Source organism: Ruegeria sp. HKCCD4884 (genome assembly GCF_013110855.1).
In the GTDB taxonomy this organism is placed as follows: domain Bacteria; phylum Pseudomonadota; class Alphaproteobacteria; order Rhodobacterales; family Rhodobacteraceae; genus Ruegeria.
This window is the reverse complement of record NZ_WVRJ01000008.1, coordinates 115,344-173,014: the sequence shown is the minus strand read 5'-3', so window position 1 is coordinate 173,014 and position 57,671 is coordinate 115,344. Positions and strand designations below refer to the sequence as shown.

General features: G+C 58.0%; 48 protein-coding genes (1 of these 48 only partly in view). 17 read left to right on the top strand and 31 right to left on the bottom strand.

The window, feature by feature from the left end; translation table 11 throughout:
- Window positions 1-733 carry the start of a catalase/peroxidase HPI gene (gene katG, locus GS636_RS13570; protein WP_171669861.1) on the bottom strand. The gene continues 1,448 nt to the left of window position 1, outside the view, so only the first 733 of its 2,181 coding nucleotides appear in the window; its start codon is at window positions 731-733; the stop codon falls past the left edge of the window.
- Window positions 734-840: 107 nt separating this feature from the next.
- Between katG and GS636_RS13565 the strand changes: the two genes are divergently transcribed.
- The gene (locus tag GS636_RS13565) at window positions 841-1,773 is read left to right on the top strand and encodes a hydrogen peroxide-inducible genes activator (RefSeq protein WP_171669860.1); all 933 of its coding nucleotides are present in this window, start codon (window positions 841-843) and stop codon (window positions 1,771-1,773) included.
- Window positions 1,774-1,825: 52 nt separating this feature from the next.
- Here the strand turns inward: GS636_RS13565 and GS636_RS13560 are convergent, their stop codons facing one another.
- From GS636_RS13560 to GS636_RS13550, 3 genes are read right to left on the bottom strand one after another with little or no spacing between them, the layout of a single operon-like run.
- A complete protein-coding gene (locus GS636_RS13560) occupies window positions 1,826-2,161 on the bottom strand; it encodes a carboxymuconolactone decarboxylase family protein (protein WP_171669859.1) in 336 nt (111 codons plus the stop codon).
- 11 nt (window positions 2,162-2,172) lie between these two features.
- Window positions 2,173-2,931 (bottom strand): amino acid ABC transporter permease, encoded by a 759-nt coding sequence (locus GS636_RS13555; RefSeq protein WP_171669858.1) that lies wholly within the window; start codon window positions 2,929-2,931, stop codon window positions 2,173-2,175.
- 8 nt (window positions 2,932-2,939) lie between these two features.
- On the bottom strand, window positions 2,940-3,680 hold the full coding sequence (locus GS636_RS13550; protein WP_171235849.1) for an amino acid ABC transporter ATP-binding protein: 741 nt from the start codon (window positions 3,678-3,680) through the stop codon (window positions 2,940-2,942).
- A gap of 121 nt (window positions 3,681-3,801) precedes the next feature.
- Between GS636_RS13550 and GS636_RS13545 the strand changes: the two genes are divergently transcribed.
- Window positions 3,802-4,572, top strand: coding sequence for a transporter substrate-binding domain-containing protein (locus tag GS636_RS13545; RefSeq protein ID WP_171669857.1), 771 nt, complete (start codon window positions 3,802-3,804; stop codon window positions 4,570-4,572).
- A 103-nt stretch (window positions 4,573-4,675) separates the two neighbouring features.
- Here the strand turns inward: GS636_RS13545 and GS636_RS13540 are convergent, their stop codons facing one another.
- The gene (locus tag GS636_RS13540) at window positions 4,676-5,386 is read right to left on the bottom strand and encodes an aspartate/glutamate racemase family protein (RefSeq protein WP_171669856.1); all 711 of its coding nucleotides are present in this window, start codon (window positions 5,384-5,386) and stop codon (window positions 4,676-4,678) included.
- Window positions 5,383-6,087, bottom strand: coding sequence for a GntR family transcriptional regulator (locus tag GS636_RS13535; protein ID WP_171669855.1), 705 nt, complete (start codon window positions 6,085-6,087; stop codon window positions 5,383-5,385). The genes GS636_RS13540 and GS636_RS13535 overlap by 4 nt, the downstream gene beginning before the upstream one ends.
- Window positions 6,088-6,198: 111 nt before the next feature.
- On the opposite strand from GS636_RS13535, the gene GS636_RS13530 reads away from it, so the two are divergent.
- Window positions 6,199-7,893, top strand: a complete 1,695-nt coding sequence (locus GS636_RS13530; RefSeq protein WP_171669854.1) for a thiamine pyrophosphate-binding protein — start codon at window positions 6,199-6,201, stop codon at window positions 7,891-7,893.
- Here the strand turns inward: GS636_RS13530 and GS636_RS13525 are convergent.
- Window positions 7,854-8,774: a LysR family transcriptional regulator gene (locus tag GS636_RS13525; protein WP_171669853.1), complete on the bottom strand. Its 921-nt coding sequence runs from the start codon at window positions 8,772-8,774 to the stop codon at window positions 7,854-7,856. The genes GS636_RS13530 and GS636_RS13525 overlap by 40 nt on opposite strands.
- A 97-nt stretch (window positions 8,775-8,871) precedes the next feature.
- On the opposite strand from GS636_RS13525, the gene GS636_RS13520 reads away from it, so the two are divergent.
- The 6 genes from GS636_RS13520 (at window position 8,872) to GS636_RS13495 (ending at window position 15,151) form a co-directional block, all read left to right on the top strand.
- Window positions 8,872-10,005: an enolase C-terminal domain-like protein gene (locus GS636_RS13520; RefSeq protein ID WP_171669852.1), complete on the top strand. Its 1,134-nt coding sequence runs from the start codon at window positions 8,872-8,874 to the stop codon at window positions 10,003-10,005.
- Window positions 10,002-11,252, top strand: coding sequence for an FAD-dependent oxidoreductase (locus GS636_RS13515; protein ID WP_171669851.1), 1,251 nt, complete (start codon window positions 10,002-10,004; stop codon window positions 11,250-11,252). The genes GS636_RS13520 and GS636_RS13515 overlap by 4 nt, the downstream gene beginning before the upstream one ends.
- Window positions 11,253-11,304: 52 nt before the next feature.
- Window positions 11,305-12,282, top strand: coding sequence for a TRAP transporter substrate-binding protein (locus GS636_RS13510; RefSeq protein WP_171669850.1), 978 nt, complete (start codon window positions 11,305-11,307; stop codon window positions 12,280-12,282).
- 69 nt (window positions 12,283-12,351) lie between these two features.
- The gene (locus GS636_RS13505; protein WP_171095088.1) at window positions 12,352-12,885 is read left to right on the top strand and encodes a TRAP transporter small permease; all 534 of its coding nucleotides are present in this window, start codon (window positions 12,352-12,354) and stop codon (window positions 12,883-12,885) included.
- A gap of 3 nt (window positions 12,886-12,888) precedes the next feature.
- The gene (locus GS636_RS13500; RefSeq protein WP_171095090.1) at window positions 12,889-14,202 is read left to right on the top strand and encodes a TRAP transporter large permease; all 1,314 of its coding nucleotides are present in this window, start codon (window positions 12,889-12,891) and stop codon (window positions 14,200-14,202) included.
- Between the two features lie 7 nt (window positions 14,203-14,209).
- Entirely contained in the window at window positions 14,210-15,151 is a 942-nt protein-coding gene (locus GS636_RS13495; RefSeq protein WP_171669849.1) for a hypothetical protein, read from the top strand.
- Window positions 15,152-15,339: 188 nt separating this feature from the next.
- Here the strand turns inward: GS636_RS13495 and GS636_RS13490 are convergent, their stop codons facing one another.
- The 6 genes from GS636_RS13490 to GS636_RS13465 are packed head-to-tail and all read right to left on the bottom strand — an operon-like array spanning window position 15,340 to window position 26,021.
- Window positions 15,340-17,010 (bottom strand): thiamine pyrophosphate-binding protein, encoded by a 1,671-nt coding sequence (locus GS636_RS13490; RefSeq protein ID WP_171669848.1) that lies wholly within the window; start codon window positions 17,008-17,010, stop codon window positions 15,340-15,342.
- 2 nt (window positions 17,011-17,012) lie between these two features.
- Window positions 17,013-18,380: an amidase gene (locus GS636_RS13485; protein WP_171669847.1), complete on the bottom strand. Its 1,368-nt coding sequence runs from the start codon at window positions 18,378-18,380 to the stop codon at window positions 17,013-17,015.
- Window positions 18,381-18,383: 3 nt separating this feature from the next.
- Complete coding sequence (locus GS636_RS13480) at window positions 18,384-20,795, bottom strand: FAD-dependent oxidoreductase (RefSeq protein ID WP_171669846.1); 2,412 nt, start codon at window positions 20,793-20,795, stop codon at window positions 18,384-18,386.
- Window positions 20,792-23,191 carry an FAD-dependent oxidoreductase gene (locus GS636_RS13475; protein WP_171669845.1) on the bottom strand — a complete coding sequence of 800 codons (2,400 nt, stop codon included), beginning with the start codon at window positions 23,189-23,191 and terminating at the stop codon, window positions 20,792-20,794. The genes GS636_RS13480 and GS636_RS13475 overlap by 4 nt, the downstream gene beginning before the upstream one ends.
- Window positions 23,188-24,480, bottom strand: coding sequence for an aspartate aminotransferase family protein (locus GS636_RS13470; protein WP_171669844.1), 1,293 nt, complete (start codon window positions 24,478-24,480; stop codon window positions 23,188-23,190). Before GS636_RS13470 ends, GS636_RS13475 begins: the two co-directional genes overlap by 4 nt.
- On the bottom strand, window positions 24,477-26,021 hold the full coding sequence (locus GS636_RS13465; protein ID WP_171669843.1) for a trimethylamine methyltransferase family protein: 1,545 nt from the start codon (window positions 26,019-26,021) through the stop codon (window positions 24,477-24,479). Before GS636_RS13465 ends, GS636_RS13470 begins: the two co-directional genes overlap by 4 nt.
- Before the next feature lie 107 nt (window positions 26,022-26,128).
- Between GS636_RS13465 and GS636_RS13460 the strand changes: the two genes are divergently transcribed.
- Window positions 26,129-27,007: a LysR family transcriptional regulator gene (locus GS636_RS13460; RefSeq protein ID WP_171669842.1), complete on the top strand. Its 879-nt coding sequence runs from the start codon at window positions 26,129-26,131 to the stop codon at window positions 27,005-27,007.
- Window positions 27,008-27,119: 112 nt separating this feature from the next.
- Here GS636_RS13460 and GS636_RS13455 read toward each other — a convergent pair whose 3' ends face one another.
- The 3 genes from GS636_RS13455 to GS636_RS13445 all read right to left on the bottom strand — a co-directional run bounded on the left by GS636_RS13455 (window position 27,120) and on the right by GS636_RS13445 (window position 31,893).
- Complete coding sequence (locus tag GS636_RS13455; RefSeq protein ID WP_171669841.1) at window positions 27,120-29,537, bottom strand: FAD-dependent oxidoreductase; 2,418 nt, start codon at window positions 29,535-29,537, stop codon at window positions 27,120-27,122.
- Between the two features lie 28 nt (window positions 29,538-29,565).
- A complete protein-coding gene (locus GS636_RS13450; protein ID WP_171669840.1) occupies window positions 29,566-30,816 on the bottom strand; it encodes an aminotransferase class V-fold PLP-dependent enzyme in 1,251 nt (416 codons plus the stop codon).
- A 180-nt stretch (window positions 30,817-30,996) separates the two neighbouring features.
- On the bottom strand, window positions 30,997-31,893 hold the full coding sequence (locus GS636_RS13445; RefSeq protein WP_171669839.1) for a LysR substrate-binding domain-containing protein: 897 nt from the start codon (window positions 31,891-31,893) through the stop codon (window positions 30,997-30,999).
- Between the two features lie 223 nt (window positions 31,894-32,116).
- Here GS636_RS13445 and GS636_RS13440 point away from each other — a divergent pair, with 223 nt between their 5' ends.
- From GS636_RS13440 to GS636_RS13410, 7 genes are read left to right on the top strand one after another with little or no spacing between them, the layout of a single operon-like run.
- Window positions 32,117-33,469: an MmgE/PrpD family protein gene (locus tag GS636_RS13440; protein ID WP_371808728.1), complete on the top strand. Its 1,353-nt coding sequence runs from the start codon at window positions 32,117-32,119 to the stop codon at window positions 33,467-33,469.
- Between the two features lie 15 nt (window positions 33,470-33,484).
- Window positions 33,485-34,726: an FAD-dependent oxidoreductase gene (locus tag GS636_RS13435; protein WP_171669837.1), complete on the top strand. Its 1,242-nt coding sequence runs from the start codon at window positions 33,485-33,487 to the stop codon at window positions 34,724-34,726.
- A gap of 1 nt (window position 34,727) precedes the next feature.
- A complete protein-coding gene (locus GS636_RS13430) occupies window positions 34,728-34,988 on the top strand; it encodes a sarcosine oxidase subunit delta (RefSeq protein ID WP_171669836.1) in 261 nt (86 codons plus the stop codon).
- Window positions 34,985-37,807, top strand: coding sequence for a 2Fe-2S iron-sulfur cluster-binding protein (locus GS636_RS22840; protein WP_171669835.1), 2,823 nt, complete (start codon window positions 34,985-34,987; stop codon window positions 37,805-37,807). The genes GS636_RS13430 and GS636_RS22840 overlap by 4 nt, the downstream gene beginning before the upstream one ends.
- Before the next feature lie 2 nt (window positions 37,808-37,809).
- Window positions 37,810-38,361: a hypothetical protein gene (locus GS636_RS13420; protein WP_171669834.1), complete on the top strand. Its 552-nt coding sequence runs from the start codon at window positions 37,810-37,812 to the stop codon at window positions 38,359-38,361.
- Window positions 38,358-39,323, top strand: a complete 966-nt coding sequence (locus GS636_RS22910) for a D-2-hydroxyacid dehydrogenase (protein ID WP_171669833.1) — start codon at window positions 38,358-38,360, stop codon at window positions 39,321-39,323. Before GS636_RS13420 ends, GS636_RS22910 begins: the two co-directional genes overlap by 4 nt.
- Before the next feature lies 1 nt (window position 39,324).
- Window positions 39,325-40,872: a trimethylamine methyltransferase family protein gene (locus GS636_RS13410; RefSeq protein ID WP_171669832.1), complete on the top strand. Its 1,548-nt coding sequence runs from the start codon at window positions 39,325-39,327 to the stop codon at window positions 40,870-40,872.
- 32 nt (window positions 40,873-40,904) lie between these two features.
- Here GS636_RS13410 and GS636_RS13405 read toward each other — a convergent pair whose 3' ends face one another.
- The 15 genes from GS636_RS13405 to pcaF form a co-directional block, all read right to left on the bottom strand.
- Window positions 40,905-41,645, bottom strand: a complete 741-nt coding sequence (locus GS636_RS13405) for an Asp/Glu racemase (RefSeq protein ID WP_171669831.1) — start codon at window positions 41,643-41,645, stop codon at window positions 40,905-40,907.
- Window positions 41,642-42,709, bottom strand: coding sequence for a histidinol-phosphate transaminase (locus tag GS636_RS13400; RefSeq protein WP_171669830.1), 1,068 nt, complete (start codon window positions 42,707-42,709; stop codon window positions 41,642-41,644). Before GS636_RS13400 ends, GS636_RS13405 begins: the two co-directional genes overlap by 4 nt.
- Window positions 42,706-44,358 (bottom strand): hydantoinase B/oxoprolinase family protein, encoded by a 1,653-nt coding sequence (locus tag GS636_RS13395; RefSeq protein WP_171669829.1) that lies wholly within the window; start codon window positions 44,356-44,358, stop codon window positions 42,706-42,708. Before GS636_RS13395 ends, GS636_RS13400 begins: the two co-directional genes overlap by 4 nt.
- Window positions 44,355-46,451: a hydantoinase/oxoprolinase family protein gene (locus GS636_RS13390; RefSeq protein WP_171669828.1), complete on the bottom strand. Its 2,097-nt coding sequence runs from the start codon at window positions 46,449-46,451 to the stop codon at window positions 44,355-44,357. Before GS636_RS13390 ends, GS636_RS13395 begins: the two co-directional genes overlap by 4 nt.
- A 222-nt stretch (window positions 46,452-46,673) precedes the next feature.
- Window positions 46,674-47,117 (bottom strand): helix-turn-helix transcriptional regulator, encoded by a 444-nt coding sequence (locus tag GS636_RS13385; protein WP_253762780.1) that lies wholly within the window; start codon window positions 47,115-47,117, stop codon window positions 46,674-46,676.
- A 134-nt stretch (window positions 47,118-47,251) separates the two neighbouring features.
- Window positions 47,252-47,527, bottom strand: coding sequence for a PepSY domain-containing protein (locus GS636_RS13380; RefSeq protein ID WP_171669826.1), 276 nt, complete (start codon window positions 47,525-47,527; stop codon window positions 47,252-47,254).
- 132 nt (window positions 47,528-47,659) lie between these two features.
- On the bottom strand, window positions 47,660-49,300 hold the full coding sequence (locus GS636_RS13375; RefSeq protein WP_171669825.1) for a N,N-dimethylformamidase beta subunit family domain-containing protein: 1,641 nt from the start codon (window positions 49,298-49,300) through the stop codon (window positions 47,660-47,662).
- Between the two features lie 9 nt (window positions 49,301-49,309).
- Window positions 49,310-51,784 (bottom strand): CoA transferase, encoded by a 2,475-nt coding sequence (locus tag GS636_RS13370; protein ID WP_171669824.1) that lies wholly within the window; start codon window positions 51,782-51,784, stop codon window positions 49,310-49,312.
- Window positions 51,785-52,053: 269 nt separating this feature from the next.
- Window positions 52,054-52,815, bottom strand: coding sequence for a Phenylacetic acid catabolic protein (locus GS636_RS13365; RefSeq protein WP_171095143.1), 762 nt, complete (start codon window positions 52,813-52,815; stop codon window positions 52,054-52,056).
- A gap of 13 nt (window positions 52,816-52,828) precedes the next feature.
- Window positions 52,829-53,902: a 2Fe-2S iron-sulfur cluster-binding protein gene (locus tag GS636_RS13360; RefSeq protein WP_171669823.1), complete on the bottom strand. Its 1,074-nt coding sequence runs from the start codon at window positions 53,900-53,902 to the stop codon at window positions 52,829-52,831.
- A 13-nt stretch (window positions 53,903-53,915) separates the two neighbouring features.
- Complete coding sequence (gene paaD / locus GS636_RS13355) at window positions 53,916-54,374, bottom strand: 1,2-phenylacetyl-CoA epoxidase subunit PaaD (protein WP_171669822.1); 459 nt, start codon at window positions 54,372-54,374, stop codon at window positions 53,916-53,918.
- Window positions 54,375-54,380: 6 nt separating this feature from the next.
- Window positions 54,381-55,139 carry a 1,2-phenylacetyl-CoA epoxidase subunit PaaC gene (gene paaC / locus GS636_RS13350; protein ID WP_171669821.1) on the bottom strand — a complete coding sequence of 253 codons (759 nt, stop codon included), beginning with the start codon at window positions 55,137-55,139 and terminating at the stop codon, window positions 54,381-54,383.
- A complete protein-coding gene (gene paaB, locus GS636_RS13345; protein ID WP_171669820.1) occupies window positions 55,139-55,423 on the bottom strand; it encodes a 1,2-phenylacetyl-CoA epoxidase subunit PaaB in 285 nt (94 codons plus the stop codon). The genes paaC and paaB overlap by 1 nt, the downstream gene beginning before the upstream one ends.
- A gap of 18 nt (window positions 55,424-55,441) precedes the next feature.
- Entirely contained in the window at window positions 55,442-56,419 is a 978-nt protein-coding gene (gene paaA / locus GS636_RS13340) for a 1,2-phenylacetyl-CoA epoxidase subunit PaaA (RefSeq protein WP_171187691.1), read from the bottom strand.
- A 15-nt stretch (window positions 56,420-56,434) separates the two neighbouring features.
- Window positions 56,435-57,637 carry a 3-oxoadipyl-CoA thiolase gene (gene pcaF / locus GS636_RS13335; protein WP_171669819.1) on the bottom strand — a complete coding sequence of 401 codons (1,203 nt, stop codon included), beginning with the start codon at window positions 57,635-57,637 and terminating at the stop codon, window positions 56,435-56,437.
- Window positions 57,638-57,671 lie beyond the last annotated feature (34 nt).

Sequence of the window (57,671 nt, the reverse complement as noted above, 5' to 3'; positions counted from 1 at the left end):
GCAAAGCGGTACGTGCCGGGTCCGGGTTGCCGTTCACACCTTCGGGGTTCACATAGATCAGACCCATATGTACTGCGCCCAGCGGGTTTTCCAGCGTGCTGGGTGTTTCCAGATCGCCATAGCGGCTCTCGGACGGGGCCAGCCATTGGTTTTCTGAACCCCAGTACACGTCTTTTTCCGGGCCCCAGATATCTTCGCGGCCAAAACCGAAACCAAAGGTTTTCAGGCCCATGGATTCATACGCAACAGTGCCCGACAGGACGATCAGGTCAGCCCAGGACAGTGCGTTGCCGTATTTCTTTTTCACCGGCCACAGCAGACGGCGCGCTTTATCCAGGCTGGCGTTGTCTGGCCACGAGTTCAGCGGAGCAAACCGGATGTTGCCCGAACCCGCGCCGCCACGGCCGTCACCCAGGCGATAAGAGCCGGCCGAGTGCCACGCCAGACGGATCATCAGGCCGCCGTAGTGACCCCAGTCCGCCGGCCACCAGTCTTGACTGTCGGTCAACAGCGCCTCGACATCGGCGCGAACGGCTTTGAAATCCAGACCTTTGACCGCTTCACGGTGGTTGTAATCCGCATCCATCGGGTTGGTGCGCGTGTCGTGCTGGCTCAGAATGTCCAGGTTCAGCGCATCCGGCCACCATTTGGTGACAGAATTGCCCGTGCCTGTGTTCCCGCCATGCATAACAGGGCAGCCGCCGGATTGGTGATTGTGAGGGTTACCGTCCATTGTAAATCTCCTGAGTATTTACCTAGGGGTTTAGATAGGTTGACTCGTACCCGACCCAATCGATAAATGGAAATTTGTAATTTCTATCATTGTGATTAGTTTTTCAAATGAAAGCACTGACACTCAAGCACCTGCGTTACTTCGAGGCCCTTGCCACTCATGGTCACTTCGGCAAAGCCGCGGCGGCCAGTGCAATCTCGCAACCTGCCCTTTCCATTCAGATTAAAGAGTTGGAGGCCATAATGGGCGGTCCGCTGGTAGAACGCGCCGCGCGTGAGACCCGGCTGACGGCACTTGGAGAAGACGTTCTGAGCCACGGCCGAGAAATCCTGATGCGGGTCGAAGATTTGGGCAATCTGGTACAATCACCGTCCGGCCCATTGTCAGGCCGTTTGCGTATAGGCGTTATCCCAACAGTGGCGCCTTACCTGCTGCCGTCGATCATCAAGGCTTTGTCGCAGCGATTCCCACAGCTGACAATCGAACCCAAAGAGACCATCACAGAGTCGGTGATCCGGGAAATTCTCGACTCGCGGCTGGATGTCGGCGTTGTCGCCCTACCTGTTTCCGAGCCCAGCCTTCGGGAGTTTTCGCTGTTCAACGAAGACTTCTTACTGGTCCGCCCGGCACAAGACGCCAGCCTTCCCATTCCCAGTTCGTCGCAGCTCAGAACAATGCGGTTGTTGTTGCTGGAGGAAGGCCATTGTTTCCGTGACCAGGCCCTGTCTTTTTGTTCGATCCGCAATATCGAACCGCAGCAGATCATGGAGGGAAGTTCGCTTTCCACACTCGTGCAGATGGTTGGGGCCGGGATTGGCGTGACGCTGATACCGGAAATGGCAGTCGGCTTGGAAACCCGTTCCGCCGATGTTTCAATCGCCCGGTTCCAGGACACACCGCCTGCCCGGACGATTGGATTGGTCTGGCGCAAAACAAACCCGCTCAGCGAAAACCTTCTTAAGATCGGTGCAATTGTGCGCAAAACCGCGGAAGAGAATATTCTGCACGCGGGGCAAAATGGCCAAGCGATCGCTGATTGAGTGTGAGGCGAGGTCAGCCAGGCCTTTCAGCGCGCATCTGGCTGTCTGACGCTCACGCAGAAAAAACATCATAAGCTTTGAGAGCCTTTGCACTGTAAGCATAGGACGGCCCGCCGCCCATATAGGTCGCCATGGCCAACGCCTCGCACATCTCTTCGCGCGTGGCCCCCAGACGAACAAGCGACTTCACATGAAACCCGATGCAGCTGTCACAACGGGTCGCGACAGCGATGCCCAACGAGATGAATTCCTTGGTCTTTTCGCTCAATACACCGTCGGACTTGGCGGCCTTGCCCATGATGCCAAAGCCACGCACCGTTTCGGGAACCTCTTTCGAGAAGGTGCCGATGTTGGCCTCGGTCTCGGCCATGAAATCTTTCCAGTCCATAAGTAAGCTCCTTATCCGCGCTCATCTGCGCCCATGCGGCGTTCCAACCAGCGCACACCAGCACTGATGATCAGTACGAGGATCAAATATTCAAAGATCAGCAGTGTGTAGATTTCCAGCGGGCGGTATTCCGTCACCACCAATTCATTCGCGCGGCGAGTCAATTCCTGCATCCCGATAACGCTGGCAAAGGCGCTCATCTTGACGATGTAGATGAACTGGTTTGCCAACGGAGGCAGAATACGCCGGATCGCCTGAGGCAGGATCACGTAACGCATGGTCTGTACATAGTTCAGACCTATGGTTTGCGCCGCTTCACGCTGACCGCGCGCGATGGATTGAATACCCGCACGATAGATCTCGGCGGTAAAGGCACTGTCCGAAATCGCAAGGGTGATGATCGCGCCCCAGAATGGATCGATTGGCACGTTCATTCCCATCGACTGGAACACGATAGGCAATCCATAAAAGACCCAAAACAGCATCGGCAGCAGTGGAATGGCGCGGATGAATTCCACGTAGACCCGGTTGATCAAACGCCAGCCGCGTTTCTCGGACAGGCCCGGCAATGCCACCATCAATCCGATGACAATCGACAGAACTGCGGCAATAAGAGAGATCTGTATCGTCGCCCACATGCCAGAAATCAGGAATTTAACATTGGTCCAGCCCGATGCCGTGGTAGGGTCGATCACATACCAGCCCCAAGTCTGGGACGAGGAACAACCCGCCAGCAACAGCAAGGGCGCTATCAGAAGAAGTTTTTTCATAGCCCCTCTCAGTGCTGCAATATCTGCGACAGGAATTTACGACACCGCTCGGATTGCGGGTTAGTGAAGAAATGCTCGGGCTTGCCCTCTTCGACGATCTCGCCCGCGTCCATGAAGATCATCTTGTCGGCCACTTTGCGCGCAAACCCCATCTCATGGGTTACAACAACCATGGTCATGCCTTCATTCGCCAATTCGACCATTACATCCAGCACTTCCGAGATCATTTCGGGATCCAGGGCCGAGGTCGGCTCATCGAACAACAGCACGCGCGGTTCCATACAAAGGGATCGTGCAATGGCGACGCGTTGTTGTTGACCACCGGACAACTGAATGGGTTTTTTGTCCGCCTGATCAGGGATGTGTACGCGCTCCAGATAGAGACGTGCCTTTTCCTCGGCCTCCTTACGGCTCAGACCCCGCGCTTTGATCGGGCCCAGAGTCAGGTTTTCCAACACGGTCAGATGCGGAAACAGGTTAAACTGTTGAAACACCATTCCAACCTCGGACCGGATCGTCGCCGCAGATTTTGCATCATCCGTAAGTTCGACCCCATCCACGCGGATGGTTCCTTTCTGGTGTTTTTCCAACTGGTTGATACACCGAACGACGGTTGACTTACCTGAGCCCGAAGGCCCGCATATCACCACCTTCTCGCCGCTGTTGACCGTCAGGTTTATATCCTTGAGTACGTGAAACGTGTCGAACCACTTGTTCACGCCCACAAGTTCAATTGCGGCGTCTGGCATAAGCTGGTCTGCCCTTGTTTTGGTCAAGTTGTAATATTTTCTTGAGGTTATCTTTCTCTTTCGGGTTAAATCAATGATGAACACGGCGGCAAGACATAAACATCACCAACGGGAGAAAGCGATGAACACTTTTTTGAAAGCAGCGGCAGCAGCCGCGCTGGGTCTGGTATTGTCAGGTGCCGCACAGGCGCAATCCGCACTGAACGAGATTCTGGATTCCGGCGTGCTTAAAGTGGGCACCACCGGTGATTGGAACCCCATGTCGCTGCGCGATCCGGCCACCAACAGCTACAAAGGCTATGACATCGACATCATGAACGAGTTGGCCGCCGATCTGGGGGTTGAGGTCGAATATGTGCCGACCGATTGGAAAACGCTGGTCAACGGCGTGGTGGCGGGCAAGTACCACCTGACCGGTTCGGCCTCGATCTCTCCGCCGCGCATGAAGGTCGCCGGTTTTTCGGATAGCTACATCGCGGTGGAATTGTTCCCGTACACGACCAAGGATAAGGCGGACAAATTTGACGGCTATGATTCAATCAACCAACCGGGCGTGACGGTCGCCACCACGCTGGGCACGACGTTTGAAAAGCGTGTGCGTGAATGGTTCCCGAACGCCGAGATTAAAGTTGTCGAAGCCCCGGCCCGTGGTTTTCAGGAAGTGATCGCTGGACGCGCAGATGTGTTCATCACGTCGAACATCGAAGGATCGACACTTGAGGAGAAGTTCCCTGTGGTCCGTGTCAAGAATGCAGGTCCCCGGTCGCCGTCGCCCATCGCGATGATCCTGCCGCAGGGCGATCAGGTCTGGATCAACTACGTGAACAACTGGATCGAAGTGAAAAAAGCGCAGGGCTTCTTCGAAGCTAACCGCGCGAAATGGGGTCTCTGATCCCTTTTCAGAAAGACCCTGCACCTTAACGCCCGGTCTTCAGGATCGGGCGTTTTCTATTTTGACGTGACTGGGCAAAGTGCTTTGCGCACTAATTTTTCGATTAATACGTCCGCGGAACCAGACCGGCCTGAAACCATTGAATAAAAGAGACGATAGAAAACACGGGCAACCCAGTAGCCTGTTGGATAACGCGTGCATAGGGGCACATATTTGTGCATTCCAGCACGATTGCACCCAAGTCAGGGTTGTCCGCAACCAAGGTACGCGCCGCCTGTACATTGTCTTCGCGCGCTTTCTGAACATCCAGCCTTAGCTCATTTCCAAGGATCGCGCGGGTGAACTCCTGCCCGCCTTCGGTTGTGCCAATCGGGGTATCCAACGGCACGTTGGCCGCGCGCAGATGATCTTTCGTCAGGGTCGAGGCTGAAATGGTCAAAACCCCTGCGCGCTTGCCCGCAGGCAGGATGCGGTTCACCATTTCTACCTGCATCAAGGACGATGTTGCCACCGGAACCGGGACGGCTTGGGCCAGTTCTTTCTGGAACAAGGACAGGAAACCGCAATTGGTGGTTATGCCATCCACACCATCCCGCACCAGATCCTGAGCCGCCTCGATGAACGGATCCAACATCCCCTCGGCCCGGTGCCGAACCACCCGATCCGGCGAGGCATCGCGGACAATGCGATAGAGCACCGGAAACGGCCAAGTCAGCGCGTTGCCCATGTCACCCGGGATTCTCGGGAACTGGGCATCCAGCATCAGAATACCGACGGATGCGCCGTAGATGGATTTTCCCCCCTGCGCGATCATCCCTCGACCTCCTCGATTATCCGGGCCGAGATTTCTTCGGACCCTTCCATATAAATGCTGCTAATCCCGTGACGTACAGCATCCTGCACCTGATCCATGCGCTTGGTGATATGGGCACCCAGAACATGCGCGGCCTCTTCCGCGTTCCGTGCGACCAACGCATGCATAACTCGCTTATGTTCGTCTTTTGAACGGTGCACCCGGTCCAAACTCATGGAGATCCAGCGGATATAGCGGATGCGCTCGTTGATCCGCGTCAGAGTTTGCAATAGCTCCATATTGCCTGACAGTTTGGCTATCCCAAGGTGAAACGCCTCATCCCGGCTGACTGCTTCTTCGACGGTCAGGCCGGTGATATCGATGCCTGCTGAGTAAAGCTCATCCCGCAGATTCTGCAGGTCTTTGTCAGAGGCCTTGGAACACGCCGCACGCGCGGCGGCAGTTTCGATAATCTGGCGCAGCTCGAAAAGGTCAAACACGCTTTGCGCATCCAACGGGCGGCAGAAAAACCCTTGCCCGGGGCGAAAGTCAAAAAGCCGCTCGGCAACCAGCCGGTTCAACGCCTCGCGCAGTGGCGTTCGGCTGACGCCCAGATCCTTGGACAGAGCGACTTCGTTCAGACGATCCCCGGGGCGCAGACGAAACGAAACCGCCATCGCCTTAACCTGATCATATATGTCGTCGACCCTTGGACCCGCCATTAACCTGCCCTTCCTCTTGTTTGCCACAGGTGCCACAGGCAGAGCTTGAAATCAATATACAAAACTGTATACAGTTCTGCGTACAGTGTGGAATCGAGAGGCTCGTAGATCATGACAGGGACGAATTATCTGACCGGGGCAGAGGCTATGGTGCGTATGCTCGAGGCACATGGCGTGAAGCACATGTTCGGTCTGTGCGGCGATACCACCTTGCCGTTCTATGACGCTCTGGCCCGCATGGATCACGGTATTCAGCACATTTTGACACGGGATGAACGGCACGCAGCCTATATGGCGGATGGTTACGCGCGTGTGACAGGAAAACCCGGTGTCTGCGAAGGTCCCTCGGGCGGTGGCGCAACTTACATTCTGCCCGGCGTTGTCGAAGCCAATGAAAGTTCCGTTCCGATTCTGGCGATTACCTCGGACGTCGCGACAACCAGCCGGGGCAAGTACCCGTTGACCGAGCTGGATCAGCCTGCCCTGTTCAAGCCGTTGGCCAAGTGGAACACCTCGCTGGACGACGCCGCGCGGCTTCCGGCCATGGTGCGGGCAGCCTTCCGGGCAATGACAACGGGCACGCCGGGCGCCACGCATCTGGCTTTGCCCTTCGACACGCAAAAAGCGCAGGTGGATGAGGCCGAAATCTGGGCGGATGACAGGCATCGCAGCTATCCTGCCGAACGCGCTGCCCCGGACATGGATGCGATCGAAGCCGCGGCGGATATTCTGGCGCGAGCCAAATCCGCTGTTGCGGTCTGTGGCGGGGGGCCAGTTCTGTCAGGTGCAACCGACGCACTGCGACAGGTCGCAAATTTGTTGGACATGCCCGTTGCCACAACCGTTTCCGGCCAGGGTTCCATCGCCGAAACCGACCCTCTGGCTTTGGGCGTTGTCGGGTCTAACGGAGGTGTGCCCGCAACACGTGCCGTCGTGGATCAGGCGGATGTTGTTCTGTTCATAGGCTGCCGCGCCGGCTCGGTCACAACCGAACGGTGGAGAAGCCCAGGGCGCGATGCCACGATCATTCACATCGACAGCGATCCCATGGTGATTGGCGCAAACTACCAGACCGAAGTAGCAATCTGCGCAGATGCCTGTTTGGCGCTCGAGGCTCTCACCCGCGCTTTAGAAGATCGGCAAGACCTGAACGCACAAGGCGGGGCGGATAAAGCCCGTGCCGCGTGGGATGCCAAGCTGGCCGCTTTCGCGCCACTGGCCGCAAGTCGTGAAATGCCGATCCGGCCCGAAGCTGTCATGGCTGCGTTGATGGATATTCTGGATGACGACGCAATCGTTGTGGCGGATCCAGGCACTCCCTGCCCCTATTTCAGCGCGCATTTTCGTTGGCGGACATCGGGACGGCAGTTCATCACCAACCGGGCGCATGGCGCTCTGGGCTATTCATTAGGTGCAGCGATGGGGGCACATGTCGGGCGTCCGTCGGTCAAGACCCTGGCCGTCATGGGCGATGGCTCGTTCGGCTTCACATGTGGCGAGTTCGAAACGATGGTGCGGCACAAAATGCCTATCACTTCGATTGTCTTCTCTAACGCAGTCTTCGGCTGGATCAAAGCGGGTCAGGATGCGGGCTTTGGTCAAAGATTCTACAACGTTGACTTCAACCGCACGGATCATGCCGCAGTCGCGTCAGCATTTGGTGTGAAATCATGGACGGTTAAAGACCCCGAAGACCTGCCAAAAGTCCTGAAGCAGGCTATCGAACATGACGGCCCCACGCTGGTCGACATCCTTTCGCAACAGCTTCACGAAGCTGTTGCGCCAGTATCCGAATGGGTAGCGTAAGAGGCGATTGACGGGATCAGCTGATCCAGAAACTCCTGAGCGATCCTGGATAAGGGGCGACCTTTTGCTGTGATGATTGCAAGCTCCAACATGACTGCGGGTTTGAAAGGGCGGGTTTGATATCCGCTCTCTTCATCAAAGGTAACGGTGAAGGGATCGATCATGGCGACCCCCATGCCTTGCTTCACGAAGCTCAGCAGGTTTTCTGACAAGTGTGTGTGAATCTGCGTTCGCCATGTACGCCCGGCACGTTGAAAGATGTCACGGGTTTTACGATGCGTCTGGTGTTCCGGGCCCATGACAATAAAAGGCTCATTTTCCAGAATTTCTGGCGTCAGAACGTCATGCGCTGACAAAGGACTGTCTTCCGGGAAAGTGGCCAGCGTTTCGAACTGAAACACCTGATAGTTCAGCGTGTCATGCAAAATGGGCATCTCGACAATGCCGATCTCAAACAGGCCAGACGTCACCCATTCTTGAATCTTCGACGAATATTGCGACTGAAAGCTGACGGACAGGTTCGGGCGACTTTCGGCAAACCGCGCGATCTCACGTGGCATGAAACCAAATGAAAGCAGGTGTGGCGCAGCAACCTGTAACTGACCGGGATGCTTGTTTTGCAAATCCGTTACCGCCTGCGCAACATGATCCAACCCACGCACAACAGTGTCGACTTCGCGGTACAACAACTCGGCTTCGGGCGTGGGCAAAAGACGCCCCTTGTTGCGTTCGAACAAAGGTAATCGCGCCTCGCGCTCCAATTGCGCCAAAAGGTTGCTGATGCCGGGTTGCGAGATGCCAAGAACCGATGCTGCGCCGGTCACGGTTCCGGTTTCCATGATGGCGTGAAAGGCTTGAAGCTGACGAAAGCGCAATGACATTTGTATTGTATCATTTTTTCTGATGAACTGTCGAAGATATAGTATTTGAAATGATATGCCGGTCAAGGCAGGCTTCCGCACATCTATAGGGGGCCGAATGAGCGATCTGTCACAAAAAATCACGGGCTATGACCTATGGCACCTCAAGCTTCCAGTGACCTCGCGGCGGGATCACGGCATTGGATCCGTCGAGGGCGTTTGCGAAATTGTTATCCTACGGCTGACATCCGAGGACGGCTCTCAAGGGTATGGCGAAGCATCGCCCTGGTCAGTATTTACCGGCACGCCAGAGGCGACCTTTGCTGCGCTCGATCGGTATCTGCGCCCACTTGTTTTGGGCGCAAAAGTCAGCGACAGATCCGCGATCATGGCGCGCGCCGCTTATGCTGTGGCGCATTGCACCGAGGCCAAAGCCGCACTGGAAACCGCGCTGCTGGATCTTACAGGCCGGATCAGTAACGTGCCCGTTTGGTCCTTGTTGGGCGGGAAATGCCGGGACGCAATCCCGCTGAGTTGTTCCATCGCCAACCCTGATTTCTCGCAAGACGTCGACCTGTTGGCACGGTTGCAGGACGATGGTGTCCGGATTGTCAAACTCAAGACCGGGTTCAAGGATCACGCCTTTGACATCATGCGACTGGAATACCTTGCCCAGAACTGCCCCGAGTTTTCGGTGCGCGTGGATTATAACCAAGGACTCAGTATCGAGGATGCCCCGGCCCAGGTCCGCGACGTCGCCCGGTTCGATCCGGATTTCATCGAACAACCCGTGCGCGCTCATCACTTCGGCATGATGGCCAAGCTGCGCCAAATGACAGATGTGCCTTTGCTGGCAGACGAGAGCGTTTTTGGCCCCGAAGACATGGAGCGTGCGGCACGCGAAGCGATTTGCGACGGTGTTTCCGTCAAGATCATGAAATCCGGCGGCCTGACGCGCGGTCAAACCGTTGCGCGTATTGCGGCGGCTCACGGCCTGACAGCCTATGGTGGCGACATGTTCGAGGCTGGCCTGGCCCATTTGGCCGGCACGCACATGATTGCCGCGACACCAGAAATCACTCTGGGCTGTGAGTTCTATCAGGCGTCGTATTTCCTGAAAAAGGACATATTGGAAGAACCGTTCCAGATCAGGAACGGGCAAGTCTGCGTGCCGGATGGCCCTGGGCTTGGCGGCAAACCCGACTTGGACAAACTGAACCACTACGCAATTTCAAAGGCGGTGGCGGCGTGAGCGAGAAGAAGACCATAGCCATCATCGGGGCTGGAATTGTCGGAGTCTCCGCGGCTATCTGGCTGCAGCGCGACGGTCACGATGTGATTTTGATCGACAAGGCCGGGCCTGGCGAAGGAACCTCGCATGGCAATGGCGGCGTGCTTGCGTCATGCTCTATCGTGCCTGTGACGGTTCCGGGACTGCTCGGCAAAGCGCCGAAGATGCTGTTAAGCCCCTCTCAGCCGCTGTTCCTGAAATGGGGGTACTTACCGAAGTTATTGCCATGGCTAAGGCAGTATTTAAGCCATGCAAACGCCACAGACGTGGAGCGGATCGCAGCAGCCCTGACGCCCATCGTGGGCGACAGCCTGAACGACCACAAGGCGCTGGCCGCCGGAACTGGTGCTGACAAATGGATCGTCCCCAGCGATTATCTGTTCCTTTATGAAAACCGAGCCCATTTCGAAGGCGATGCCTTTGGTTGGAGCATTCGGCGTAAGCATGGCTTTGCGTGGGAAGAACTGGAAGGCAAGGCATTCCACGATTACGATCCCGTGTTCAGTCAGGATATTGGGTTTGCGGCCAAGCTGTCAGACCATGGCCACATCACCGATCCGGGGCGATATGTCAAAGACCTAGCTGCACATGTTGAAGCGCAAGGAGGTCGGATCATCCAAGCCAATGTCGAAGACGTCACGCGCGAAGGCGGAAGCGTAACAGGCGTTCGCACGAGCGGTGAAACCATTGCGTGCGACACAGCTATCGTGACGGCAGGCGTCTGGTCAGGACCATTGGCCAAGCGCCTGGGGGTTTCGGTCCCACTTGAAAGCGAACGCGGGTATCATCTTGAATTGGTGGAACCTTCTGCCATGCCGCGCAGCCCGGTCATGGTCGCATCGGGTAAGTTTGTTGCAACACCCATGGATGGGCGCATACGCTTGGCAGGCATTGTAGAGTTCGGAGGGCTGGATGCACCGCCCTCTCGCGCGCCGTTTGAATTGATGCGCAAGAATGCCCGGGCAGCTTTCCCGGGCATAACATGGAAGGAGGAAGTGGAATGGATGGGGCACAGGCCCGCCCCGGCTGACTCGATCCCGATCATTGGCGACGTGCCCGGCATCAAGGGGGCCTATATGGGCTTTGGGCACCATCACATCGGCCTGACAGGCGGGCCAAAAACCGGACGCCTTTTGGCCCAGATGATCGCGGGCAGAACTCCAAACGCGGATGTGAGCGTCTACGCGCCGTCACGCTACGCAACATAAGAACAAGCTGATGAAAAACATCGGCGTTTCAAAATTCAATAGGGAGAAAACGATGAAAAAACTGACAAATCTTCTGGCAGCGACCGCTTTGACCGCAGCTGCGGCGGCACCGGCCATGGCGGAGAAATGGGACATGCCGATGGCTTATTCGGCGTCAAACTTCCACTCGGCCACAGGCGCGGAATTTGCCAAATGCGTGACCACAGGCACTGGTGGTGAGATCGAGATCGTCACACACCCTTCCGGTTCACTGTTCAAGGGTGCCGATATCAAACGCGCAATTCAGACAGGGCAGGCCCCGATTGGTGAACGTCTTCTGTCCGGCCACCAGAACGAAAACGCGCTGTTTGGCTTTGACTCGATTCCGTTCCTCGCGACCTCTTTCGAAGACAGCGCCAAGCTTTGGGAGGCCGCCAAGCCATCTATTGAAAAAGTACTGGCCGAACAGAACCTGACGTTGCTTTACGCTGTACCGTGGCCGCCTCAGGGTCTGTATTTCAAGAACGAGGTAAACTCGGTCGCTGACATGAAGGGCATCAAGTTCCGCTCATACAACAATGCGACCTCGCGGTTGGCCGAGCTGACCGGGATGCTACCGGTGACGATTGAAGCGGCGGAAATCAGTCAGGCCTTTGCGACGGGTGTGGCAGATTCGATGGTGTCATCGGGATCGACCGGTTATGACCGCAAAGTCTGGGAAAGCCTGAACTATTTCTACGAAGTCGATGCCTGGTTGCCGCGCAACTACGTGATGGTCAATTCAGATGTCTGGTCAGGTGTGTCTGATGCCAACAAGAACGTCATCAAAGGCTGCGCTGAACTGGCAGAGTACGCAGGCAACTGGCGCGCTAAGGAATATACCGGGTTCACCCTGCAGGGTTTGCGGGATGGCGGTATGACTGTTGGTCCGGCCTCTGAACAGATGACCAACGAGCTGAAAGAGATCGGCGTGACCATGACCAACGAATGGCTGGAAGCTGCCGGTGATGAAGGCAAAGCCATCGTCGACGCCTTCAACGCGTCTCAGTAACCTTTCGATTTGGGCGGTGGTTCATCCGGCCGCCCTTTTCGCATCCAATCAAAAAACAGCGGGGACAGCATGGCGGTTTTGCGAGGGCTTCGGTCCGTACTCGACTTCATCTATCTAGCGGCAGGGGTTTTAGCGGCACTCAGCCTGATCGCCATTCTGTTGCTGATCGTCGTGCAGATGCTTGCCCGCTGGACCGGTGAAGTGTTTCCCGGAGCACCCGACTATGCCGGTTACGCGATGGCCGCAGCATCTTTTCTGGCTTTTGCTAATGCACTGAACCGGGGCAGTCATATCCGGGTTTCCATCCTTCTGAACGCCGTTCCGGATGGGGTAAGGCGTATTCTGGAGGTCTGGTGCTTCGCCATCGGCACCGCTGTCATGTGGTATTTTTGCTGGTACGCATATCGCTTTGTCTATTGGAGCTGGAAGTTTAACGACATTAGCCAAGGCCAGGACCGAACTGCCCTTTGGATCCCACAATCCGCGATGCTGTTAGGCGCAGTCATTCTGGCCATTGCACTGACTGATCATTTAATCCACGTGCTTTTCAAGGGCGAACACCGCATCGTCCGCGATCTCGCCGATCAGAGCCACGGAGAGTAAATCATGGAAAACCTCTCTGTCATCATCCTCTTTCTCTTTGTTCTTTTCACTTTGCTGGGCACCGGCGTCTGGGTCGGGTTGGCCCTGATGGGCGTTGCCTGGGTCGGGATGGAACTGTTCACCACCCGCCCCGTCGGGGACGTGATGATCACCACCATCTGGTCGGCGTCGTCGTCGTGGACTCTGACCGCCCTGCCCATGTTCATCTGGATGGGTGAAATCCTGTATCGAACGCGATTATCGGAAGACATGTTCAAGGGCCTGTCCCCGTGGATGGCCCCTTTGCCAGGCGGGCTGGTACACACCAATATCGTTGGTTGCACGGTTTTTGCAGCCGTCTCGGGCTCTTCAGCGGCCACGCTGACAACGGTTGGCAAAATGTCGATCCCTGAACTGCGCAAGCGCAATTATCCCGAACGCATGATCATCGGAACATTGACCGGCGCGGCGACACTCGGGCTGATGATCCCGCCCTCGCTGACCCTGATCGTCTACGGTGTGACAATCAATGAATCCATCACCAAGCTGTTCTTTGCCGGGATCCTTCCCGGTCTGGTTCTGGCGGCGATGTTCATGGGATACGTGGCGATCTATTCCAAACTCGGCAAAGACTGGAGCCCCAATACCGAAGCCAAGCTGAGTTTCTCAGAAAAGATCAAGAACTCTCGCTTCCTTCTGCCTGTAATCCTTTTGATCATGGTGGTTATTGGGTCGATGTATCTGGGATATGCCACCGCGACCGAGGCCGCGGCTTTTGGGGTCATCGGCGGGCTGCTGTTGGCGGCGGGTCAGGGATCTTTGAGTTGGAAAACCTTTACCGAAAGTCTGATGGGGGCCACTCGCACCAGCGCGATGATTGCGCTCATTCTGGCGGGCGCGGCGTTCCTTTCGCTGTCCATGGGCTTTACAGGCTTGCCGCGTGGTCTGGCCGATCTGATTGCTGGCTGGGAACTGACCCGGTTCGAACTGCTCATGGTGCTGCTGGTTTTCTACATCATTCTGGGTTGTTTTCTGGACGGTATCTCTTCGGTCGTACTGACAATGGCGGTGGTCGAGCCCATGATCCGCGACGCCGGGATCGACTTGATCTGGTTCGGCATCTTCATTGTGGTCGTCGTCGAGATGGCGCAGATCACGCCTCCGATCGGGTTCAACCTGTTTGTGATGCAGGGCATGACCAACCACGAGATGAGCTATATCGCGCGGGCGGCCATTCCAATGTTCCTGATCATGGTTCTGATGGTCTTTATCCTGATCTGGTTCCCTGATCTCGCGACCTGGTTGCCTGAAAACCTGCGACAAAGCCCTGGCGGATAAGGCGGTTTTGAACCCGCTTCATCTGGCCGCGCGCCATGGACCTTATGTTCTGATCGGCGGATTGGCAGCAGGTCTTCTGTTGCCATCTCTGGCGGAACCAATGCGAGATCTGCTGGCCCCTTTGGTCGTTCTGTTGCTGTTCGTGACTATGCTGAGGATGGACCCCAAAGCCATCGTTGGGTCATTGAGCGACCTGCCCAAAGTCGCCCTTACAGTTGTCGGATTTCAGCTGGTGACGCCGATGATCGTCATAGCATTTGGATATGCCTGTGGGTGGACCGGAACGCCAGTGCTGCTGTGCCTGCTGATCATGACGGCGGCCCCGTCTATTTCAGGCAGCCCGAATATGTGCATGATGATGGGTCACGCACCAGAACACGCGATGCGGCTGATGGTTGTCAGCACAGCTCTGCTGCCTTTGACCGCACTGCCCATTTTCCTGTTCATGCCCGCACTTGGCGATATTCAGGCGGTTTTAGAGGCTGGCTTGCGTCTTTCACTTACAATTTTAGGTGCAACCGGTGCAGCCATATTCGTACGAAAGACAGTCCTGCGCGCGCCTTCGCAATCCACTTTGCTAAGTCTTGAAGGATTGGGAACGCTTACGCTGGCTATATTTGTTATTGGCCTGATGCCGTCGGTCAGCGCAACAGCGTTGGAGGATCCGGCTTTGGCTGCATTCTGGATCGCCTTTGCCTGTCTGGCCAACTTTGGCGCACAGATTGTCATGTTTCAATTGACGCGAAGCAGGCTTCCCGCGGCGCGGGCAGCGGCAGTTTCGTTGATCGCTGGTAACCGAAACATCGCGATCTTTTTTGTAGCCCTGCCGCCCGAGGTGACTGCGCCAATCATGGCCTTCATCGGCGCCTATCAGATACCTATGTACCTCACGCCCATGATCATGCGGCGTTTTTACGGTCGCGGAACCCCTGATGGCCGTTCGACGTAAAGGCTGACCAAACGCGCAGAATCCTAGGATCGGCCCGGCGAACACCCCAATCTAATGCAAAAAGAACGATTTTGTTGAAGGTCAACACAAGTACGCGCGTCGCTTCCGGCGCAATGCCAGAACCCGTGTTAACCTTCCACGCCGGGGTATCAGCCAAGACTAACCCGCATAGATCGATCGGGGAGAGCTCAGTCTTTTTGCGGTGCCGTGAACAGGTCTTTGCGCAAGGTCATCAACGCACTTGGGTCAATTTTGGCCTGAATAACCGTTGTTTCATTCGACGCGATGGCCTTTTGCAACGCCGGGCCCATGCCACCGGGCCCATCGACCCATATACCTTTCCCACCACATAGTTCGGCAAATTTGTCAAAACGGGGCGATTGAATTTCTGCACCCAGCAAACGGCCTCCGTAAAACTCTTGCTGGTAAGCCTTTTCCGCTCCCCAAGCCTGGTTGTCCAAAACAACGATGGTGATTGGCAGATTGTGCTGAATGGCAGTCTGAATCTCGATCATTGTATAGCCGACGGCGCCATCACCCATCACAGCCACGGCAGGGCGATCTGGCGTAGCAGCCTTGGCTCCGATTGCGGCAGCGAGACCAAAGCCAACAAGACCAAAATCCAAAGGTGTGATCAGAGACATCGGTGCATAGTGGGCCAGCCGGTCTGCGGCTTGCAGGCAAGTGTTGCCCGTGTCCAGCGTTACGATGGCGTTTTCGGGCAAGGTCGCGCGGATTTCGGCCAGAGCACGGCGCGGGTGCATAGGCAAGCTGTCCAGCTCTGCCTCAGTCGCGCGCACGGCTTCGAGGTCGGACATGCCAGACCGAAACGCTTCGCGCCACGGATCGCAATCCGGGCGCGTTGCTGTATCTGTCAAAGCTTCGGCAGTCAGGCGGGCATCGCCCTGTGCCGCGATCTCGGCGGGGAAATAACGACCAACTGCTGCACCTTCGATATCGACATGGGCAATCCGGGTATCAGCCCCGACATAGTCGTTGGAATGAAAGGTCGAGTTGAACCCAAGGCGGGCTCCGAGGACCACCATGACATCCGCCTCGCGCGTCAGCCTGCTGGCGACCACATTGCCGCGTGGCCCGGCTTGCCCTGCAAACCACGGGTGGCCGTGGGGCATGACGTCGGCATGGCCGGTTGAGGCGACGACAGGAACCTCAAGCTTTTCGGCCAACGCCGTCAAAGCGTCGCGCCCGTCCCCCCATTTGAAGCCCCCACCGGCAAAGATCACCGGCCTTTCGGCCCCAGATAGCAGCTTGGCAATGGCGGCGACGTCCGACGGTGCGGCCGGTCCGGGGCGCGCGATGTTCACCCGGGTCGGCTCAAAAGCCGGAATTTCAGCGGCAAACAAGTCACGCGGGACATGCAGCACCACTGGCCCGCGCCGACCTGTGTTGGCCAACCGGATGGCGTCTTCCAGCATCGGTGCCAGCCGCGCCGGATCTGTCACCATGACCGAACGTTTGGAAATGGGCGCAAACAGCGCGACCTGATCTATTTCCTGAAACGTGTCCTTGCATTGATCGGCACGGGTGATCGCCCCGGCAATCACCACAAGTGGGGAATAGGCCAGTTGCGCCTCGGCCACTGCTGTCACGATGTTGACCACGCCGGGCCCCGCTTGCGCGCCCAGAACCACACCAGGTTTGCCCGTCATCCGCGCCCAGGCATCAGCCATGTGGCCCGCAGCACGTTCGTCCCGCGCTCCGACATATGCGATCTGACCGCCTTTATACATGGAATCGTAGAGTTCCAGCATCGAGCCGCCCAACAGGCCGAAAACGGTATCGATGCCGTTGGCTTTCAGAACGCGATAGACGGCTTCTCCGCCGTTGATGGTGGTCATGTTCAGTCTCCGGAAATTTGGCGTTCAATCTGGCGGGCAAAGCGCAGCAGCCGCGCGTCCGACCCTTTCGGACCGGTGATGTGAAGACCCACGGGCATACCGTCCGAGGACTGCCCCATGGGGATGGAAATCGATGGAAGCTCCATCGTCGGTGTCAGGGTCACCGTGCGCCAGTCTTCGGTGATTTCCCCGTCTCGCAGGTCTGCGCTGAACGGCAATCCAGTGGCGGTGGGCCAAAGGGCAAAATCATAGTGGGCGAAGAATGTAGCAACAGAGTCCCAGACATGACGGCGTGTCGTCTGATAGGCGATCAAATCGGCAAAGCTTTGCCGTTCTCCCTGTGCGCAAGCCGTGCGATAGCTGTCTGTGGCCAGCGTCATGTCGGGATCGAGCGCCGCGCGAATTTGCAGGGCACATTGGCCCCGAATGATGTCGCCATATGCAAGCAGCGGCGCTAGGTCCGGGGCCGTATCTTCATCGACACGCCAGCCCAAAGCGCGGCAAACATCTGCGATTGGTGCCAAGGCCGCCTGAACCGATGGCTCAACACTTGCCCCGAAGGGCGAAAGGCTCAACGCCACGCGGCCCGCAGTCAGCGGGGTATCAATCTCAACCGGGTCCGGGTAAGCGCCGGTGAATGCCAATGGCTGGTTGGGCGTCGGCCCTTGCATTACACTCAGCATCAAAGCGAGGTCCGAAACCGTACGCGCCATCGGGCATGGCACGGACAAACCGTCGAACGGGGCCGGGTTTGGATCCATGGGCACCAAACCCGATGTTGGCCGCATACCTACAACACCGCACCATGCAGCAGGTGTGCGGGCGCTGCCGCCAAGATCCGAGCCATCAGCAAGGGCAACCATGTTGGCCGCCAACGCGGCAGCCGCGCCACCAGAACTGCCCGCAACCGTCTTTTCGGGGTTCAATGGATTACGCGTCGTGCCCGATACAAAGTTCGTGGTCTGGCCAGAAAATGTGAACTCGGGCGTGTTTGTCTTGCCAACGATCACGGCACCTGCCGCCCTTAGACGTGCTAGGTGTAGCGCGTCACTGGACGGGACATGATCAGAAAAGCTTCTTGATCCATGCGTTGTGCGCAGACCGGCGGTATCAAAACAGTCTTTGATCGCGACCGGCAACCCGTGCAGTGGCCCTACGAACTGCCCCCGTGCGGCCATCCTGTCCAATTCATCAGCACAGGCGCTGGCAGCGTCCCAATCCAGCGTGACAAAGGCGTTCACACCAGCTGTATCGCCTTCGATGCGCGCGCGATAGGCTGCCAAAACCTCCGAGCTGCTCAGGGTTCCTTTACGCAGGTCTCCCGCAAGCTCGATGGCCGACTTCTGAGTGATATCTATCGGTTGCAGCAAGAGTTATTCCTTGGATCGGGGTCGCAAATTCTGCGGATCGAAGAGCGCATCTTGATGTACCGTCACCGGGATGTCACGGTTTAGAATTCGGACGCTGAGACCCGTTTGCGGGGTGCCCTTGCGAACAAACAACCACCCCAGGGACTTGCCGATGGTATAGCCATACCCACCCGATGTGGTCAGGCCCACAGGCCGATCGTTCAGCAACACCGGTTCGCCACCATGAATGTCGATGTCTTCTGAGTGCAGCTCTGCATAGAATAGCTGCCATGCCGGATCTCGGCTGAGCAGCGCATTGCGGCCCAGAAAATCGCGTCCTTCGCTCACGACAAAGCGTTCGAGGCCGACGTCAAGCGGGCCGACATCCGTGGTCAGTTCCCCGCTGGCGCGAAAGGCCTTTTCCATACGCATCCCGTTGAACGCGTAAGAACCCAGATCGGTCAGACCATGTTTGGACCCGGCTTCAAAAAGCGCGTCGTAGATTGCGCCAATCTGATCCAGCGGCGCGTGCAATTCCCAGCCCAATTCACCGACAAACGAAACGCGCAGAGCATAGCAAGGAATTCCTGCGACGCGGATTTCCTGCCCAGATAACCAAGGGAAAGCGCGATTGGACAGATCAACGTCTGTCAGTTCAGACAGGATACGGCGAGTCGCAGGGCCTGACAGTGCCAGCATCCCCCAACCTGCCGAGCGGTTGATCATCGTCACATCCTCGCCGGGTCGGATGTGGGACTTGATCCATTCGAAATCCGGTGTGGCGCGGGCAATGGGGGAACCTGTGAAGAACCGGTCTTCGGCCATGCGCCAGATCGTGATTTCTGTCTCGAACCTTCCCTGCGCCGTCAGCAAATGGTTCAGGCTCATCCGCCCGTCTTTCGAAGGTATTCGGTTGGCCGACAGCCGGTCCAGCAAAGCGCCCGCATCCTTGCCCGAGATCTCGAACTGGGCAAAAGCGCAGAGATCGATGACACCCGCGGCATCGCGCGTCGCTTTTGCCTCGGCCGTCGCATTTGCATGCCACGGCTGATGACCCCAGCCGATCTGTTCTGCTTCGCCTACTCCACCGAAATAGCGCGGACGCTCCCAACCGGCGACTTCTCCGAAAACTGCACCCTTGGCGGCAAGGCGGTCATACAGTGGGTGTTTTTTCAGCGGCCGAAGGCTGTGGAACTGCTTACCCGGGCAAGGCGTGTCATGGCGGCGCATGAACTCGTCCTTGGTGCGCTCGACAATGAAATTATCCGAGGCGAAATCTCCGTATCGGCGCGGGTCGAAACCGCGGGTGTTGATTTCGGCTTCACCATGCACCATCCAATCGGCCAGCACTTTACCCGCGCCGCCGCCCCAGGCCAGCCCGATGGACGAGCCGCAGGACAACCAGACATTCGGCGCACCCGATGGCCCGACCAGCATTCCGCCATCAGGTGTGTGCGTGATTGCCCCACGCACGACGCGTTTGATGCCAAGATCAGCCAGAATTGGCATTTTGTCGAAAGCCACCATCAGGAAATCGCCAATCGAGTCGTAATCGGCCTGGAACAGCTCATTCTCCGCCGCCCAAGGCGCGCCTTCGGGCATTTCCCAGACCGTTGGGCAGACATGGCCTTCGTAAATTCCGATCAAGCCGGATTTCTGCTCCTGCCGGATGTAACCGCCAAAGGCATTGTCCCGCATCACGGGCAATTCCGGACGGTCGGCGAACTGTGGTACGGTGTCCGTCACAAGATAGTGGTGAAGGCACGACACCGAGGGGATTTTCAGCCCGAACCACTCCCCCACCTGATTGGCGTAAGACCCGGCGGCAATCACCACATGTTCTGCCAACACATCACCTTTTTCGGTGCGCAACAGCCACATATCGCCTTTGCGGGACGCCCCCAGCACCCGGTTGTGCCGTTCAATCCGGGCGCCGCGCGACCGGGTTGCAGCAGCCAGCGCCATGGTCACGCTCGAGGGGTCGATATGACCATCCTCGTAAGTGCGCACCGCAGCTTTGACGTCGTCGACTTTGTAAAAGGGATTAACCTGCGCCACCTCTTCCGGGCCGATCAGATCCATTGGTAGATCCAACAGCTTGCCCACGCCCATGATCGACTTCATCCAATCGACTTCATCGTCGGTGGTCGCAATCCGGATGCCGCCGACTTCGTGCCAGCCTATGCTCTGTGCGGTTTCGGCCTCGACCCGTTTATAGGTTTCAATCGAGGTTTTGTTGATCCATCCCATAAGGCGGCTGCCCACCGCATGGGCGATCTGACCGGCCGCGTGCCATGTGGACCCGCTGGTCAATTCGGCCTTTTCGAACAGGATCGTGTCAGTCCAGCCGTTTTCCGCCAGCTGAAACTGCGCGGCCACGCCCATGATACCGCCGCCAATGATCGCCACTTGGGTGGATTGGATCGTGTCGCTCATGCAAAAGCTACCTTTGCGGGTTTGAGAGAAGCTTTGACCGTGTAACGGGCGCAAGCGATTTCGACTTCGAACCCGTCCAAAACGTCTTGGGTTTCAAGCAGGTCCAAAGGCGCGTTGATCAGGCCAAGCGCCACGGAACGACCAAACCGGTAGCTCCATGCGGCTGAGGTGATCTGCCCCACGACCTTGCCGTCAAAGTAAATGGGTTCATCATGCAGCGGGATCGCTGCGGGATCGTCGAACAGAATCGAAACGATGCGCCGTTCGGGCTTGTGATCCCGCAAGGCGTTTTCGCCCACAAAACCCGTGCCCATGGCGCAAAACGCACCTAGCCCGGCTTCAAGCGGCGTGGTGCCCGGTGTGAGTTCGTGACCGAATGCCCGAAAACCGCTTTCAATGCGCAAAGATCCACTTGCGTAAAGACCCGCATGGCTTGCGCCTGCGGCGACCAGCGCCTCATAGGCAGCCATGGCCATGTCGGCAGGGATGTAAAGCTCAAAGCCTTCTTCCCCGGTAAAGCTCAGCCGACCTGCCCAACCTCGGGCCAAACCAATCTCGACGGGTGCAAAGTAGAACCGCTTGAGGTCCGGGACAGCCGCGTTTGTCGTGGCCTGCAACACGTCTCGGGCCTGTGCACCAGCAAGGCCCAGAATGGCATACCCGCTGGTAACATCCGTGAACTCCGCACGGTAATCGCCTCTTGTGTCCCGCATCCGCTGCATCACACGAACGGTTTCATTGGCCCCGACGATCAGCAGATAAGTTTCGGGCCCATGCCGCTGAATGGTCAGATCGCTTTCCACGCCGCCCTTCGCATTCAGGATCTGGGTATACGTAATGCGCCCCTCGGGCACGTCCATCTGCGCGGCACAGAGCCGGTTCAAAAATACGCAGGCATCCGGCCCCTGCACCATGATTTTACCAAAGGCGCTTTGATCCAGAATGGCCGCGCCCGATCGGCAGGTTTCGACTTCTTGCCCGACCTGTTCGCGCCATGCAGGCGCGCCGAAGGTCAGTGGCAGATGGGCAGCTTCGCCTCCGAAATGCACGGCACGTTCCCAGCCGCCCCGCGCTTCGAACCGCGCCCCGGCGGCGGCGAGACCGGCATGGATTGGCGAACGACGCTGACCCCTTGCGGTCTCCATCGAGCGACCGGGAAACGGATTGTCATAGTGGCGTCCAAGAACTTCAGGAATACGGGCTTCCAGTGCGCCCAGAACGTTCATCTCGGGGCTGAAGCGGCGAATGTCGGCCTCGTTCAACTCCATCGTGGGTTCTCCGGCGATGATCCATTCCGCCATGGCCTTACCTGCCCCACCTGCCAGAGCAATTCCGGTCGAATTCATCCCTCCCATCAGAAAAAGCCCCGGCACTTCGGGGCTTTCACCCAGCATGAATTGGCTGTCGAGCGTGAAGCTTTCCGGGCCGTTCAGCAACATCCGAACCTCGGCCTTTTCCAGTGCCGGAATGCGGCGTAGTGCGTTTTCCATCATCGGCATGAAATGATCCCAATCCTCGTCCAGCAGATCGAACGAGAAATCGGCGGGCAGCCGATCCAGCGGCAAGCCTTTGGCATGGGGTTCGAACGAGCCAACCAACAGCCCTTCGACATCGTCGCGTGCATAAAGAAACGCATCCTGATCGTTCAGCGTTGGCAGGTGCGCGCCTTTGCCAAGGGCCTGAACCTCGGGCAAGGGCTTGGTCAGAATGTAGAAATGCTCACAGGCGTAAAGCGGCATGTGCGCCCCGGCCATGGCCGCCACTTCACGCGACCACAGCCCGCAGGCGATCACAACCTCGTCGGCCTCGATCACATGGTCACCGACCTCGACGCCCGATATCCGCCCGCCTATCTTTTGCAGCCCAGTCACGCGGGTATCTTCAAAGATCTGAACCCCTCGTGCCCGTGCACCCTTGGACAGCGCCAGAGCCACGTCGGAGGGGTTGACCCGTCCGTCCGACGGCGACCAAACCGCGCCGATCACGTCATCGACCTCGATCAGCGGCCACAAGTCCCTGGCACGGGACGCATCCACAACCTCGGCCTCAAGCCCAAAGGCGCGGCCAAGCGAGACCTGACGTTTGATATTCGTCAGTCGGTCCTGGTTGGAGGCCAGCGTCAGCGAGCCGGTTTGGGTCCATCCCGTGGCTTGCCCGGTTTCACGTTCCAGTTCACCATAAAGGTCGATGGAATAGTTGATCAGCTTGGTCAGTGTCGCCGACGGGCGCAAGCGCCGCACCAGACCAGCCGCATGCCACGTCGTGCCGCTGGTCAGTTTCGAGCGTTCCAAAACGACAATATCTTTCCGACCTTCGCGGGCCAAATGATAGGCAATCGAACAGCCGATGACGCCGCCACCAATGATGACGGTGCGGGCATGGGTGGGCAATGTCATGACAAAACTCCGTCGCGGACCATATCCGAAATAGTGTCGCGGAAAAGTGCGACCGCCTCGTCAATCAGGCCGGGTGTATGCGGCAGGCCAGTCACGCAGGAGGTGAAAGACATGAAATCCACGCCTCGCTCTAACAACCCGTCACGCAAGCTTTTGACGACAGCGGGCGGCGTTTTTCGGATTTTTGCGGCATCCAGCCCTTCAATGGATCGTCCACCGAAATAGAGGTGGCAGGTCGAGCTGTCGCCATAAGCCAATGCCTGCACGTCCAGTTCAATGAAGGCTGCGTTGAAGCCATCCCGCAGACGCGCGGCCATTGCATCGGCATGGGCCTGAACGTCGCCGGTCGAAAGAATTTCCATCGCCTTAACCGCCCCCGCAGCCACCAAGGGGGCCGCGTTGAAAGTGCCTTTGTGTCCGACCGGAGGCGATAGCCCTTCACGGGTCTCGCCGGGGCTGAGCAAATCCATGACGTGAGCCCGACCAACAACGGCCCCGCCCGGCAGACCACCAGTGACGATCTTGGCCAATGCTGTCAGATCCGGCGTCACCCCATCTCGCGCCTGACGGCCGCCCGGCGACCAGCGTAGACCCGTGATTACCTCATCAAAAACAAGCACATGGCCCGTTCTTTCGGTCAAGGCTCGCACCCCCTGCAAAAAACCGTCCGGCAGAGGGACCGATCCATAATTTGCGCCAGAGGCTTCGACAAAGACGGTTCCGATCTGTGGATCGCTGTCCAGCAGGTCGGCGACGGCGTCCAGATCCGGCGGGGATACCACCGTCAGGTCGGTCACAGCCTGCGGTATACCCAGACTCGGCGCTGTGTTGGTGCCGGGTTTGGCACCTTTCATCAACATGTCATGCCAGCCGTGGAAATGGCCGTCGATACGCAGCACTTTATCACGGCCCGAGTACGCCCGACCCAGCCGCAGAGCAAGCATTGTAGACTCTGTACCAGACCCGGTGAACCGCACCCGTTCCGCAGACGGAAACAGGCGGGCCAGCCATTCGGCCCATTCGACCTCAATCGGATGACAGTCTGCGGTGTAAGGCATCCTCTCCATCTGACGGGCCACTGCTTCAGCAATCTCAGGGTGGGCATGACCCAGAATCTGACTGGCCGCGCCTAGTTTGAAATCGATGTAACGCTTGCCGTCCACATCCCATTTCTCGGCCCCTTTGGCGCGGTCGAAATAGATCGGATACGGGGTTTTGTAACGCAACTCGTGACTGACGCCACCAGGCATAACCGCACATGCGCGGGCGCTTAGGTTTTGACTTTTCATGAGGATCTGCCGGTTTGCTGTCGTGTCAGACGGATGTCGAAACACGTGCGCAACGCGCGGTCAACGTCGTCGGGAATGTGCTGCGGGAAGTGATTGGACAAAATCTCGCGCGCTTTTTCCCGAGCAACGTCACCGACAGGCTGAGAGCCGTCTTCCTGCCATTCCCGCGGCGTCCTCCGGTCACCGATTTCGGGATAGAAATAGTCTGATTTCATCCTGTTGAATGTATGCTGTTCACCCAAATAATGCCCCTCGCCCCGGCAAACGTCGGCGATTACGTCGGCAGCGATGTTTTCAGGCGTGGCTTCGATCCCGCGCAAAGTGCGTAGGATATTCCCCAGCATGTCATTGTCACTGACATAAGCCGCATGGCTAACGCCCAGCAAGCTGGCCTGCATCCCGGCCGCCTGGGTGACAATGTTCGAACCCGCGTGTGCAGCCATGGTGACAGCAAGCGATTTCTCGGCCCCGTATTGCGCATCCAAACACTTGGCATCGGTAATGCCCGCAATAGAGGAGGTTGGCAGGTCGAAATGCCGCCCCATCTGGGCAGCGCCCGCCATGAGAATCGCCTGCTCCCCTCCGCCGCCGCACATAGAGCCGGTGCGCAGATCCGCAACCAACGGTTTCGGTGCAAAGATCGCCTTTACCTCTGGGTCGACAAGGCGGGCGAACACCAGCCCTGCCAGCGTTTCCGCCACAGCTTGAACCAATGACCCGGCAATGGTTGCTGGGCTGGTAGCACCGGCCTGTCCTGCGCTGATCAATTGAACCGGGAACCCAGCCAGAATTGCGGCTTCGAGAACTTCACACGCTTCTTCGGCAAAGCGCATGGGTGGCACGACGTGGCACACCATCACAGTCAAGAAAGGACGCGCGCGAAAGGCCTCTTCACTGCCGGCAATGGCATAACACAGCTGCGCGATCGCGGGCACATTTTCGGGCTCGGTGATCGAGATCGACACATGCTTGGACGTCCCCGCCAGACATGCATAAGCCGTGTTGAGATCCATAACCGCGTTGTCTTCGATATCCCGGGCAACCACTGAACGGCTGAAATGGTGGATATTGTCCATCTGGTCGACAATGCGGGCCGCGTCATACAGGTCAGCCAGTGTCGAGTCCCGATAGACGCCCGTGTCCAGATCAAAAACACCGGGGGCCGCGCCGCCACTGGACATGTGCGCGCGGGCCTGACTGATATCCAGATCATGTTCAGGAACTTGACCGCAAAGGCTAAAATCACGGTTTGCTTCGCTGATCGCCTGACGCACCAAAGCGCGGGGGAACTGCAAACGGTGGTCATCTGTCAATGACCCACCCGCAGCAACCACCTTTTCGATCATCGAAGGTATAGCCTGACTCAGGCCAAGCATTTCCAGAAGGGTCAGCGCCGTTTCTTCAACCAGCGCGACCTCTTGGGGAGAAAGCGGCTTGAAACGCCCGCCACAGATACCTGGCCAAACAGGCGGGTTCGACTCGGGTTCTGTTGTTTGGGTGAGGCGCTGTTTGCGGCCACGCCTGCGCACTGTAGCGGTCATTTTACATGAGTCCAGATTACCTACTTGCCATGATTACAGCCCAAACAGCAGTTTACAAATGGTCTTTCCTCAGCGACTAGTAAGTTTCACTCATCATTAGGACGGTTATGCTCCCCTCTCTTTCCGCACTACGCGCTTTCGATGCAGCCGCGAAAACCGGCAGTTTTCGCGCCGCCGCCGAGCATCTTGTGGTGACGCCAACGGCCATCAGCCACCACATCCGTGGACTGGAAGATCAACTGGGCACCCTATTGTTTGAACGCGTGGGGCGCGAGGTCAGACTAACGGAGGATGGAACACGGCTGGCCGAAACGACTGGACGGGCGTTTGGGATGCTGGAAGACACGGTTGGAGCCTTGCGCAGAACATCACGCAAGGTTGTGCGATTGGCCGCCGGACCCATCTTAACGGCCCGGTGGCTGATGCCACGCATCAGCGACCTTTGGCAGAGTTTCCCCGAGGTCGAGCTTGAGGTCGTGCCTTCGTATCGTCCGCGGATGGCGGACCAAACCCACGCAGATATTGTTCTGAGCTGGCATCGATTGGCGGACATGCCGCGCGGCTCACTCAAACTGCTGGAACTTCGACCTGTCGCCATAGCAAGCGCGCAGTACATCGACCAATATGGGCCCATCGATGCGCCTGAAGATCTATTGAACAAACCCATCCTGCACCAACGCAATCATTGGGGCTGGTTGGACTGGTTTGCCGCGATGAACGTGCAGCCGGGGTCCCCCCTGATGGGCGTTGTGTTTGAAGATGCAAACATTCTGTTACGCGGGGCTGCCGAGGGACAAGGCGCAGTGGTGGGCTGGCTGCCACTGATTGATCAAGATCTCAGGGAGGGGCGGATTTTGCGCCTGTTCGACGAAGATATCAAACCCACACACGGCTATTTTGTCGAGGCACAGGACGGAAGCCGGGACAAACGTGAAGTCCGGGACGTTATTGAGTGGCTGAGGTCCCAGAGCTGCGAATCTGGCTAAAAACATTGGCCATTGAACGCAAAAGCACGCCGCTGAAGGCAGCGCGCTTAATTTGTCTCGTCGGACACAGATCGGTTTTGACCTGGCGCGTCCTTCTAAGCCTATGTAAAGCTTAGCTTCGCAGTCTGCTGCCCATGGGGTCAAACGGCGCCTCTGACAGAACACGCCCTTTGTGCGCCTTGCCAATCACCTGAATCACCACCTCATCTCCGGGTTGCGCCACTTCGGGGTTGCGGAAGCCAATGGCCAGTGATTTCCCGACCGAATAGCCATACGCCCCGGATGTGACCCGGCCAACAGGCGTGCCGTCGGGTGTAAAAATCGGCTCACTGCCGGTGGCATCTGCGTCCTCGGTTACGTCCAGTTCGAAGACCGTCAGAACTTCTCGTGGGGCGTTGTCCTTTACGGAAAGGTAGGCGTCCTTGTGAAGGAAATCCTTGTCGAGCTTGATCAGACCGGTCAGCCCAACCTCTTGCGGCCAGTATTCCTGGCTGTATTCCCGACCCCAGGATCCATAGCCCTTTTCGATGCGCAACGACCCCAGCGCACGCCCGCCAACGGGACCGCCACCGCAGTCTTTGGCGGCCTCAAGCAATGCGGTGTAAAGCGCGACCTGATCAGCCTCGGCGCAGTGCAGCTCCCAACCCAGATCACCTGAAAAACTGACGCGGATGGCCACACAGTCCACACCTGCAACGGTGATTTTCTGGGATCGCATGAAACGGAACGCTTCATTGGACAGATCGGCATTGGTCAGACGTGCCAATGCCTCACGCGATTTCGGACCTGCGACGTTGAACCCGGCAATGCGGTCTGTCGCGACCTCCAGCGTGGTGCCCTCGGGCATCTCGACCATCTGGAAAAAGCGTTGATGATAGCGCTCGGCCATACCCGATCCGATCATCATGTATTCGTCTTCGGCCAGCTTGGTAATGGTAAAGTCCCCTGCCACGCCACCGCGAACCGAGATCAGAGGCGTCAGGCAACTGCGCCCGACTTCGGTTGGCACACGGTTGGCCACTAGACGGTCCAGCCAGTCGTAAGCACCCGGTCCTTTGATCACGTAATTTGCAAAGTTCGAGATGTCGATGACGCCCACGCTGTCGCGCAGCATCTGCACCTCGCGACCAACCGGATCGAACCAATTTTGGCGGGTAAAACCGGTTGTCTCTTGGGCGCCGGGTTCATCCGCGAACCACAGCGGGTGTTCCCAACCGCAGTTCAGACCAAAGACACAGCCCATCTGTTTTTGCATCTCAAAGGCCGGGCGCACACGGGCCGGACGGCCAGCGCTGCGTTCTTCATTGGGGAAGTGGATCTTAAAACGGTGCGTATAGGCGTCTTCCACCCGCGCTTTGGTGAATTTCTTGTCGGCCCAGTCGCCAAACCGTGCCAGATCCCAAGCGAACATGTCATATTGCGGCTCGCCCTCGATCATCCACTGCGCTGCCAGCAAGCCCAACCCACCTGATTGCGAAAAGCCCGGGATCAGACCGCCACAGAGGAAATAATTCTTCAATTCTGGCACAGGCCCCCACAGCATGTTGGCATCGGGCGACCAGATCATCGGCCCGTTGATCACCCGCTTGACCCCGGCTGTTGCTGCAACCGGTACGCGTTCGGTCGCGCGGATCACGTTTTCCATGATCCGGTCCAAATCGTCAGGGAACAGATCGTGGGCAAAATCCAACGGTGTGCCCTCTTCGGCCCAGAACTTCATATCCTTTTCATAGGCACCAATAAGAAGCCCGTTGCCTTCCTGCCGGAAGTAATACTCGCCATCCCGGTCGGCGATCGAAGGTAAGCGACGGCCCAGATTGGCGACTTCATCGATGGTTTCGGTCACGAAATACTGATGTTCGGTCGGTTGCAGCGGCAGCGTCAGCCCTGCCAGAGCCGCCACTTCGCGACCCCAAAGACCAGATGCATTGACCACCCATTGTGTGTGGATATCGCCTTTTGGTGTCCGAACAATCCAGCTGCCGTCCGGTTGCTGCTCGGTCCCTGTTACGGGACAGAAACGCTCGATTGTTGCACCCATGGCACGCGCCCCGGCAGCATAAGCATGAGGCACGCCCGAGGGGTCCACATTGCCGCCATCGGGTTCGTACATGATGCAACGGATGTCATCGAACTGTGCCAGCGGGTGAAGCTCTTTCGCTTCTTCGCGGCTGACCTCGTGAAAGTTCAGGCCGTAAAAACGCGCTTTGGCCTCTTGCAGGCGCAATTGCTGCTCGCGTTCTTCGGTTTGCGCCAAGTACAGCGAGCCCGGCTGGAACACGCCGCAGCTTTGGCCGGTTTCCTTCTCCAGCTCTTTATACAGGTTCATCGTATAGTGCTGGATTCGCGTGATGTTGTTGTTGTCGTGCAGCCCGTGAATATTGGCCGCCGCGTGCCAGGTCGAGCCACTGGTCAGTTCATCACGCTCTAGTAGGATCGAGTCCGTCCAGCCGAGTTTGGCAAGGTGATACAAAATCGACGTACCGGCGAGACCGCCACCGATGACAACAGCTTGTGCGTGGGTTTTCATGAATCTGTTTCCCTAGATATGACGCGGCTCAGGCGGCGATTTCTTTCATAGCGGCAAGGAATTGAGCGACCTCGCCAGTTGAGTTGTAGTGACACATCGAAACCCGCACGCACGAGTCGTAGCCCAACGGGGTGAGAATATTCCCTGAATAGTGATCTGCTTTGCGCAGATGGGTACGAATGCCCTGATCGTTCAGCCGTTTCACCACATCGACAGAGGCCACGCCCTCAACACGCAGCGAGACCAAGCCTTCGCGCGCCGGGTTGTCGACCCCACCCAGAATGGTGACTTTCTCCATCTCGGCCAGGCCGCTCAGGTTGCCAGTGCCGTGAATCATCGCATCGGTCAGTGCTTTTTCCTGCGCGTGGATGGCATCACCCGCCGCCAAGAACTTGCCACGCCGGTCGCTGGCATCGCTGACCTGACTTCCCAACCACTCGAAATAAGACACAACATCGGACATGGTGGCATAAGCCCCGGTGTCGCGGGTCCCCATTTCCCAATTTTCCGCAGGGCCATCCAATAGAGCGTTGTGGTCCAACGCGGTCAATCGGTCGGATATCCAGGCAACACCATATCCATGGCGCGAAAACACTTTGTAGGGTGAGATCACGTATCCATCGACGTCATAGGCGGTCAGGTCGATCCGACCGTGCGCCGCGTGCTGGATGCCATCGACGATAATGAAACAGTCGGGTGCTACGGCGCGGATTACCTTTGATACGGCGGCCACATCCACACCCATCCCTGTCACCGGCGACGTGTGCAGGATCGTTGCCACTTTTGTCTTTGGGGTGACGGCTGCTGCATAGGCATCGGCCGTCACAAGCCCTGTCTCATCATCATGCGGTATCAACACATGTTCCTGCCCGGCAATACGTGCCCAGCGATCGCACGCCGAACGCGTGGCGGGGTGTTCCAGCGTCGATCCCAGTACGACACCTGAACCTGTGCCCAGACAAGCGTTCATGATCAACCGAAACAGCAATTCAGTGCCGCTTTCCCCAACAAAGAACTGACCGCCGGGCGCATTCATGAAATCTCGCATATCGGCTTTTGCGGCATTGATGGTATCAACAAGCGCATGTGACCCCGGGTTGTCGCGCCCCTGATTATCCGGGATCGCCGCGTAGCGCACAGAACTGTCCAGAACCGAATTCAGGGTCAGCGCGCCGCCTGCATTTTCGAAAAAAATGCGCTCACCCTGTTCGGGGCAATGGTCGATCTGGGCAAATTGGTTGCGGATTTGCTCTAGCAGGCTTTCTGATATCTGGCTCATGACATGCGATGCTTTGTGTTGATGGTGCACGGTATGTCGCGGACCCTATGACGGTTCCACCTGCAGGACATGCAAAAAAAACGGATGCAATGCAGTCGAATTTTCTGCACCAAAGGCAAACACCGATTGGCTGGCCGGGGTGCGGGCGGGGTATCGAACGCACAGCAAGGAAGGAGCAGATCAACCAATCTGAGCCTCCGTTTCAGCCGCGACTTTCAATAACCAGTTTTGAAACAGTCGAACCGCTGGCGTGGCATTCGCCTCGCGCAGATTGGCATAATACGCCCATGGGCTGTCGAGGTTCAGGGCAAATGGCTCGATCAGAAGCCCGCGTTCGACATAAGGCCGCGCCAGCGATTTCGGCAAAGCCACACATCCCAGGGATTTTGCCGCCAGTTCCAGCGCCAGGTTCGAACTGTTGCTTCTTGGGCCTTCTTTCTGGTCCAGATCCTCTAGCCCAAAATTTGCAGCCACTTTTTCCCAATACGCCGAGCGACCCAGAATATGGATCAGTTGCGCGTCGTGTAATTGCTGTGGGTCGGTCAAAGGTTGATCACCGACGGTATAGCCCGGCGCACAGACCACCGTCAGCTTTTCCGCCCACAAACGCGTCAGGCTTTCAGATGCATCATCCCTATGATTGATCGTGATCGAAATGTCCGAAACGTTGGGGTCCACATCCGTCCAGATGGTCCCGTGGACAGTCACGGAAATATCCGGGTGATTTTCGGAAAATCCTCGAATGACGTCGGGCAACCAGTTTGCAGCGAGGCTAACAGGACAGGAGACGACCACAGTTCGGGTATGCGGTCGAAGTACAAGTGACTGAGTGGCTACGTCAATTTCCTGCAACGCATGGCGCACTGAAGGTAGATACGCTTTGCCCACATCGGTGAGTGACAGAGACCGTGGGTGGCGCACAAATAGCGGTCGTTTGAGAAACTCCTCAAGCGACCGGACGTGATTGCTGACGGCGGATTGCGTGCAATTCAACTCTTCCGCGGCACTTGTAAAGCTCAGATGGCGGGCAGCAGCCTCGAAAGAGCGCAGAAAAGACAGGTGCGGCAGGTTCATCATGTGCAGTGATCCGGTGCGGTATATATGTCGAGTATGGTGTGACCGGCCCCGCCTCTTGTTCTTTTGCGACATAAACACTGTTACGCAAGCGACATGGCCGCCAGCGGACCCACAAAAATTCCGGTGCCATAGCCCAAAGATTGTTTTCGTGCCGCCGGACACAATTAAGCCTACCATGCGAGCTGAGACCGGTATCCAGACTTCAAACGCAAGCAGGCAGCCCGTGGCAGACAGATTTCACAAAATAGCAAGCTTTACCCTTGAAACGACTGCCGGAGATATCCCGGACTCGACGCTAAGAGCCGCAGCCAGAATGACGCTGGACACGCTGGGCATCACAATTGGCTCAGGTCCCATGACAGCAGGGGTGATCGCACGCGAAAGCGCGCTGGCGCTGTACGGCGCCGGTGACGAGACATTCAGCGCACGTATGATGTTTGATGGACGTCGGGTCAGCGCCGCTGGGGCGGCTTTTGCCGCTGCTACACAAACTGACAACCTGGACGGGCATGACGGCTACAACCCGACCAAAGGCCATATCGGGGTGGCGGTCGTTCCCGCGCTGGCAGCAGTCGCGGAAACGATAGGGGAAATTTCTGGCCCCGAGGCACTCAGCGCCGTGACCATCGGCTACGAAGTTGCAGGGCGCGCCGGTATTTCACTGCACAACACTGTCAGCGACTACCATACCTCAGGCGCTTGGAACGCGTTGGGGGTGGTGGCTGTCGCGGCGCGGTTGCGTGGAATGAACCAAGATCAGATGCGGCAGGCCATGGGGATCGCCGAGTATCACGGACCCCGCAGCCAGATGATGCGCGAAATCGCCAATCCCACAATGTTGCATGACGGCTCGGGCTGGGGTGCGTTGGTCGGGCTCTCGTCGACCCTACTGGCCGAAAAAGGATTTACTGGCGCCCCTGCCATCACCGTCGAAGCTGACGAGGTCGCGCCATATTGGCAGGATTTGGGTCAGTTCTGGCAGATGGAGCATCAATACGTGAAGCCTTATCCGATCTGCCGCTGGGCGCACGCTGCAATCGACGCCACACGCGCCCTGATGCGGGATCATGACATTACGCACAAGGACATCGCATCAATCCGCGTCAACACGTTCCGCGAAAGTGCTTGTTTGTTTCAGGGAATGCCGGACGACACGTCAAAGGCGCAATACTCCCTGCCGTTTGCGGTCGCCACCATGGCCGCGTATGGGCGGATAGGGGTCGAACATATAACAGGGTCCGGATTGTCAGACCCTCTTGTTGCGTCGATTGTAGACCGCGTTTCCGTTTTTGAAACCGAACGCCATTCGGCGCGCTTCCCGAAAAGCCGCATTGCTGATGTTTCCATAACGTTGAAAGACGGCCGCATTCTGGACTCTGGCGACGTTCACGCCCGGGGTGGGCCCGAGGCGCCGATGAATGACGCGGAAGTGGACGAAAAATTCATGGAGTTTGCGGCCCCCTCGCTGGGAGACACCCGCGCCGCTGCCATCCGCGATGCCGTATGGGGGCTGTGCCAGCCGGGTTCCAGGTTCTCGGACCTTTCAGCGCTGCTCTATGACGCGCCAAAAGCGTAGGTGGGGCTTACTGGAATGCCATTTACGCTCCTGAAATACGGGTTGTCTTCGACCTATCCCGTGACCGGTGACATCCCGGCGACGCCCGATCTAAAGCCCAACTATGACGTGGTGATCGTGGGCGGCGGGGGCCACGGTTTGGCCTGCGCACACTACCTGTCCAAGTATCACGGCATCTCAAACGTCGCCGTTCTGGAAAAAGGCTATCTGGCCGGTGGCAATACCGCCCGGAACACCACAACAATCCGCTCGAACTATATCACCAAAGAGGGCATCGCATTCTACAAGGAAGGCGTTCAGCTTTATGAGGAGATGAGCGAAGAGCTAGACTTCAACGTGATGTTCAGCCAGCGCGGTCAGCTGACTTTGGCCCATACCGAGGCCACCTTGCGCAGTTTCCACCTGCGCGCCGAGATGGGCAAGCACGCGGGCACCAATATCGAAGTAGTGGATGCGCAAACCGTAAAAGAACTCAGCCCGCATCTGAACATGGACCAAGGCGGCCCGCTTGAGATCTTGGGCGGGCTATGGCACGCCGATGGCGGCACAGCGCGGCATGACGCGGTGGCTTGGGGCTATGCGGCGCAGGCCAGCCGTCGGGGCGTGGAAATCCACCAGCGCACCGAGGTCGAAGGCTTCGACATCGACGGCGGCAAGATCACCACGGTCCGCACCAACCGGGGGAACATCTCTGCCGGTCAGGTGATGATTGCCGTGGGCGGTATGAATTACGATATGGCCCTGAAGGCAGGCGTTGAGCTGCCGATCCGCTGTTTTCCCTTGCAGGCCATGGTGACACAGCCGCTGAAACCCTGGCTGCACACGCTGGTCAGCTCGGTCAGCCTGCACACCTATCTGGTGCAATCTTCGCGCGGTGAGATCGTGATTGGCGGCGGCTCGGACCCGTATCAGATGTATTCCACCCGCTCGACGCTGGATATGAAAGAGCATCTGGCCGAAGGCGCAGTGCATCTGTTCCCCTTCCTGCAAGGTGTGCGTCTGCTGCGGCAATGGGCCGGGATCACCGATATGACGCCCGATTATTCGCCCATCATGGGGGCCAGCCCGCTGGCGAACCTTTGGCTGGATTGCGGCTGGGGCACGTGGGGGTTCAAGGCGACGCCCGTGGCCGGGAAGTACATGGCCCAGACAATCGCCAACCAAAAGGTCGCGCCGATCCTCGAACCCTTCACCATGGAACGCTTCGCTACGTTCGATCTGCTCAACGAAATGGGCGCAACCGCCGCGAGTCACTGACATGAAGATTCTGACCTGCCCGATGAACGGCCCCCGCAATATCAACGAATTCCAGTGCTTTGGCCCTGTGAAATCCGACCCCGATCCCGCCACATCCTCGGATCAGGATTGGGCGCGGCATCTTTTCCGCGCAGACAATACAACCGGAGTGATCACCGAGTGGTGGCGGCACGTACCGTCCAACTATTTCTTTCTGGCCGAGCGCAACGCGACGACCAACGAGGTGATCCGCACATTCGACGCATCGGAGATCGCCCAATGACCCGCCTGCCCGAACCTTATGGCACGCGCATTCGGCGCGACACCCCGGTGCGGTTTACCTTTGAAGGTCAAAACTTTAGCGGGTTTGACGGCGACGTGATCCCCTCGGCACTCGCCGCAAATGGCCAGTGGATGCTGTCGCGCAGTTTCAAGTACCACCGCCCGCGCGGTTTGATGTCAATGGCCGGATCAGAGGCAGACACGCTGGTGCAGTTGCCCTCGGACCCCAACGTGCAGGCGGACCGGCACGGGATCACCGAAGGACTGACGGTCACGGCACAAAACGTCAATGGCTCGCTCGCGCGGGACCGGGATGCGTTTCTCGACAAGCTGGGCCGTTTCATGCCCGTGGGCTTCTATTACCGCACCTTCATGGGCCCCACGCGTAATAGTTGGCTGAAACTCTGGGAGCCATTGATCCGCAAGAAGGCGGGTCTGGGCGTTTTGGACACCAATGCTCCTCATCAGGATTTCGAGAAAGCCAACCTTTTCTGCGATCTGCTTGTTGTCGGTGGCGGTCTCGCGGGTCTGACCGCTGCGATTGAAGCCGCTGAGGTGGGTGCTGATGTGATCCTGGCCGAGATGGAGCCGGATCTGGGTGGTGCGTTAACCTACCGTCGCAGCGGAGCGGATCGGCTGGCAGACCTGACAGAGCGCACGGGTAATCTGCCCAACCTGCGGATCATGACCGGCACAGTTGTCAATGGCTGGTACGAGGACAACTGGTTGCCGCTGATCCGGGGCAACAAACTGCTCAAGACCCGCGCGCGCGAGGTCATTCTGGCCACCGGCTGCATCGAACAGCCCGCTGTGTTCCGCAACAACGACTTGCCAGGGATCATGCTGGGTTCGGCCGCGCAACGTCTGATACGCCACTATGCGGTCAAACCCGGTCAGCGTGCGGTGGTTCTGGCCGCCAATCCCGAAGGCTATCGCGTCGCGCAGGACTTGCGGGACGCGGGGGTCGAACTGGCCGCAATTGTTGACCCGCGCGATGGCGGCTCGGGCGAAGCACTACAGGGCGTCCAGACCATTGCAGGCGATATCACTGAGGCGCACGGTAAAACCCATGTCACCGGCATCACAGTCGCCGGTCAGCGGATCGACTGCGATCTGGTGGTGGTCTCGGTCGGGTCAGCGCCCAGTTGGCAGTTGCCTTGTCAGGCTGGCGCAAAACTCAGCTATGACGAAGCGACCGCACGGTTCTCTCTGACTTTGCCCAGTGGCCCACTGGGAACCGCAGGCAGCATCAACGGACCGGTCGCTGCGGATGTGGTGATCAATGATGCCCGCATCGCGAGCCATGCGGCGCTGGCTCGGCTGGGTCTGCCGCATGAAAAGATAGCCCAGATCGCCGACCCTGAAGCTGAATTGGCCAATTTCGAGCCCAACATCACCCCGCACCCCAAAGGCAAGGATTTCATAGACCGCGACGAGGATATACAAGTCAAAGACCTGCAAAATGCGGCGAAAGAGGGCTATCGCGAGCTGGAGCTGATCAAGCGGTTTACCACTGTGGGCATGGGACCATCGCAGGGCCGCCATTCTGCTCTGGCAACGGCGCGGGTTGTGGCCGACGCCACCAGGCGCAGTATTGCCGAGACCGGCGTGACCACGGCGCGGCCCCCTTTTGCGCCGGAAACGCTGGGGGTATTGTCCGGGCACCACCATCCCGCGCAGCGGCGCAGCGCGTTGCATCAGGAGCACCTTCGCCTTAACGCTGATATGCGACCGGTCGGCGCGTGGTGGCGGCCCTATTTCTACGGGCCTAAAGCCGATGCCAACCGGCTGATCGAAGAAGAAGTCAAAGCGGTGCGCGAAGGTGTCGGCGTGCTGGATGTCTCGACCCTTGGCGGGTTGGAAGTGCGCGGCCCGGATGCGGGCGAATTCCTCAACCGTATCTATACGATGGCCTATAAAAAACAGCCCGTCGGAAGATGCCGGTATTGTCTGATGACCAATGAAATGGGCACCGTGATAGATGATGGCGTCGCCTATCGTCTGGCTGAAGACATGTACTATGTCACAGCAACCACCGGTGCTGTGGCCCGCGTCTATGCGGATATGCTGTTCTGGAACGCGCAATGGCGGCTGGATGTGGATGTGCTGAATGTCACTTCTGCTTTCTCCGGGTTCAACATCACCGGGCCAAAGGCGCGTCAGGTGGTCGAAGCACTGCACAGCGACATCGACTTCTCGCGCGACGGGTTTGCCTATCTCGACGGGCGCTCGGGTTCGGTGTCGAGCATACCGGTACGTGCCATGCGGATCGGCTTTACCGGCGAGCTGAGCTATGAACTTCACTGCCCTTCAAGCTATGCCAAAACCCTATGGGATGCGATTTTGGCGGCGGGCGAACCCGTTGCTCTACGCCCTTACGGCCTTGAGGCAAGCCGGATCTTACGCCTGGAAAAAGGGCATATTCTGATTGGGCAGGATACAGACGCGCTGACCTCGCCGGACGAGCTGGGCTTTGACTGGGCCGTGTCCAAGACCAAACCGTTCTTCGTCGGCAAACGCTCCATCGAGATGCGCCGGAACAAGGGGCTGTCCCGCAAGCTGGTGGGCCTTAGCTTTGAAGGGGGCGATGTTCCGCACGAAAGCTGTCTGGTTCTGCGCGACGAAGTGCCGGTGGGGCATGTAACCTCGGTTCTGTGGTCCCCTACCCTGCGTAAACATATCGCTTTGGCCTATGTGGACGGGCGCGACGCCGAAATCGGCTCTCCTGTCACAGTTAAGTGTCGCAATGGCAATCGGGTTCAGGTGCCAGTCGAAGGTCATGCCTTCTTTGACCCGGACAACACGCGGCAGGAGGTGTAAGGATGCAGATCTATCCGTTGCAACCGGGCGGGGCCGCCGAGGGTGTGGCCCTTGCGTCAGGACCGGTCACGCTGTCTGACATGACCGCTCTGCCGCGCTTTGGCCTGAAGGGCCGCGGCAGCGCCGACTGGCTTGTCGCCCAAGGGCATAATCTGCCCGAGATCAATCGATTGAGCGATGGTGTTCTACGCCTTGGCGGCAATGATCTTGTCGTCATCGAAGGGGCCGACGACCTGCGTGCCGCATGGCAGGCAGCAGACGCGCCCAAAGGTTATGACGCTTGGCGCGAAGAAACATGGGCCTGGATGCATCTGTCCGGCCCGCGGCTTGATGATCTGATGGCCAAGATTTGCCCCGTAGACCTGCGTGCAAACACATTCACCGAAGGCCAGATCGCCCAAACTCGCGTCGGTTACACAGAAGCGGTTGTGTGGCGCGCGCATCATAAGGGGTTGGACGGATTCTGCGTTCTGTTCGACATCTCCGCCACTGCCTTTTTCGCCCAAGCCATTGAAACCGCCGCTCAGGAGTTCAAGAAAGAGGCTGTACTGTGAATTCCCCTGTCACCATCCTTCACACAGACAACCCTTCGGGATCCAAGGCCGTGCTGGCCCAGCGGCACCCGGATCTGGAAATCCACACCTGCGACAGCTACGAGGCTTTGCCGCAGATGATCGCGGATACCAAAGCTGAGGTAGTCTATTCCGTCCGCTTTGCAGGCACACCCGGCTTTCCACGCCAAGCACTGATTGATGCGCCCGGCGTCAAATGGGTTTCGGTCGGCGGCTCGGGCACCGACCATATGAATCCTTGGGACCCTGAAACCCTTACCGTGACCAACGCCGCCGGAGTGGCCGCTGACATGATGGCGCAATATGCGCTGGGGGCAATGTTCCACTTTACGTTGGACCTGCCCGGGTTTCGCGCGGCTCAAACCCGTCGCGAATGGGTGTCGGGCACAGTTGAACCAATTGACGGCAAAACGGTACTGATCCTCGGCCTCGGCCAGACGGGTATGGCCGTCGCCGCGCGGTGCAAGGCGATGGGTTTGACCACGGTCGGTGTAAGGGCCCGTCCCAAACAGACCCCAAACGTAGATGAAGTGTATGGCATGGACGATCTGCACGACCTTTGGGCGCGTGCGGATTTCATCGTAGTTTGTGTCCCGCTGCTGGACAGTACCAAAGGACTGGTCAATGCCCGCGCATTTGCCAGCATGAAGCCCGGCGTCGTAATCATCGACGTCTCGCGCGGCGGTGTGATAGATGAAGCCCCTCTGGTTTACGCGCTAGAAACCGGCGCGTTGAAAGGCGCGGCGCTTGATGTCTTTACCATCGAGCCACTGCCTTCGGACCATGTGCTGTGGGGCTTCGACAACGTGATCATCACCCCACATTGCTCATCGGTTTATGAAGGTTGGGACCTGAAATCGGTCGAGATGTTTTCTGACAACCTCTGGCGCTATCGCAAGGGTGAAGCGCTGACCAATATCGTTAACCCCGAACGAGGATACTGACATGGCACGAGAAAGACGTAGCACCCGGGGTGGCGGGCGACGCGGCAAAAGCGATCGCGGTAGCGCAGCCATCCGGCAGTTGCCCTGGCAGGATGTGATCAACACGTCCCCCAAGATGGAATTGCTGAGCGAAGAGCAACTGGATCAGCTTCACGCCACGTCGATGCGTATCCTGTCTGAAGCAGGTATTCGTGTCATGGGCGACAACGTGATGGACCTGTTTGAACAGGCCGGAGCCCTGGTGGACCGCGACACCAAGACGATCCGTATCGACGAAAGCATCGTCAATGAGGCTTTGAAAACCGTTCCGAAGACCTTTACGCTGACAGGCCGCAACTCGGACAAACGGATTACGTTGGGTGGCGACCACGTCAATTTCGGTCTCGTGGCCGGTCCGCCGAATGTGCATGATTGCATCAACGGGCGACGTTCGGGCAATTATGAAGACTACTGCAACTTCATCAAGCTGGCGCATCACTTCAACGCCATCCACCTGATCGGCAATCAGGTGACCGCGCCGCAGGAAATGCCGGCCAATAATCGGCATCTGGATACCTACAACGCGAACCTCAGCTATAGCGACCTCAGTTTTCACGCCACAGCGATTGGCCGAGGGCGGGCGATGGATGGCATCAACATGATGGCCATCGCTCGGGGTATCTCATTGGATCAGATGCGCGCCGACCCTGGGCTGATTACGATCATTTCCGTGAACTCGCCCCGCCTGTTTGACGACGCGATGGGCGACGGCCTGATCGCAATGGCCGAGCACGGACAGCCGGTCACTATCACACCCTTCACTTTGATGGGCGCTATGACCCCTGTCACCCTTCCCGCCGCTTTGGCCCAGCAAAATGCCGAGGCGCTGTTCGGCGTGACCCTGACTCAATTGGTCAATCCCGGCACGCCGGTGATGTACGGGGCGTTCACGTCGAACGTGGACATGCGCTCGGGGGCGCCCGCCTTTGGAACGCCAGAAAACACCAAGGCCAATATGATCAGCGGTCAGCTGACCCGCCGTTATGGCATTCCCTACCGAACTTCGAACGCCAACGCCTCGAACGTGGTCGATTTGCAGGCAGCCTATGAGACGATGATGGCAACTTGGGGCGCTGTGCTGGGTGGGGCCAATCTGGTCTATCACGCAGCCGGTTGGCTCGAAGGTGGGCTCACTGCGTCTTATGAGAAGCTCGTCATGGATGTGGAAATCCTGCAAAACATGGTGGAGTATCTGAAGCCTCTGAAATTCGACGAAAGCGAACTGGCGCTGGACGCGATCAAAGACGTGCCCACTGGTGGCCATTTCTTTGGCACTGAACACACGATGGAGCGCTATGAAACTGCGTTTTATGCCCCCATGCTGTCCGACTGGCAAAACCATGGCGCATGGGAAGCCGCGGGGTCCAAGACAGCGCTGAACCGGGCTACCGAAATCTGGCAGCAGGCGCTGCGCGAATACGAAGAACCGGTAATGGACCCAGCGATCCGCGAGGAGTTGGACGCTTATATTGCCAAGCGCAAAGAAGAAATCGGTTCCGACGAGCCCTAAAGAAAAGGCCGGGTTATCAGCCCGGCCTTTGTTTACAACAGATCGAACAAGCGCCCCGGCACGTTTCCTTGTCGGGGCAAGCCCAAAGCCCGCATCAGCGCAAACATCATGGCCTGATTGGACGTCACCACGGGTTTGCCCAGCGTGGCTTCGATCCGGTCTACGGCCTCGACCGCGCGCATGTCGGTACAGCTGAGCACGATGGCTTCGGCTTCTGGATGATCGGCCTGACAGGCCAGATCGAACACCTCATCCGGGGTTAGTTCACCCTGCCCGTAATTCCCAAGCTCACGACCAATATCAGCGCATTTGACTGTTGTGATCTGGTTCTGTGCCAGAAAATCAACCGCCTGCGTGTTGATCTCGCCCAGATAGGGTGACGAGAACCCCACTTTGGTCACGCCCAAAGCCTTGATTGCTTGGATCAATGATCCGGCGGCGGTCAAAGATAGTGCGCCCGACCCTGCCTTGATGTCCTGTGCCAATTGCTCATCAAATGACGGGCCGTGTGTCAGGGTGGCGGACGTGCAGCCATAGAGCACCACATCGGGTCGCACACCTGCTATCATCTTCAGATCATGGCTGATGTCCGACGCCCCAAGACCCGCCATTTGATCCGAGCCTGGAATTTCATCGACGTCATACCCGCCCATGCGCTGAAAATGCACCGTCGTGTCCGGGCAGCGCATCAGCATCATGTCTGCCTCAAGGTTGGTGTTGGTGAACGGCACCAGCACGCCGATCTTGGCCCGTGTTCGGGTCTCATGGGTCATGACGTCACCTCTTTCAAAACGGTCAGGCACCGATCCATTACGGGTTCTTCACAAATGGTGGCGCGCAGACAATCGCCCAATCCATAGCCCCCCATCCCGCGCATCAGTAACCCTTGGGCACGCAGGGCATCATCTGCTTTTTGCGCCATCTCCACGTCCGCAAAACGGATCAACACGAAATTCGTATGGCTGGACGCGACCGTCAGCCCCAGAGCGCGGCACCCATCGGCGAACCGATCTCGAATGGCAACGGTTTTGGAAACCGTATCCAGCATATGAGCCTGATCCCGCATCGCTGCTGTCGCCATTGCCTGCGAGGGGATCGAGACATTGTTCGGGTTCAACAGCTTCCGCACCTCACCGGCAATAGCGTCGGGGAACAGACCCCAACCCACGCGCGCGCCCGCCAATCCGTAGGCCTTGGAAAAGGTTCTCATGACCACAGTGTCGCCGCGATCTACCAGCGCAAAGACTTCGGCCGGGTTTTGATCCTGATCGGCAAACTCGGCATAGGCCTGGTCGACCACCAACAACACGTCCGCCGGTAACGCATTGCGCAGGCGGACAATTTCGGCATTCGGAATCAGAGTCCCGGTGGGGTTGCCCGGGTTACAGACAAAAGCAATCCGCGTTTGAGGCGTGATAGCGGCCAATATGTCATCGACCGAAACGGTCAAATCCACCTCACGTGCTTTCACGTAGTCGGCCTGCACTTGCGCCGTTGCAGAAGCAACGTAAGCATAGCCATAATCCGTGCCCAGCACCCGGTCGCCCGGCCCGGCGAATGCCCGGATCAGGCATCCGATCAACTCCATCGAGCCCGCACCGCACAGGATATTCCCGGCCGCGACACCATGGGTTTCGGCAATTGCAGCGCGAAGCTCTGGCCAATCGGGATCGGGGTAAAGTGGCATTTGATCCAACGCCGCCTGCCCTGCCGCAACCGCCGCTGGACTGGCTGGAAAGGCGCTTTCGTTTTGGGCCAGAGACACGGTTTCGGGCCCACCCAGATCCGCCAGCGCGTAAGCTGCCATCAGGCGGACATGCTCGACTGCGCGGATCATGACGTCCCTCCATATGCTTTCGCGCCTGCTTCGGTCACGAGACCACGTTTGAGGTCCAGCGCCAGGGCCTTTGGATCTCGTTCTGACGGATCGCCAAAGCCTCCACCGCCCGGCGTGTCGAAGATCAGGTAATCATCGCCTTCCACTCGCAGTTCTCCTTTGCCGGGAATGTCACCGTTGCCATCGCGGAACCGGATGCGCCCCGGGGCACCGGGCTGGCCGCCCATTCGGCCCAAGGCTGGGAACTTCAGACGCTCGACCGAGAGGAAAACGATGAAAGGCGCGTTGTTGGACGAGGTCATTTCGATCCTTTGTCCGAGACCTCCGCGATATTCACCTGCTCCTCCTGAATCCGGCAACAGTTCGCGCCGCCACATCACGACTGGTGCGACGCTTTCTGTGATCTCGACCTGCGATCCAAACACGCCCGAGGGGTAGGCAGTTGCAGACAATCCGTCTGCGTGGGGTCGCGCGCCGGTGCCACCATTGTGGACTGGTTCGATCGCAAATTCCCGCCCGCCATTGGCCGCAACTTCTGGCGCGTGGCGCATGGGCAAATCGAACATGCACGACGCACCCTCGGCAGGAACCTGATCCGGCAGCGCCTGATGCAGGCATCCCAAGACCAGATCCGGGGTCACTTGTCCCAGCGTATGGCGCATGGCAACCGGCACAGGGCGTTGTGCATTCAGAATACAGCCCTTGGGGCCATCCACCGTGAACGGCTCCAGCGAGCCTGCATTGTTCGGAATGTCCGGGCCAACGATGCAGCGCAAGGCAAACACCGTATAGGCCGTTGCATAGTTCAACGGGACGTTGATACCTTTTTTCGAACAACCCGATGTGCCGGTAAAATCCACATGCATCCCGTCCTTGGTGACAGTCAGCGTGGCGTGCAACTCCAGCTCATTCTCATATCCGTCCATGCGCAGTACGTTCTTGTAAACGCCTTCTGGCACCTCGGCGATGGCCTCCAACGCGCCCTTGTGCGAGGTTTCGATGATATAGCTGCCCAACGTGTCCAGATCGTCGATCCCGAACTCTTCCATCATCGCCACCAGACGGTTCACGCCCGCCTCGCAACAAGCGATCAGAGCGTAGATGTCGCCTTCATTGGCGATCGGCTCGCGCGAGTTGGCGCGGATAATGTCCATCAAAAGCGCGTTGGGCGTACCTTCTTCGACCAGTTTACAAGGCGGGATCAAAAGGCCTTCGTCGTAGATGTCCGACCCCTCTGGCCCCATACCCAGACCACCCAGATCGACCAGATGCGAGGTGCACGAGGTAAAACCAACAACTTTGCCATCCTTGAACGCGGGCATCATCAGCAGGAAGTCGTTCAGGTGCCCCGAGGCCAGCCACGGATCATTGGTCATGTAGATGTCGCCGGGTTTCATGTCCTGCAGCGCAAATCGCTCTCGCAAGTGCAGAACAGCTTCGGCCATTGTGTTGATATGGCCGGGCGTGCCGGTCACGGCCTGGGCCAGCATCCGACCATTGACGTCAAAGATACCGGCGGAAATATCGCCACATTCGCGTACAATGGGCGAGAACGCGGCACGGATCAGGGTTTGGCCCTGCTCTTCTACCACGGCCAGCAGGCGGTTCCACATCACTTGCAGGCGGGCGGGGGAAAGTTCAGCAGTCATTTTGCGCCTCCTTTCTGGTCCTGGACCAGGACAAGGTTGCCAATGGCATCCATGTGCGCCGAGAAATCGGCAGATACGAACGTGGTGGTTTGCGGTTCATGGATCAGCGCCGGGCCGCGTACATGGTCACCGGGTTTCAGGTCGGCACGGGCCACAAAGGCCGCGTTTTTCGCAGCACCATCCACATCGCAGGTGATGGGTCGCGTTTCAGTGACGTCAAACGCCGAGAGGTCCGGTGTTTGAGGCACCGGCGGCACAGAACTGTCCGGCGTTGCGACCCGAACCGCCCAATTGAGAATCTCAATCTCCATCCCCGGCACGGGGCGCGAGAATTGCTTTTTGTATTCCTCTTCAAAGGCGGCGGTCAGCGGCGCAATATCGTCGCGCGTCAGGGCACGATCCGGTAGCTGGATCTCGATCTCGTGGCCCTGCCCGTTATATCGCATAAAGGCAGTGCGCTGGCTTTCGGTCGGTGCATCGCCTGCCCCTTTGGCAACAACCTCTTTTGCTTCGGCAATCATTGTATCGAAAAGGGCGTTCACCCCATCCATATCCATACTGTCGAGCAAGGAATAGCGTGAGCGGACGATTTCGAACGACACCGGCGCAAACAGGAAGCCAACCGCCGAACCGACACCCGGATTGGGTGGGATCACGATACGCGACACCCCGGCTGAGCGTGCAACGCGGCTTGCATGCAACGGCCCGTTGCCGCCAAAGGCTATCATCGTGCGCGGCCCCAGATCCTTACCGCTTTCAACGGCATGCATACGCCCGGCGCTGGCCATGCTTTCATCCACGATCCGGCTGACGCCGTCCGCCGATCCGACCGCATCCAAGTCCAGTTTCTCGCCAATCACGCGCGTCAGTGCGGCCTTTGAGCCTTCGGGGTCCAGTTGAATATGCCCCTCGGCAAACGTATCTGGCACGATATAGCCAAGCGTGATGTCGCTGTCGGTCACGGTTGGATCCGTGCCGCCGCGCATGAAAGCCACCGGCCCGGGCTCTGACCCGGCAGATTTCGGGCCAACGGTCAGACGGCCCAGACGGTCAACACCTGCTATCGAGCCACCACCAGCGCCGATTTCAATCATCTCAATCACCGGGATACGCACCGGCATGCCCGAGCCTTTGATGAACCGTGCCGCACGTGCAATTTCAAAGGATCTGGAGGTCTGAGGACGCGCGTTGTCGATCAGGCAAAGCTTGGCTGTGGTGCCACCGACATCAAATGACAGGACCTGATCCAGCCCAGACCGCGCCGCAATCCGTGCAGCCAGAATGGCACCGCCCGCAGGGCCGGATTCAACCAGACGGATTGGAAACCGTGCAGCAGTTTCCACGGTGCACATCCCACCACCCGCAGTCATCATCAGGATCGGACAAGTTACACCCTCGGCCGCGAACTGCTCGACGAACCGGGACAGATAAGATTCCATCAACGGCTGAATGTAGGCGTTTGCGACAGTGGTGCAGAGCCGGTCAAACTCACGCGCTTCGGGACTGACGTCGGACGAGATCGAAACCGTTAAATCGGGACGGTGTTCAGCCAGAAGATCGCGCAAGCGTTGTTCGTGGGTGGGGTTGGCGTAAGAGTGCATAAGGCAGATCGCCACCGCCTCGGCACCGCTGGCATCGAGCTCGATCAGCAGGTGTTCAATCTGCGCCTCATCCAAATCGATCAGAACCTCGCCTTCGGCCGACATACGTTCGCGGATGACGAAGGATCGTTCACGCGGCACCAGAAGGTCCGGCTTTTCAAGATTAATGTCGTATTGGGAATAGCGCCGCTCGTACCCGATATCGAGGATGTCCCGGAACCCTTCGGTGCAGATCGTTGCCACAACCGACCCACGCCGTTCAATCAGCGCGTTGGTCGCAAGCGTCGTACCATGGATAAACCCGGTAACTTCCTTTAGCGACCGACCGGTCTGCGTCATGACACGCTGAGCGCCTTCCATAGCGCCTTCGGCCGGGTTCTTATGCGTGGTCAGGGTTTTCGTCGACGCCAGTATCGTCTCATCCCCCGAGACCAAAACTGTGTCGGTAAAGGTGCCACCAATATCGATGGCAAGGCGTAGCGCGGTAGTCATTTGGTATTCCGTTGTCGTCTGAAAGCATGCAGGTAGTTCGCCCCGCAGGGCGGCTACCGGCGCGGTGTCACCAGATCACAACCGGTTGCACGGCGGTCCAGACGATTGGGGATACACAAACGAGTCATACCGTTTTTTGGCCCGTTGACCAAAATCCCACTAGCGAGTTTGCGACATTACTGTCCTCAAGCGACACAATCTTGTCCACCTCGCCAATAGACTTCAGGTCATATCCGCTTTGTGTGTTTGATGAGAGGGGACAGAGACCAGATCATCCGCAAGCAAGTCATCAACAAAAAGACTTAAAAGTTGCAATCGACCCGATACTCCGGCCTTTCGGTAAATTGACGCACATTGCGCTTTGATCGTGCCCTGTTTTGTCGCCCGAATTTCAGCGATTTCAGCGATCGCGTATCCTTTTATCGCCAGAATGGCGACGTCCCGTTCGGCCTGAGTCAACGACCATGCCTGGAACCGCGCTTCAAGCACCTCGCCAAACGCGCCAGAGGCGACTTTCATCTGATCCTCAAGCTTGGCCTGACGGCTCAGCATTTTGCGCAGCTCGACGGTGGTGAACGCCAACCCACTGATCAGCGCAACCGTGACGAACAATTCGACAAGATCACTTTCTGCCAGAAAAAACGTGGAGTTGGGCCAAAAGTCCAAAACAATGTCCAACAGGAAGTAAGCGCTACAGCTAGCCTGCACTGCAAATAAGGACCATAAAACTGTGGCACGTGTCATGATTTTGCTTTCGGTCAGTCCGGGGTGCGTCCGGAGCTGGACACACCCCATTTATATCAGCTGTCGTCCTCGTCGTCTTCCAGCTCAATTTCCAGAACGGCGCCGGTTTCGGGCGAAACTTCGATCTCATAGGTCTTACCGTCAAGTGACGCATAAACTTCAATTTCGTCCTCTTCGACTTTGAACTTTGCGATGGAATAGCCCTTGGCTTCTAATGCCGCGCGAATTGCACCCTCAGAGGATCCCAGCACATCATTCACGTTGATTTGCGCCAACGCCAAGCCCGGTGCCACAAAAGCCGCCAGCACTGCCAGTTTGCCAATTTTGTTCATTTGCATTCCTTTCAAGGATATCAGTCACCGCGAGATTGCGGTTGTCCTGAACTGTGCGGCTTGCTGGCTCAACAAAATTGGACTTTTGGCAGAATTCAACCGGCTTAGGCCAAAGGTTTATGCAAAAAAACGTTAGAGCGGCTGACAGTTTCCAAACCTGTTCAGTACATTGCGCGTGATCTGCTCGACCTGACGATCTTGGCGCACAAGGCCCATCACCCATTCACACGTGCCCGCGGTAAAGACCTCTCCAAGCCCACGTTGCCAATAGATGACCGCCCCGTTGCCCCGGCTGCTGCGATCCAGTGTCTCGTCCGTGCAAACCCCAAACATGCTTTCGGCTTTAAACACCGCATCTGAGTTTCCGATATACAAGGTCTCGCCCCAGATTTCGTGGTCAGGCTCGATATTGGTCGCCAGACCAAGTGCAAGGATCTGTACGCCCAAATCCGCGCCATCCAAGCCGGTGGGAAAGGGCAGCCCGTCATCCATTCTGTAATCCAGCCCATCGACTTCATACCCGAAGATACGCGCACCTGCGCCCAATTGGTCGCCGTATCCCAGTTGTGCGCCTTCAAACGCCCAGTGGTCGGGTCGATAGACCGTAAATCCACCACTTCCCTGCCCGATACATCGGCCCAGACCTGCATAGACGCCCTTCAATCCGTTAACCCCAAAGGTCCGGGCACCAGGCCAGTTGGCAGGAGAGACTTCCCACGCGGATGTCACGAGATGTTCGCGGTCGCTCCCCACCAAAGGGTCAAGATCTGCGGTGTATTTATAGCTAACCTGGGTTCGGCCCTGATCTTCGATCCGGGTTTGCCACAGGAAGTTTCCAGCAAATCGGGCAACACGTCCGCCACCTTCAGCAAACCTGTCGACAGCGTGGCGCATATTGGCTGACCAATATTCGTCGTGGCCCACAAAAACAGCGCATTGATAGTCCTTCAACAGGTCCGGGTCAGCCTCAAGATCATGCTGGGTCGCGAAATCGAACTCGTACCCTTCCGCTTCGGCCCAGCGCGCAAAATGACGCTCGTAGCTGGCCCATCCCGCCGAGGCGTATTTCTTGGAATATCCATAGGAATAGGCCCATTCCATATAGGGGTAGCGCACCATATCTCCTGGTTTATGCGGTGTATCCGGCACAGCACGCGGGGCACCTGCAGGAAGCTTACAAAGTCCCCGTGACCACGGCCGTTGTGTCGACACCACCGGAGAGAACGACTTGCCCTCGGGTCCGGTGATGCCTTCGTAGTGATTGGACCCTCCCCAGCAATTGTAGGCCAGCCATGTCCCAGTGGCGCAGATCAGTACAAAAGGTGCTGCTGGTTTTTCAGGCGCGCGCCGCAGCAGGAACAAGTGATGCTCTTCCACCCGGCCCCCATCTTGTTCGGCACGCAATGTCACCAGGTAGCCGCCTTCACGCCAGTCGTCCGGTATCCTGAACTCGTAGGTCACCTCCCACCCGCATCCAGTGACCGAGCAATCTTTGGGTGTCCTCTGATGTACACCTTTCAAGCCGCTCTCGCGATGCATCACCTCGTAGGTTGCACCATCGCGCCCGATCTCCAGATCCCACTCCCGAGCGGTGGTAGAAACGCGCAGAGCCAACAGTTCACCCGGCGCATAAGTCATGCGCTCTGTGTACCCCCATATCTCAAGAACCGACGCGTCACGGGACGGCCCGATGTAGTAGTGGTCGAGAATATGTCGCGCCTTGGCGCGGGTTCTTGGGGTGATGGCAGGGCCTTGGCTCTCAGAACGCGTCATGGGTTGGTGTCACTCCGGCAGGTAGCGGTCTGACCAGCTTTCACCTGCCGAACCGCTGGCGATCATTGCGTCAATTTCCGCGTCAGAAAACCCGACTTCGCTCAGGATTGATCGTGTGTCCGCGCCGTACTTTGGCATCGGTCCGGGGATTACGATCCTAGCTCGTTCAGGCCGAACTGCGTTCGGAGCAACAAGATCACACCAACGACCCATAGGGTGCAAATCATGCCGGATGACGCTGAACGTATTCTGCGTCAGATCAACCTGACCAGAGCTTTCGAGATGCAAAACAGCATCACGTGTGTCGTGCAGCGAACCCAGCGGCATAACAGTTGAAGACGTGCCCGTGAAAGCTTGTTGCCAAAATTCGGCGGGTTGCGTGGCAATCCGATCTGCCAGGGCTTTGGCCATCTGCGGTTCCGGCATGTCAGCAATATCTGCCAGTTCGTCAACGTGGCGCAAGGCGTCTCGTTGATCTTTTGGTGCCGCGAAGAAAAGCCAACCGTCAGCGGCGCGGTAACAGTGGTAATACGGGCCCCATCCCAACGCCGAACGCCCTGCGGGTTCGTCAAAATGGGCGCGGGTTTCAAAATCATACATCAGCTGTGCTTGAATGAGGTTCCCTGCCCCAGCCAGCGCCGCGCGGGCGATTCCGCCTTTGCCGGTTTTCTGCAGCCTCAGAAGGGCCGCGCCCAGCGCAACACAGGCGCAATATCCGGTCAGAACGTCGATCGTGCCGAAATGCGCGTGTTCTTCCGGTGTCTCCATCCCTCCGCCAAAGCGCACCATCACCCCGGTCGCGGCTTGTGCCAGATCATCATAGCCCAAATGGTCCGATTTGGGGCCGCGTGCAAGACCCCCGAAAGCATCCAGTTGAACCAAAATGAGCCGTGGGTTGATCGCGGCCAGCTGCTCTGGTCCAAGGCCCAAGGCGTCGCGCTGTTCGTCCGTGCCGTTCATCGTTATGACGTCTGACGCTTCGATGAGCCGTCGCAAAGCGCGCTGTCCCTGCTCTGAACCGAGGTTCAGCAACACGCTGCGTTTGCCACGATGGGCGTGCAAACCAAATACAACCGTGTTCCACGGGTCGACCGACGGCTCTACCGGCTGAACCGAGGTAACCTGAGCCCCGTAGCGCGCCAACGTAGAGCCTATGGTTGGACCAGCGATGACATTGGTCAGGTCCAGGACTTTAAGCCCCTCAAGCCAGCCGCTTTCTTCCACACCCGCCACCCCGTTGCGCGGTGACTCGGCCAGGATAGCGGAAATGGGCGCATTGTCCGGGTCCGGTCCCGGCTGTTTGCCAAGCGCCCCGGCATCATCGGCAAGCCAAGCCACATTGCCCATCTGTTTCATGTCGCCGTGACGCGGGTCTTGCACCTGAACCACCAGCCCCGAAGCCAAAGCGTGCGGATCTGTCAGCCATTCCCTGGTGAACCGCTGTGCCGTAGCAGGAGCTTTGGCCGCACCGAACAAGGCTTCCCATTCATGAGAAGGTTTGGTTCGAAACGCCTGTTTCATTGCAGCAGATACCCGTGCCCGATCTCTGGCGCCGACCGGGTAATTGCGCAAAGACCATTCATCGGGCCAGTCTGTTGTGTCCAAGTAAGCATCAAAATCCGGCAATTCGTCTGCCAACGCCCCTAAACCCAGAACCTCCAGCACGCGCCGGGGATGTGTTTTCACACTGCCTGCGACCACATAAAATCCTCGACCATCAGCGCAGGTATAGGTTCGGTAGAATGGATCCAGAAACTCTTCCAGTTCTGCAAAGCTCAGGTCCATTGGCAAACCTTCGGCCGTGCGTCGGTCCAGCTCCACCTCTCGGGGGGATTTGTAGCGTTCGGGATAATCCTCAATCTGCTCGCAATTATAAACCAACCCTTCCAGCAAAGCCGAGGCCAAAGGAACTTCGATGTGATCCCCCCCATTCCGGTCGCGCGCCGTCAGGGCAAATTGCACCGCCATTGCCCCAAAGGCTGCTCCGTAAGCCGAGGCAAGGGTGAGCGGCGTAAAGGACGGGTTGATCCCCATCAAACGCCGGTTCAACCCCATATCCGTAAACTGCCCTGTGCGCGCAGCGATCACCGCCTCCCACGCTGGTACATTCGCAAGAGCGGGGTCGTTCGAGGCGAACCCCGGCAATGAGACAGACACGATGCGCGGATTGATATCACGCAGCGCCTGAGGGCCAAGGCCCAAGCGGCTCATCACGCCAGGGCGGAAATTTTCGATCACGACGTCGGCTCTTGCCACCAGATCGCGCGCTAATTTCAAACCCTCATCCGACTTGAGGTCGATGGTAATGGCCGACTTGCCCCGCGACAGCATGTCGGTGGCCGGATCCTTTAAGCGCGGTCCGCCGGGCGGATCGATACGGATCACCTCGGCCCCCATGTCGGCCAGCATCATGCCAACCAAAGGACCAGCCAGATACTGGCCAAAGTCGAGAACGCGGATATGTTCGAGAGGTCTTGATGTCATGCGCGGCACTTTTGTTTCAGGCTGATATGAGAGAACACACCGCAGGAATACACAGGCACATCTGAGTGATCAGGGTTTGGTTGCACCGCATTGTGTCCTCCCACGCGCGTTAGCACCATCTTGGGCGCGAATGAGCGGAGGAGGTTGTTTGAATCGACCAGCCAATGTCGCAATTTGACCGCTTTAATCGCAGCAAAAAGGTCTTTGGTGCAGCGCGGCGCTTGGAAGAGCCTTTCATTGCAGAAAGGCGAAACGGGGAAATTAGGAAGTTATTCGGGTGTGGTCAGACCCAACTGCCCAAGAGCGGCCTGTGCCGATTGGCTCCAACGTTCTTTCAAAGCGCTGTTTCGGTTGTGACGCAAACCGATTGAAGTCAGGAAAGCGAACCGTTTCGGATCATCTCCACCAAAGGACAGCGCGACGCGGGGCCACCAATAGTCCACGGCATGTTGCATCTGCTCTGTTTCTCCGCCTTCTGCCAGCTTCACTGCGCCTTCCAGGGCAAGTGCGCCATGATGTGCTTCGACAGGGGCGATCTGTCGGAAGGCTTCAGCCAGCGGTTGGTAGGAAACCGTCGAAAACTCAGCCAGTTGCTCGGCCACCGCGCGGCTCATCAACAGGTTCATGATCACAGCGTCGGTCCAGCCCGAGATCGGATAATTGAACACAGCAAGGCGCATGTCATGTGCGCTGCGCGTTGCGCCGATATCGTCATCGCGATCCAGTCGCGCAGTCCATGGATGGTGCGTGGCGTATCGTTCGGTATCTGCGCCAAACTCGCCCATTATTTTAAGAACGCGATCTGCATGATCGGTTTTCTCAAGCACTATTTTTGCTGCCGCGATCCGTTCCTTGATGCCCGGCCCCTGATTGATGATATCCGCAAAACCCGCGGCGCCAGCCAATTCGCTGTCCACAAAGGTGGCCATCAGCTTCATCAATTCGGCGCGGTAGCGTGGTGGCACGTTTGTCGGATTGGTCAGTACTCCGCCTGCGGCCAGATAGCTGTCGAGTGTCATGGCTTCGGTCATTGATCCTCTCCCTTTACTGGTCGTAGTCCACGACCACACGGTCGGTCACCGGATAAGCCTGACAGCTCAGCACATAGCCTTTTTCGACCTCGTAATCCTCGAGCGCGTGATTGGCGAGCATTTCGACTTCGCCTTCCAGAATGCGACAACGACAGGTGGAACAAACCCCGGCCTTGCACGCGTATGGCGCGTCCATCGCGTTTTCCAAGGCTGCGTCCAAAATGGATTGATCCTTGGGCAGGGTTACTGTCTGGGTCGAGCCGTCCAGAGTGATTGAAGCGCTAGTCTGGTTCGCCTGCGTGCCCGCCTCTGCTGCATTTGTCTTGCGCTTGGCCCGCCCAGGTTGGGCGCTGGCAAAAAGCTCGAACTTGATCTGGCTGTCCTCAAGCCCATGCTCGCGCAGCGCGGCGGCAATCCCCAGCATCATTGGCTCTGGTCCACAAATAAAAGCCGTATCCACGTTTTTGATGTCGATCCAGTGTTCAAACAGCTCGCCGCATTTTTCCTGCGTCACAAGCCCGGTGAACAGATCAATCTCCTGCGCGTCGCTCTCAAGAATATGGATCACGTTCAGGTGATCCATATAGAGGTTTTTCAGGTCCTCCAGCTCCTCTCGGAACATGATCGTGTTGATGCCTTTGTTGGCGTAGATCAGCGTGAAGCGGGACTTGGGTTCGCGGGCCAGCGTTGTTTTCAGGATCGACAAAACCGGTGTAATCCCCGAACCGCCGGCAAAGCCGAGATATTGTTTTTCCGCGTCCGCTTCGATTGGCACGTGAAAGCTGCCCATTGGCGGCATCGCTTGAACAACGTCACCAACGCTCAACTCTGCGTTGGCCCAGCTTGAGAAAGCGCCCCCTTCGACGCGTTTAATGCCAACTTGAAGAACGCCGTCATCCTTTCCCGCGCAGATCGAATACGAGCGGCGCAGTTCTTCGCCGTCAAAATCACGCCGGAAGGTCAGGTATTGACCCGCGGTGAAATCGAACTGTTCCGCTGCGCCATTCACAGGCTCAAGCGTCACAACAACCGCATCGCGGATGGTTTTGTGGATGTCGGTGACTTTCAGGTCATGAAAACGTGCCATCCGGTGCTCCTCCTCAGATGCACTTGAAATAGTCAAAAGGTTCCAGGCAGTCGGTGCAGCGCCAGTGGGCCTTGCATGGGGTCGAGCCGAACTGGCTGACTTTCTCAACAGCCTTGCTGCCGCAATGCGGGCACCGTTGTGGCCCGCCCGCCGGTTGCGGTGGCGCAATGCCATAGTCTTCCAGCTTGGCGCGGCCTTTTTCGCTGAGCCAATCGGTGGTCCAGGCGGGCGAAATGCTGGTTTCGATCCGTACCTCCGCGATCCCGTGGTCGCGCAGCGCGGTTTCGATATCCATGCTGATGACGGACGTCGCCGGACAGCCAGAGTACGTTGGTGTTACGGTCACAACCAGCGTTCCGGCGTCCCAACGCACATCGCGAACGATGCCCAGATCCACGACCGAGATCACCGGTATCTCGGGATCGGGCACCGCATCCAGCCAGCTCCAGATCTGATCAGTCGAGGATTGCATCCGCTCTTACCACTTGGCTCCGGGATAGGCGCGTTGCAGCCATTGCATCTGCGTCAGTAGATGACCCAGATGCTCGGTATGCATGCGCCCGTCACGCCCGCCCTTATGGGCAAACTGACTTTCGGGAATGCTAAGTGTTGCCTGGGTCAGGATCCTTCCGACCAGAGTGTCATATTCTTCGTGCAGGTCTGTCGGATTGGGTGCGATACCTGCGGCGGCCATCTGGGCGTCGACCTCGTCGCTGGCAAACATCTCACCGACATAGGGCCACAGATAATCAAGGGCTTCCTGCATTCGGGCATGGCTTTCCTCGGTCCCGTCGCCCAGCCCCACAACCGTGTCGCCTGAGCGTTCGAGGTGATAGGCAACCTCTTTGCTGGCTTTGGCGGCAATTGCAGCGACACGTTCGTCCGAGGAAGTCATCAAGCGCCCCAGCATGATCGAATGCCAGGCGTCGAACAGGAACTGGCGCATCAATGTGCGGCCGAAATCTCCGTTCGGAACCTCGACCAGCAGTATATTGCGGAAATCCCAGGCGTCGCGCAGAAAGGCCAGATCATCGGCGGATTTGCCACCTTCTATCTCACCCGCAAGACCAAGCCACATCTGGGTCTGACCGATCAGGTCCAGCGCTGTGTTGGCTAGCGCTATGTCTTCCTCCAGAACCGGCGTGTGGCCGCACCACTCGCTGACGCGATGACCGAGGATCAGAGTGTTGTCTCCCATCCGCAGCAGGAATTGCAGGAATGCTTCATCCCGGGTCATCACATCGCCCCCACTTCATCGGGGATGTCAAAGAAAGTCGGGTGACGATACACCTTGCTTTCGCTGGGTTCGTACAGCGGGCCTTTATCACTGGGCGATGAGGCCGAGATGTTGTTTGCCTCGACAACCCAGATCGAAACGCCTTCGTTACGGCGCGTATAGACGTCGCGCGCATTCTTGATTGCCATTTCGGCATCCGGGGCGTGCAGCGATCCAACATGTCGGTGGCTCATACCGTGTAGGCCGCGGATAAAGATTTCCCACAGGGGCCATTCGTTGTTCATCGGGTTTCCTCCTTGGGTTCACTCTGCTGCCAGATTGCCGGATTGCTTCTTGCGGGCGTGCGCCAAAAGACCGTCCCGCACCCATTTCCCGTCATCCCAGGCCTTGTTGCGTGCAGCCAGACGATCCACGTTGCACGGGCCATTGCCCTTGATCACGTCGAAGAATTCCGACCAGTCAGGTTCTGAGAAATCATAGTGCCCACGTTCTTCGTTCCATTTCAGGTCTGGGTCGGGGATGGTCAGGCCCAAATACTCGGCCTGCGGCACGGTCTGGTCGACAAACTTTTGACGCAGCTCATCATTTGTATTGATCTTGATTTTCCACGCCATCGACTGGGCAGAATGAACCGAGTCCTTGTCGGACGGGCCGAACATCATCAGCGACGGATACCAGAAGCGGTTCATCGCATCCTGAGCCATCTTGCGCTGCTCGGGCGTGCCTTCGGCCATTTTGCGGATCGCATCGTAACCTTGCCGCTGATGGAAGCTCTCTTCTTTACAGATGCGGATCATCGCGCGTGAATAAGGCCCGTAAGACGTGCGTTGCAGCGGCACTTGGTTCATGATCGCCGCACCGTCAACCAGCCATCCAACAGCACCAATATCGGCCCAGTTCAACGTCGGATAGTTGAAGATCGACGAGTATTTCATGCGCCCATCAAGCAGCATCTCGGTGATCTCGTCCCGGCTGACACCCAGCGTCTCAGCTGCGCAGTAGAGGTAAAGCCCGTGCCCGGCTTCATCCTGCACCTTGGCCAACAAGATCGCTTTGCGCTCCAGCGTCGGCGCGCGGGTAATCCAGTTGCCTTCGGGCAATTGCCCCACGATCTCAGAGTGCGCATGCTGACCGATCTGACGGATCAGGGTCTTACGATAAGCCTGAGGCATCCAGTCCTTGGGCTCGATCTTGATATCGGCATCAATCCGTGCCTGAAACTCTGCCAGTTTCTCCGGATCTTCGTTTGATGCCTCGGATTTAACCATCTGAGCATACATGTCCCGTCTCCTCCGTTACACGCGTTCAAGAATAAGGGCCGCGCCCTGCCCGACGCCCACACACATGGTGCAGAGCGCAAAGCGCCCCCCGGTTCGTTTCAGTTGATATGCTGCGGTCAGCACCAGACGCGCGCCGCTCATGCCCAGTGGGTGGCCCAAAGCGATGGCCCCTCCATTGGGGTTCACGTGGGACGCATCGTCCGGCAGGCCCAACTCGCGCAGGGTGGCAAGGCCCTGAGAGGCAAACGCCTCATTCAACTCGATCACGTCCATCTGTTCGATGCTCAGACCTGCACGGGCCAAAACCTTGCGGCTTGCAGGCACCGGGCCGATGCCCATCACACGCGGTGCAACACCCGCAACCGACATCCCCACCACACGGGCCATCGGGGTCAAACCATTCTTGGCCGCTGCCGCCTCATTCGCCATCAGAATGGCTGCCGCGCCATCATTTACACCCGAAGCATTGCCCGCTGTGACGGTCTTTTCCGATCCGTTCACCCCTTTGAGACCCGACAGTTTTTCTGCTGTGGTTCCCGGACGCGGGTGTTCATCCGTATCCACAATGATCGGGTCGCCCTTTCGCTGTGGTACCGAAACCGGAGTGATTTCATCGCCGAAAACACCCGCCGCATGAGCGGCCGCCCACCGGGCCTGGCTGCGTGCAGCAAAGGCATCCTGATCTTCACGACTGATGCCATAGTCTTCGGCCACATTGTCAGCAGTCTGCGGCATGGAATCCACGCCGTAGTCCAGCTTCATCTTCGGGTTCACGAAACGCCAGCCGATCGTGGTGTCGTATACCGCGTTGTTGCGAGTGAACGCCGAAGTTGCCTTGGGCATCACAAATGGTGCGCGGGACATGCTTTCCACGCCCCCCGCAATGGCCAGATCGTAATCGCCTGCCTTGATGCCGCGGGCTACCATTCCAACGGCATCCATACCGCTGGCGCAAAGGCGGTTCACCGTTGTGCCCGGAACGTCGATTGGCAGCCCGGCCAACAAGGCCGCCATGCGTGCAACGTTCCTGTTGCTCTCTCCAGCTTGATTGGCATCGCCATAGATCACATCGTCGACGCTGACCCAATCGACCTGAGGGTTGCGTTCTTTCAACGCCGCCAATGGCAAAGCCGCAAGATCATCCGAGCGAACGGAAGACAGCGCTCCGCCATACCGCCCAATCGGTGTACGCGTCGCGTCGCAAATGAATGCGTCCATGCCCGAGGTCTCCTGTTAGCGTCAGTATTCATTA

Coding starts and splice junctions, on each gene's coding strand:
- GS636_RS13565 (WP_171669860.1), top strand. CDS start 841: ATGAAAGCACTGACACTCAAGCACCTGCGTTACTTCGAGGCCCTTGCC.
- GS636_RS13560 (WP_171669859.1), bottom strand. CDS start 2,161: ATGGACTGGAAAGATTTCATGGCCGAGACCGAGGCCAACATCGGCACC.
- GS636_RS13555 (WP_171669858.1), bottom strand. CDS start 2,931: ATGAAAAAACTTCTTCTGATAGCGCCCTTGCTGTTGCTGGCGGGTTGT.
- GS636_RS13550 (WP_171235849.1), bottom strand. CDS start 3,680: ATGCCAGACGCCGCAATTGAACTTGTGGGCGTGAACAAGTGGTTCGAC.
- GS636_RS13545 (WP_171669857.1), top strand. CDS start 3,802: ATGAACACTTTTTTGAAAGCAGCGGCAGCAGCCGCGCTGGGTCTGGTA.
- GS636_RS13540 (WP_171669856.1), bottom strand. CDS start 5,386: ATGATCGCGCAGGGGGGAAAATCCATCTACGGCGCATCCGTCGGTATT.
- GS636_RS13535 (WP_171669855.1), bottom strand. CDS start 6,087: ATGGCGGGTCCAAGGGTCGACGACATATATGATCAGGTTAAGGCGATG.
- GS636_RS13530 (WP_171669854.1), top strand. CDS start 6,199: ATGACAGGGACGAATTATCTGACCGGGGCAGAGGCTATGGTGCGTATG.
- GS636_RS13525 (WP_171669853.1), bottom strand. CDS start 8,774: ATGTCATTGCGCTTTCGTCAGCTTCAAGCCTTTCACGCCATCATGGAA.
- GS636_RS13520 (WP_171669852.1), top strand. CDS start 8,872: ATGAGCGATCTGTCACAAAAAATCACGGGCTATGACCTATGGCACCTC.
- GS636_RS13510 (WP_171669850.1), top strand. CDS start 11,305: ATGAAAAAACTGACAAATCTTCTGGCAGCGACCGCTTTGACCGCAGCT.
- GS636_RS13505 (WP_171095088.1), top strand. CDS start 12,352: ATGGCGGTTTTGCGAGGGCTTCGGTCCGTACTCGACTTCATCTATCTA.
- GS636_RS13500 (WP_171095090.1), top strand. CDS start 12,889: ATGGAAAACCTCTCTGTCATCATCCTCTTTCTCTTTGTTCTTTTCACT.
- GS636_RS13490 (WP_171669848.1), bottom strand. CDS start 17,010: ATGACCACCATCAACGGCGGAGAAGCCGTCTATCGCGTTCTGAAAGCC.
- GS636_RS13480 (WP_171669846.1), bottom strand. CDS start 20,795: ATGAGCGACACGATCCAATCCACCCAAGTGGCGATCATTGGCGGCGGT.
- GS636_RS13475 (WP_171669845.1), bottom strand. CDS start 23,191: ATGACATTGCCCACCCATGCCCGCACCGTCATCATTGGTGGCGGCGTC.
- GS636_RS13470 (WP_171669844.1), bottom strand. CDS start 24,480: ATGAAAAGTCAAAACCTAAGCGCCCGCGCATGTGCGGTTATGCCTGGT.
- GS636_RS13465 (WP_171669843.1), bottom strand. CDS start 26,021: ATGACCGCTACAGTGCGCAGGCGTGGCCGCAAACAGCGCCTCACCCAA.
- GS636_RS13460 (WP_171669842.1), top strand. CDS start 26,129: ATGCTCCCCTCTCTTTCCGCACTACGCGCTTTCGATGCAGCCGCGAAA.
- GS636_RS13455 (WP_171669841.1), bottom strand. CDS start 29,537: ATGAAAACCCACGCACAAGCTGTTGTCATCGGTGGCGGTCTCGCCGGT.
- GS636_RS13450 (WP_171669840.1), bottom strand. CDS start 30,816: ATGAGCCAGATATCAGAAAGCCTGCTAGAGCAAATCCGCAACCAATTT.
- GS636_RS13445 (WP_171669839.1), bottom strand. CDS start 31,893: ATGATGAACCTGCCGCACCTGTCTTTTCTGCGCTCTTTCGAGGCTGCT.
- GS636_RS13435 (WP_171669837.1), top strand. CDS start 33,485: ATGCCATTTACGCTCCTGAAATACGGGTTGTCTTCGACCTATCCCGTG.
- GS636_RS13430 (WP_171669836.1), top strand. CDS start 34,728: ATGAAGATTCTGACCTGCCCGATGAACGGCCCCCGCAATATCAACGAA.
- GS636_RS22840 (WP_171669835.1), top strand. CDS start 34,985: ATGACCCGCCTGCCCGAACCTTATGGCACGCGCATTCGGCGCGACACC.
- GS636_RS13420 (WP_171669834.1), top strand. CDS start 37,810: ATGCAGATCTATCCGTTGCAACCGGGCGGGGCCGCCGAGGGTGTGGCC.
- GS636_RS13410 (WP_171669832.1), top strand. CDS start 39,325: ATGGCACGAGAAAGACGTAGCACCCGGGGTGGCGGGCGACGCGGCAAA.
- GS636_RS13405 (WP_171669831.1), bottom strand. CDS start 41,645: ATGACCCATGAGACCCGAACACGGGCCAAGATCGGCGTGCTGGTGCCG.
- GS636_RS13400 (WP_171669830.1), bottom strand. CDS start 42,709: ATGATCCGCGCAGTCGAGCATGTCCGCCTGATGGCAGCTTACGCGCTG.
- GS636_RS13395 (WP_171669829.1), bottom strand. CDS start 44,358: ATGACTGCTGAACTTTCCCCCGCCCGCCTGCAAGTGATGTGGAACCGC.
- GS636_RS13390 (WP_171669828.1), bottom strand. CDS start 46,451: ATGACTACCGCGCTACGCCTTGCCATCGATATTGGTGGCACCTTTACC.
- GS636_RS13380 (WP_171669826.1), bottom strand. CDS start 47,527: ATGAACAAAATTGGCAAACTGGCAGTGCTGGCGGCTTTTGTGGCACCG.
- GS636_RS13375 (WP_171669825.1), bottom strand. CDS start 49,300: ATGACGCGTTCTGAGAGCCAAGGCCCTGCCATCACCCCAAGAACCCGC.
- GS636_RS13370 (WP_171669824.1), bottom strand. CDS start 51,784: ATGACATCAAGACCTCTCGAACATATCCGCGTTCTCGACTTTGGCCAG.
- GS636_RS13365 (WP_171095143.1), bottom strand. CDS start 52,815: ATGACCGAAGCCATGACACTCGACAGCTATCTGGCCGCAGGCGGAGTA.
- GS636_RS13360 (WP_171669823.1), bottom strand. CDS start 53,902: ATGGCACGTTTTCATGACCTGAAAGTCACCGACATCCACAAAACCATC.
- paaD (WP_171669822.1), bottom strand. CDS start 54,374: ATGCAATCCTCGACTGATCAGATCTGGAGCTGGCTGGATGCGGTGCCC.
- paaC (WP_171669821.1), bottom strand. CDS start 55,139: ATGACCCGGGATGAAGCATTCCTGCAATTCCTGCTGCGGATGGGAGAC.
- paaB (WP_171669820.1), bottom strand. CDS start 55,423: ATGAACAACGAATGGCCCCTGTGGGAAATCTTTATCCGCGGCCTACAC.
- paaA (WP_171187691.1), bottom strand. CDS start 56,419: ATGTATGCTCAGATGGTTAAATCCGAGGCATCAAACGAAGATCCGGAG.
- pcaF (WP_171669819.1), bottom strand. CDS start 57,637: ATGGACGCATTCATTTGCGACGCGACGCGTACACCGATTGGGCGGTAT.